Origin of the sequence: Streptomyces sp. NPDC059564 (assembly GCF_042735575.1) — a bacterium.
Classification (GTDB): domain Bacteria; phylum Actinomycetota; class Actinomycetes; order Streptomycetales; family Streptomycetaceae; genus Streptomyces.
This window is the reverse complement of record NZ_JBHWBP010000024.1, coordinates 1-44,016: the sequence shown is the minus strand read 5'-3', so window position 1 is coordinate 44,016 and position 44,016 is coordinate 1. Positions and strand designations below refer to the sequence as shown.

The 44,016-nt window shown below is 71.9% G+C and carries 47 protein-coding genes, 1 tRNA gene and 2 pseudogenes; 19 read left to right on the top strand and 31 right to left on the bottom strand.

Annotation, left to right across the window (positions count from 1 at the left end):
- Nucleotides 1-74 precede the first annotated feature (74 nt).
- The 3 genes from ACFV0Q_RS07735 to ACFV0Q_RS07725 form a co-directional block, all read right to left on the bottom strand.
- Complete coding sequence (locus ACFV0Q_RS07735) at nucleotides 75-272, bottom strand: hypothetical protein (protein WP_385002015.1); 198 nt, start codon at nucleotides 270-272, stop codon at nucleotides 75-77.
- Between the two features lie 58 nt (nucleotides 273-330).
- The gene (locus ACFV0Q_RS07730) at nucleotides 331-702 is read right to left on the bottom strand and encodes a hypothetical protein (RefSeq protein WP_385002013.1); all 372 of its coding nucleotides are present in this window, start codon (nucleotides 700-702) and stop codon (nucleotides 331-333) included.
- A 117-nt stretch (nucleotides 703-819) separates the two neighbouring features.
- On the bottom strand, nucleotides 820-1,467 hold the full coding sequence (locus tag ACFV0Q_RS07725; protein ID WP_385002010.1) for a hypothetical protein: 648 nt from the start codon (nucleotides 1,465-1,467) through the stop codon (nucleotides 820-822).
- A gap of 269 nt (nucleotides 1,468-1,736) precedes the next feature.
- Here ACFV0Q_RS07725 and ACFV0Q_RS07720 point away from each other — a divergent pair, with 269 nt between their 5' ends.
- Nucleotides 1,737-2,435: a helix-turn-helix transcriptional regulator gene (locus ACFV0Q_RS07720; RefSeq protein WP_385002007.1), complete on the top strand. Its 699-nt coding sequence runs from the start codon at nucleotides 1,737-1,739 to the stop codon at nucleotides 2,433-2,435.
- A gap of 50 nt (nucleotides 2,436-2,485) precedes the next feature.
- Complete coding sequence (locus tag ACFV0Q_RS07715; RefSeq protein WP_385002004.1) at nucleotides 2,486-3,235, top strand: nuclear transport factor 2 family protein; 750 nt, start codon at nucleotides 2,486-2,488, stop codon at nucleotides 3,233-3,235.
- A 58-nt stretch (nucleotides 3,236-3,293) separates the two neighbouring features.
- On the opposite strand, the gene ACFV0Q_RS07710 is transcribed toward ACFV0Q_RS07715, so the two are convergent.
- The 4 genes from ACFV0Q_RS07710 to ACFV0Q_RS07695 form a co-directional block, all read right to left on the bottom strand.
- Complete coding sequence (locus ACFV0Q_RS07710; RefSeq protein WP_385002001.1) at nucleotides 3,294-4,355, bottom strand: PucR family transcriptional regulator; 1,062 nt, start codon at nucleotides 4,353-4,355, stop codon at nucleotides 3,294-3,296.
- 80 nt (nucleotides 4,356-4,435) lie between these two features.
- Entirely contained in the window at nucleotides 4,436-4,681 is a 246-nt protein-coding gene (locus ACFV0Q_RS07705; RefSeq protein WP_385001998.1) for a hypothetical protein, read from the bottom strand.
- A 43-nt stretch (nucleotides 4,682-4,724) separates the two neighbouring features.
- The gene (locus tag ACFV0Q_RS07700; protein WP_385001995.1) at nucleotides 4,725-5,477 is read right to left on the bottom strand and encodes a CbtA family protein; all 753 of its coding nucleotides are present in this window, start codon (nucleotides 5,475-5,477) and stop codon (nucleotides 4,725-4,727) included.
- Between the two features lie 175 nt (nucleotides 5,478-5,652).
- On the bottom strand, nucleotides 5,653-5,868 hold the full coding sequence (locus tag ACFV0Q_RS07695) for a CbtB-domain containing protein (protein WP_266575869.1): 216 nt from the start codon (nucleotides 5,866-5,868) through the stop codon (nucleotides 5,653-5,655).
- Nucleotides 5,869-6,111: 243 nt separating this feature from the next.
- On the opposite strand from ACFV0Q_RS07695, the gene ACFV0Q_RS07690 reads away from it, so the two are divergent.
- Nucleotides 6,112-6,597 (top strand): histidine phosphatase family protein, encoded by a 486-nt coding sequence (locus ACFV0Q_RS07690; RefSeq protein WP_385001991.1) that lies wholly within the window; start codon nucleotides 6,112-6,114, stop codon nucleotides 6,595-6,597.
- A 10-nt stretch (nucleotides 6,598-6,607) separates the two neighbouring features.
- On the opposite strand, the gene pucL is transcribed toward ACFV0Q_RS07690, so the two are convergent.
- The gene (gene pucL / locus ACFV0Q_RS07685; RefSeq protein WP_385001988.1) at nucleotides 6,608-7,525 is read right to left on the bottom strand and encodes a factor-independent urate hydroxylase; all 918 of its coding nucleotides are present in this window, start codon (nucleotides 7,523-7,525) and stop codon (nucleotides 6,608-6,610) included.
- A 262-nt stretch (nucleotides 7,526-7,787) separates the two neighbouring features.
- Complete coding sequence (locus tag ACFV0Q_RS07680; RefSeq protein ID WP_385001985.1) at nucleotides 7,788-9,140, bottom strand: aspartate aminotransferase family protein; 1,353 nt, start codon at nucleotides 9,138-9,140, stop codon at nucleotides 7,788-7,790.
- A gap of 330 nt (nucleotides 9,141-9,470) precedes the next feature.
- On the opposite strand from ACFV0Q_RS07680, the gene ACFV0Q_RS07675 reads away from it, so the two are divergent.
- Nucleotides 9,471-9,872, top strand: a complete 402-nt coding sequence (locus ACFV0Q_RS07675; protein WP_385001982.1) for an ATP-binding protein — start codon at nucleotides 9,471-9,473, stop codon at nucleotides 9,870-9,872.
- Between the two features lie 115 nt (nucleotides 9,873-9,987).
- On the opposite strand, the gene ACFV0Q_RS07670 is transcribed toward ACFV0Q_RS07675, so the two are convergent.
- Nucleotides 9,988-10,836: a SigB/SigF/SigG family RNA polymerase sigma factor gene (locus ACFV0Q_RS07670; RefSeq protein ID WP_385001979.1), complete on the bottom strand. Its 849-nt coding sequence runs from the start codon at nucleotides 10,834-10,836 to the stop codon at nucleotides 9,988-9,990.
- 200 nt (nucleotides 10,837-11,036) lie between these two features.
- Here ACFV0Q_RS07670 and ACFV0Q_RS07665 point away from each other — a divergent pair, with 200 nt between their 5' ends.
- Nucleotides 11,037-11,429, top strand: a complete 393-nt coding sequence (locus ACFV0Q_RS07665; RefSeq protein WP_385001976.1) for a molybdopterin-binding protein — start codon at nucleotides 11,037-11,039, stop codon at nucleotides 11,427-11,429.
- Between the two features lie 46 nt (nucleotides 11,430-11,475).
- Here the strand turns inward: ACFV0Q_RS07665 and ACFV0Q_RS07660 are convergent, their stop codons facing one another.
- Nucleotides 11,476-12,150: a TetR/AcrR family transcriptional regulator gene (locus ACFV0Q_RS07660; RefSeq protein WP_385001973.1), complete on the bottom strand. Its 675-nt coding sequence runs from the start codon at nucleotides 12,148-12,150 to the stop codon at nucleotides 11,476-11,478.
- Between the two features lie 102 nt (nucleotides 12,151-12,252).
- On the opposite strand from ACFV0Q_RS07660, the gene ACFV0Q_RS07655 reads away from it, so the two are divergent.
- Entirely contained in the window at nucleotides 12,253-13,296 is a 1,044-nt protein-coding gene (locus ACFV0Q_RS07655) for an aldo/keto reductase (RefSeq protein WP_385001969.1), read from the top strand.
- Here ACFV0Q_RS07655 and ACFV0Q_RS07650 read toward each other — a convergent pair.
- A complete protein-coding gene (locus ACFV0Q_RS07650) occupies nucleotides 13,283-14,182 on the bottom strand; it encodes a sigma-70 family RNA polymerase sigma factor (protein ID WP_385001966.1) in 900 nt (299 codons plus the stop codon). The two genes, ACFV0Q_RS07655 and ACFV0Q_RS07650, sit on opposite strands and share 14 nt — an antisense overlap.
- 228 nt (nucleotides 14,183-14,410) lie before the next feature.
- On the opposite strand from ACFV0Q_RS07650, the gene ACFV0Q_RS07645 reads away from it, so the two are divergent.
- A complete protein-coding gene (locus ACFV0Q_RS07645; protein ID WP_385001963.1) occupies nucleotides 14,411-14,836 on the top strand; it encodes a hypothetical protein in 426 nt (141 codons plus the stop codon).
- Between the two features lie 54 nt (nucleotides 14,837-14,890).
- Here ACFV0Q_RS07645 and ACFV0Q_RS07640 read toward each other — a convergent pair whose 3' ends face one another.
- Together ACFV0Q_RS07640 and ACFV0Q_RS07635 are read right to left on the bottom strand one after the other, a co-directional pair.
- Entirely contained in the window at nucleotides 14,891-16,237 is a 1,347-nt protein-coding gene (locus ACFV0Q_RS07640) for a chloride channel protein (protein ID WP_385001960.1), read from the bottom strand.
- The gene (locus ACFV0Q_RS07635) at nucleotides 16,230-17,513 is read right to left on the bottom strand and encodes a DUF2254 family protein (protein ID WP_385001957.1); all 1,284 of its coding nucleotides are present in this window, start codon (nucleotides 17,511-17,513) and stop codon (nucleotides 16,230-16,232) included. Before ACFV0Q_RS07635 ends, ACFV0Q_RS07640 begins: the two co-directional genes overlap by 8 nt.
- Before the next feature lie 184 nt (nucleotides 17,514-17,697).
- Between ACFV0Q_RS07635 and ACFV0Q_RS07630 the strand changes: the two genes are divergently transcribed.
- Complete coding sequence (locus ACFV0Q_RS07630) at nucleotides 17,698-18,555, top strand: YhjD/YihY/BrkB family envelope integrity protein (RefSeq protein WP_385001954.1); 858 nt, start codon at nucleotides 17,698-17,700, stop codon at nucleotides 18,553-18,555.
- A gap of 7 nt (nucleotides 18,556-18,562) precedes the next feature.
- Here ACFV0Q_RS07630 and ACFV0Q_RS07625 read toward each other — a convergent pair whose 3' ends face one another.
- Nucleotides 18,563-19,825: a hypothetical protein gene (locus ACFV0Q_RS07625; protein WP_385001951.1), complete on the bottom strand. Its 1,263-nt coding sequence runs from the start codon at nucleotides 19,823-19,825 to the stop codon at nucleotides 18,563-18,565.
- A gap of 103 nt (nucleotides 19,826-19,928) precedes the next feature.
- Complete coding sequence (locus ACFV0Q_RS07620) at nucleotides 19,929-20,273, bottom strand: MerR family transcriptional regulator (protein ID WP_385001948.1); 345 nt, start codon at nucleotides 20,271-20,273, stop codon at nucleotides 19,929-19,931.
- A 112-nt stretch (nucleotides 20,274-20,385) separates the two neighbouring features.
- Between ACFV0Q_RS07620 and ACFV0Q_RS07615 the strand changes: the two genes are divergently transcribed.
- On the top strand, nucleotides 20,386-20,754 hold the full coding sequence (locus tag ACFV0Q_RS07615; RefSeq protein ID WP_385001945.1) for a hypothetical protein: 369 nt from the start codon (nucleotides 20,386-20,388) through the stop codon (nucleotides 20,752-20,754).
- 148 nt (nucleotides 20,755-20,902) lie between these two features.
- On the opposite strand, the gene ACFV0Q_RS07610 is transcribed toward ACFV0Q_RS07615, so the two are convergent.
- The 3 genes from ACFV0Q_RS07610 to ACFV0Q_RS07600 form a co-directional block, all read right to left on the bottom strand.
- Nucleotides 20,903-21,106 carry a cold-shock protein gene (locus ACFV0Q_RS07610; RefSeq protein ID WP_190093980.1) on the bottom strand — a complete coding sequence of 68 codons (204 nt, stop codon included), beginning with the start codon at nucleotides 21,104-21,106 and terminating at the stop codon, nucleotides 20,903-20,905.
- A 181-nt stretch (nucleotides 21,107-21,287) separates the two neighbouring features.
- Entirely contained in the window at nucleotides 21,288-22,595 is a 1,308-nt protein-coding gene (locus ACFV0Q_RS07605; RefSeq protein WP_385001941.1) for a serine hydrolase domain-containing protein, read from the bottom strand.
- Nucleotides 22,596-22,685: 90 nt separating this feature from the next.
- Nucleotides 22,686-23,642, bottom strand: a complete 957-nt coding sequence (locus ACFV0Q_RS07600) for an alpha/beta fold hydrolase (protein WP_385001938.1) — start codon at nucleotides 23,640-23,642, stop codon at nucleotides 22,686-22,688.
- Nucleotides 23,643-23,748: 106 nt separating this feature from the next.
- Here ACFV0Q_RS07600 and ACFV0Q_RS07595 point away from each other — a divergent pair, with 106 nt between their 5' ends.
- Nucleotides 23,749-24,384 carry a TetR/AcrR family transcriptional regulator gene (locus tag ACFV0Q_RS07595; RefSeq protein ID WP_385001935.1) on the top strand — a complete coding sequence of 212 codons (636 nt, stop codon included), beginning with the start codon at nucleotides 23,749-23,751 and terminating at the stop codon, nucleotides 24,382-24,384.
- 146 nt (nucleotides 24,385-24,530) lie between these two features.
- Here ACFV0Q_RS07595 and ACFV0Q_RS07590 read toward each other — a convergent pair whose 3' ends face one another.
- The 5 genes from ACFV0Q_RS07590 to sigJ form a co-directional block, all read right to left on the bottom strand.
- On the bottom strand, nucleotides 24,531-25,022 hold the full coding sequence (locus tag ACFV0Q_RS07590; protein ID WP_385001932.1) for a hypothetical protein: 492 nt from the start codon (nucleotides 25,020-25,022) through the stop codon (nucleotides 24,531-24,533).
- 4 nt (nucleotides 25,023-25,026) lie between these two features.
- Complete coding sequence (locus ACFV0Q_RS07585) at nucleotides 25,027-26,166, bottom strand: hypothetical protein (RefSeq protein WP_385001929.1); 1,140 nt, start codon at nucleotides 26,164-26,166, stop codon at nucleotides 25,027-25,029.
- Entirely contained in the window at nucleotides 26,163-26,711 is a 549-nt protein-coding gene (locus ACFV0Q_RS07580; RefSeq protein WP_385001926.1) for a hypothetical protein, read from the bottom strand. Before ACFV0Q_RS07580 ends, ACFV0Q_RS07585 begins: the two co-directional genes overlap by 4 nt.
- Before the next feature lie 278 nt (nucleotides 26,712-26,989).
- Nucleotides 26,990-28,192, bottom strand: coding sequence for an NAD(P)/FAD-dependent oxidoreductase (locus ACFV0Q_RS07575; RefSeq protein WP_385001923.1), 1,203 nt, complete (start codon nucleotides 28,190-28,192; stop codon nucleotides 26,990-26,992).
- A gap of 113 nt (nucleotides 28,193-28,305) precedes the next feature.
- Nucleotides 28,306-29,250 (bottom strand): RNA polymerase sigma factor SigJ, encoded by a 945-nt coding sequence (gene sigJ, locus ACFV0Q_RS07570; RefSeq protein ID WP_385001920.1) that lies wholly within the window; start codon nucleotides 29,248-29,250, stop codon nucleotides 28,306-28,308.
- Between the two features lie 133 nt (nucleotides 29,251-29,383).
- On the opposite strand from sigJ, the gene ACFV0Q_RS07565 reads away from it, so the two are divergent.
- Complete coding sequence (locus tag ACFV0Q_RS07565; RefSeq protein WP_385001918.1) at nucleotides 29,384-29,650, top strand: hypothetical protein; 267 nt, start codon at nucleotides 29,384-29,386, stop codon at nucleotides 29,648-29,650.
- 267 nt (nucleotides 29,651-29,917) lie between these two features.
- Here ACFV0Q_RS07565 and ACFV0Q_RS07560 read toward each other — a convergent pair whose 3' ends face one another.
- A complete protein-coding gene (locus tag ACFV0Q_RS07560) occupies nucleotides 29,918-30,751 on the bottom strand; it encodes a hypothetical protein (protein WP_385001915.1) in 834 nt (277 codons plus the stop codon).
- Nucleotides 30,752-31,096: 345 nt separating this feature from the next.
- Complete coding sequence (locus ACFV0Q_RS07555) at nucleotides 31,097-31,486, bottom strand: helix-turn-helix domain-containing protein (RefSeq protein ID WP_385001912.1); 390 nt, start codon at nucleotides 31,484-31,486, stop codon at nucleotides 31,097-31,099.
- A gap of 316 nt (nucleotides 31,487-31,802) precedes the next feature.
- Between ACFV0Q_RS07555 and ACFV0Q_RS07550 the strand changes: the two genes are divergently transcribed.
- Nucleotides 31,803-32,522, top strand: a complete 720-nt coding sequence (locus tag ACFV0Q_RS07550; RefSeq protein ID WP_385001909.1) for a DUF4232 domain-containing protein — start codon at nucleotides 31,803-31,805, stop codon at nucleotides 32,520-32,522.
- A 302-nt stretch (nucleotides 32,523-32,824) separates the two neighbouring features.
- Here ACFV0Q_RS07550 and ACFV0Q_RS07545 read toward each other — a convergent pair whose 3' ends face one another.
- Together ACFV0Q_RS07545 and ACFV0Q_RS07540 are read right to left on the bottom strand one after the other, a co-directional pair.
- The gene (locus ACFV0Q_RS07545; protein WP_385001906.1) at nucleotides 32,825-33,679 is read right to left on the bottom strand and encodes an ABC transporter permease subunit; all 855 of its coding nucleotides are present in this window, start codon (nucleotides 33,677-33,679) and stop codon (nucleotides 32,825-32,827) included.
- Nucleotides 33,676-34,593 (bottom strand): ABC transporter ATP-binding protein, encoded by a 918-nt coding sequence (locus ACFV0Q_RS07540; protein WP_385001903.1) that lies wholly within the window; start codon nucleotides 34,591-34,593, stop codon nucleotides 33,676-33,678. Before ACFV0Q_RS07540 ends, ACFV0Q_RS07545 begins: the two co-directional genes overlap by 4 nt.
- A gap of 131 nt (nucleotides 34,594-34,724) precedes the next feature.
- Between ACFV0Q_RS07540 and ACFV0Q_RS07535 the strand changes: the two genes are divergently transcribed.
- The 4 genes and pseudogenes from ACFV0Q_RS07535 to ACFV0Q_RS07520 form a co-directional block, all read left to right on the top strand.
- Nucleotides 34,725-35,969, top strand: a complete 1,245-nt coding sequence (locus tag ACFV0Q_RS07535; protein WP_385001900.1) for a sensor histidine kinase — start codon at nucleotides 34,725-34,727, stop codon at nucleotides 35,967-35,969.
- Nucleotides 35,966-36,625: a response regulator gene (locus ACFV0Q_RS07530; protein ID WP_385001897.1), complete on the top strand. Its 660-nt coding sequence runs from the start codon at nucleotides 35,966-35,968 to the stop codon at nucleotides 36,623-36,625. The genes ACFV0Q_RS07535 and ACFV0Q_RS07530 overlap by 4 nt, the downstream gene beginning before the upstream one ends.
- Before the next feature lie 521 nt (nucleotides 36,626-37,146).
- A complete protein-coding gene (locus tag ACFV0Q_RS07525) occupies nucleotides 37,147-37,428 on the top strand; it encodes a hypothetical protein (protein WP_385001894.1) in 282 nt (93 codons plus the stop codon).
- A 1,419-nt stretch (nucleotides 37,429-38,847) separates the two neighbouring features.
- A pseudogene (locus ACFV0Q_RS07520) lies at nucleotides 38,848-39,666 on the top strand (tyrosine-type recombinase/integrase); the annotation flags it as partial.
- Between the two features lie 51 nt (nucleotides 39,667-39,717).
- Here ACFV0Q_RS07520 and ACFV0Q_RS07515 read toward each other — a convergent pair.
- Nucleotides 39,718-39,791: transfer RNA gene (locus ACFV0Q_RS07515), tRNA-Gly, on the bottom strand.
- Between the two features lie 468 nt (nucleotides 39,792-40,259).
- Between ACFV0Q_RS07515 and dcd the strand changes: the two genes are divergently transcribed.
- On the top strand, nucleotides 40,260-40,847 hold the full coding sequence (gene dcd, locus ACFV0Q_RS07510; protein WP_190186080.1) for a dCTP deaminase: 588 nt from the start codon (nucleotides 40,260-40,262) through the stop codon (nucleotides 40,845-40,847).
- On the top strand, nucleotides 40,844-41,341 hold the full coding sequence (locus ACFV0Q_RS07505) for a phosphoribosyltransferase (RefSeq protein ID WP_266576532.1): 498 nt from the start codon (nucleotides 40,844-40,846) through the stop codon (nucleotides 41,339-41,341). The genes dcd and ACFV0Q_RS07505 overlap by 4 nt, the downstream gene beginning before the upstream one ends.
- An 86-nt stretch (nucleotides 41,342-41,427) precedes the next feature.
- Here the strand turns inward: ACFV0Q_RS07505 and ACFV0Q_RS07500 are convergent, their stop codons facing one another.
- Nucleotides 41,428-42,366 carry a Yip1 family protein gene (locus ACFV0Q_RS07500; protein WP_385001890.1) on the bottom strand — a complete coding sequence of 313 codons (939 nt, stop codon included), beginning with the start codon at nucleotides 42,364-42,366 and terminating at the stop codon, nucleotides 41,428-41,430.
- 235 nt (nucleotides 42,367-42,601) lie between these two features.
- On the opposite strand from ACFV0Q_RS07500, the gene ACFV0Q_RS07495 reads away from it, so the two are divergent.
- The gene (locus ACFV0Q_RS07495) at nucleotides 42,602-43,648 is read left to right on the top strand and encodes a hypothetical protein (RefSeq protein WP_385001887.1); all 1,047 of its coding nucleotides are present in this window, start codon (nucleotides 42,602-42,604) and stop codon (nucleotides 43,646-43,648) included.
- Nucleotides 43,649-43,729: 81 nt separating this feature from the next.
- On the opposite strand, the pseudogene ACFV0Q_RS07490 reads toward ACFV0Q_RS07495, so the two are convergent.
- Nucleotides 43,730-44,016: pseudogene (locus ACFV0Q_RS07490) on the bottom strand (hypothetical protein); the annotation flags it as partial.

The window sequence follows — 44,016 nt, the reverse complement described above, 5'->3', positions numbered from 1 at the left end:
GTTCCCGTGCCGTGACCGAGGCACGGGAACCGGCGCCGCTTCAGGCCGGTGGGCCGCTCGCGGACGGCCGGTGGCTACGCGGCCGGGCCGGCGGGCTCCTGCTGCGGTGCGCTGTCGGCCTCCCGCTCGGCGGTGGCGGTGGCGGTGGCCGTCGCGGCCGCGGTGGCCGACTGTGGCGCGGGCCGTTCCACGGCCTGCCGTACCGGCGGGGAGAAGCGGGCGGCCTCGGCGCGGAGCATGGCGTTCAGGGCGGCGTACGGGTCGATGGGCATGGCGGAACCTCACGGTGGTTCGAGGGGGGTGTGGGGGAGACGCTGCTGCTCGGCCCGCTCAGCAGCGCAGGACCACACTCCGTACCGACCGCGGGGACAGGACCGGTGCGGCCTCCCCGCCCGGAGCCGTGAGGGACGGCCGAGCCGGTTCGCACGCGTGTTTCACGTGAAACATGCCCGGAGGCAGCCGCCGTACGGCCGGTACTCCGCGCGAGTCCGTGCGTACGGCCGCCCGGGCATCGGAATCCCCGGCCCCGTCGGACTGCCCTTCGGTGGGCTCGGCCGGGGCGGACGAGGCGGGAGGGGACTCCGCGGCCAGTGCGCAGGCCGTCGTCGCCGCGGGACCGGCGCCGAACAGGCACAGCAGGGCGACGCAGGCCACCGTCAGGGCCCGGGCCAGCACCGTCCGTGCGTACCGCGCACCGCTCATGACGGCTTCCATGCCCCGACACGCCGGGCTGCTCCCCACCACGCGCCCAGAAGCCCCCGACCGGGGGACGAAGTCACCCCCTCGGATGAGCGTTGGCGGGCCGTCACGGCTGCCCGGTCAGCCGGTGTGGGCCGGGCCGGTGAGCCGGGCCAGGACCACCGTCTCGCCGCTGACCAGCCGGAGCCGGGCCCGCCCGGGCCGGTCGGCCGGGGCGCCGACCCCGCCGGGCGAAACCCGCTCGACGGTGAACACGGCCGTACGGTGGTCCGCGCGCGGGATCTCGATGGTCCGGCCCCGCCGCAGCCCGGCGAGCGGGAGCCCGTCACCGGTGAGCACGGCGGTACCGGCGGAGCCGGGGGCCGGGCTGTCGGTGTCCCAGCGGACCACGCCCTCGCCGCTCCGCCCCTCGCCGCCCTGCGGCCCCCGCGCCAGCGGGAGGTTCACCCCCACGCTGGGGATGCGCAGCCGCAGCGGCCGCGAGGCCCGCAGGGGAGCGGCGGACGCCTTCCGGCTGCCGTGCCCCGAGCCGTGCCCCGAGCCGTGCCCGGCGTCGTGGCCCGTGCCGTCACCCGGGCCGTGCGCCCCGGAGTGCTCCAGCCCGCGCACCAGCCGGCGGTGCCCGGACAGCCCCAGCGCCCGGGAGGGCAGCGCGTCGGCGACCCCGGGGGCCGGGGGTTCCGCGCCCTCACTGCCGTGCAAGAGGCCCACTCCGGTGCCGATCAGAGCGACCGTCAGCACGGCGGCGATCCACTGGGCGCGGGCCATGGCGTTCCTCCCGGTCCGGCGCGGGCGGCCGGTTCCTGTGAGAAGTGCACCCTCCCAGGGTCGCCCGCACCTCATCGGCGCGGCGGGAGGTGACGGCGCGTCACCGGTGTGTCGCGGCCCGGCGCGGGAGTCTTCGCAGCTGGAGGGGGTGCGCCGGGCGCGCTCCGGGCGGCGCACCGCCGTGCCGCCGAACGGGTGAGAGGACCGGTCGGCCGCCCGCACCGACTCGGGGATCGGCCCGACTCGGCGGCGGCGGTTAGGCTGGGGCGGTGAACCGCACCGATCGCCTGTATGCGCTGGTCGAGGAGCTTCGAGCGGTAGCGCCCCGGCCGCGCAGCGCTCCGTGGCTGGCCCGGCGGTTCGAGGTCAGCGTGCGCACCGTGGAGCGGGATCTCGAAGCGTTGAGGCAGTCGGGCCTGCCGATCCGCAGTGACTCCGGTCGGGCCGGTGGATACAGCCTGGACCGGGACCGTACGCTGCCGCCCGTGACACTCAGCGCCACCGAGGCCCTCGCCGTCAGCGTCGCGCTTCGCACGGCGGCGTCCACGCCGTTCGCGGCAGCCGCACACCGCGCCGGTCAGAAGGTGCTGGCCGTGCTGCCCGCCGAGGTGCGACAGCGGGAGGAAGCGCTCGCGCGGCTGGTGTACCGGGTCGGGGACCACGCGCCCGGCCAGAGCGGCAAGTTGAGCGAGATGATCGTCGAGGCAGTGGTCTCCGGGCATGTCCTGCACCTCACCTATACCGACCGGGCCGGCGCGGCGACGACGCGCGACGTCGAGCCGTTGGGCCTTCTGTGGGGACCCAGCGGCTGGTATCTGGCGGCGTGGTGCCGGCTGCGGTCAGCGGTCCGAGGCTTCCAGCTCGACCGGATCACCTCGTTGGAACGGTCGGACGAACGAGTGGCGTCCCGGGAACCGCAGTGGAGGACCGAGTTGAAGCGCTTGGACGCCGAACCTTTCGCTCTGTGATCTGAAACACCGACAGGACGGTGTCGCGAGGGGCCGCGATGCTGGTCGCCATGGACAACGAGAAGCGCATGATCACGTGGTGCCGCATGTGGAACGAGGACCCCTCCCTGGCGCACGGGCTGATGTCCGACGATTGCGTGCAGTGGTCGGATCACGGAGCCGGCCTGGACACGGTGGTCGGCCCGCACGAGCAGGAACGGTTCGTTACCGGGTACCGCGCGCGCCACGTGAACGTCTTCAGCCCGCGCGTACTCGTCGACGCCGGTGACCGGTTCGCCTACCTGTGGGATGTGAGGAAGGCCGACGGTCAGGTACTGACCGGCATCGACGTCAACGTTCTCGCGGACGACCGCGTACGGGAGAACTGGACGTTCGTGGCGGAGCGGCGTTGCGAGCGATCCGATCCAGAGCCCGATGCGGCCCCTCGGACCGACCCTGCCACGATCGAGGACCTGTGCCACCGCTGGGTTCAGCTCCGCAACGGCCGGGCCGAGCTGGCCACGGACGTGGTGACGGACGACTTCGACCTGTTCTCGGGCGCCGGACCGGGTGGCGATGCGCACGGCCCCGCCGAGTTGGCCGACCTGATCGAGCGACAGGCCAAGACCGACGACCCGCCCGCCATCACGATCCACCGGCAGCCCGTCGTCGACCCCGCGCGAAGGTACGTGGCGTTCCTCTGGACGGCCGAAACCAGGGCTGCCGGCACCTCTGTCGGCGGCGTCGACCTCCTGACGGTGCGCGCCGGCCGGTTCGCACGCGCGTGGTCGCTGACGGGGACTCGTCCATTCCGGTACTGAGGCCCCCGGTCAGCCCGGCGTTCGCCCGCCACACCATGGGTGCGGAGAGGGGCGCTGCCTACAGCGGCCGCGCCGGCCAGTCCAGCAGCCGGGCCCCGATCACCGCCGTCTGCAGGGTGTAGCGCTGGGCCGGGTCCCCGGGGTCGGTCCCCGTCAGCCGGTGGATCCGCTCCAGCCGGTAGGTCAGCGCCCGCACGCTCAGGCGCAGCCGCCGGGCGGCCTCCGCGGCCACGCACCCCGAGTCGAAGTAGGCCGTCAGGGTGTCCAACAGCGGCACGGCCCCGCCCCGCCCGGCCCGCAGCGGCCCGAGCACGCTCAGGACCAGGTCGGCCATCGCCGCCCGGTCCCGGGTCAGCACCGGGAAGACCAGCAGGTCGGCGGCGCGCAGCACCGGGCCTTCGAAGCCGAGCCGGTCCGCGAGGTCGAGGGCGCCGAGGGCCTCCTCGTACGAGGTCACGATCCCGCCCGCGCCCGGATGCGGGCGCCCCACCGCGACGAGCCCCCGGCCGGAGAACGCCGCGTGGGCCTGCTGCGCGAAGTGGGACAGCACCTCGTCCTGGTCGCCCGGCGCCACGCAGACCAGCCGGCCGTCCTTGGTGGCGAGGAGGACGGTGCGGTCCCCGAACCGCGCGGTGAGGGCCAGTTCCACCTGCCGGATGGCCGCGCCGGTGTCCTCACAGGACTCGGGGCCGCGGGCGACGGCCACGGCGTGCGCGTGGGCCAGGTGCAGTCCGAAGCGGGCCGCGCGCTCGCTGAGGCGGCCCAGGTCGCTGCGCCCGAGCAGCAGGTCGTCGATGAACTCGCGGCGGGCGGCCTCTTCCTGGCGCACCGCCATGCGCTGGGCCCGCTCGTACCCCTCGGCGAAGGCGTCCACGGCCTGTTCCACCGCGGCCATCACGTGGTCGGGGACGGTGTGGCCGCGCAGTGCGGCCCGGGTGGCGGCCAAGTGGGCGCCGACCAGGGCGCGCAGTCCGTACCCGGCTTCGGCGGCCTTCTCGCCGAGCGCCCGCCGGGCGTCGAGCGCGTCGCGCCCGGGCCGGCGCCCGGTGCCGCGGACGTCCGCGAGGATCCCCGCATACCCGGCCAGATATTCCTCGGGTATGTCCCGCCCTGACGTCACACCAGCTCCCCGGCTCGTTTTCGAGCCCCCATTGTCTCCGCAGGGGCGGCGCCGGGACGGGGCCGGGCCCGGACGGGGGGTCAGATCACCACGAACGCGACCGCCGCCGCCCCCATGAGGGCGGCGGCGAGGTGGATCGCGGGGTGGCCGTAGTCGCCGAACCAGAGTTGGCGGGCGAGTCCGCCCAGGGCGGCCAGGGCGGTGATGACGCCGATCTGCGCGACCAGGGTGGCGGCGGTGAAGGGGGCCACGACCAGGAGTAACGAGTTCAGCCAGAACGGTGCGGCGCCGGTCCAGCCCCGCCATTCCCAGATCGCGGTCGGCATGTCCCGGCTCCCACCTTTCACACCCGCAACAGGTGTGTCGTGCTCAACTTGTCGGCTGTACAGCCTCCTTGGGCGCGACGGCCGGGGCAATAGCGCGTTCGGCTAGAAAACCGAAGGCCAGGCCGAAAGTCGTCCACAGGGCGGCCTGGATGGCCAGCGACGCGAGCCGGAACTGCCAGATCAGCGCGGCCGGGAAGTCGGCCGGGACCTCGTTGATGCCGGGGAGGAGGGCGTAGGCCAGGCCGACCGCCACGACGAACGCGAGCGAGGCGACGACCGAGGCGTTCCAGTTGCCCAGGGCGGGCGCGAGGCGGCGGCCCAGGATCAGGGCGCCCGCCGCGAGCAGCAGGCTCAGGGCGATCATCAGGATGAACAGCGTGGTCCGCCGGACCACGGTGTCGGGGTCGCCCACGGCGGGCGGGTTGGCCGGGTACTTGAGGAACGGCACCAGGTTCAGGGTGAGGAACAGGCCGCCGGAGACCAGCGCCGCGGTGGCCCGCGGGCCGAACCGGCCGAGCCGGCCCAGGGCGTAGCAGAAGACGAGCGCGGCGATGCCGCCGATCGCGACGCCGTAGAGCAGCGTGCCGGTGCCGAGGCCGGCCGTGGCCTGGAGAGCCCGGCTGACGGGCGCCTCCTCGGCGTGCTCGTGCACGGCGGCGCCGGCTTCCTCGATGGCGATGGCCGCGTCCACCTTGGACTCGCCGAGTACGTACGCGACGAGGAAGGCGGCGACGCCGGCCAGCAGACCGGCGAGCATGCCCCGGATCAGCAGGACACGGGGGGAGATGGGGTTCATGCTTCGGTTTCCCTTGCTGGGTGGAGACGAGGAGCGGGATCTCGGGGGTCCACACGGGCGCGCGGAAGCCGCGCGCGACCCAACGGCGGGCCGTCGTACGGGCGGGCCGTACGAAAGCAGTGCCGGTGTCGCGCGCGGGGGAGTTCCGGGCGGGTGTGGACCGGGGATCAGCCGGTCAGTGGCAGGGGAAACCGAGCAGGTGGCGGCCGTCATGCATCCACTCGTGGATGTTCTCGCCCTGGAAGACCGCGGTGGCGCCCTGCTCGGCGCCGACGAGGTAGAGCAGGACGAGCATGAGGACGCCCACGAACAGTGCCCAGGGGGCCAGTTCCTTCAGGGACAGCGGGGCGACGGCGACGGGCGCCGACGTGGGCACGGCGGAGTGGGCCATGGCAGAACCTCCAGGGGGAACACGCGTCCCGGTCAGTGGTGCTCTCGAAGAAGGTGGCGGGTCTGACTTACCTGCCCACACGGGTGCGGGAGGATTCACAGTGGCGCGACCGTGCCGGATTCTCACCGGTACTTCCGTCATACCTTCGACATGTCGTCCGAGACCGTACCGCGCGCGTGGCCTGAACACCACGGCGTGTGTCCGCCGTCTCACGCCGTGGGCGTGCGCTCTACGCTCCCTGCCATGGCCCACACGACCCCGCCCGCGACACGCCAGGCGCCCCCCGTACGGGTGCACCTGACCACGCCCCCGCTCGACTCCGCCGCCCGCCAGGCCCGTTTCGGGTACGGGGACCCGTGCCCGGGCCACGAGGGCCTGGCCGGGCCGGGCACCGGGGAATGGGCGGGCCGGACCCTGGAAGAAGTCGCCGCCGAGGACCCTCGGGGGGTCCGGAGCTGGCTGACGGACCCGGAGTACGCGCCGCCGGGCGGCGGGGAGTCGGTGGCCGCGCTGATCGCCCGTACGGGGGCGCACCTGGCCGCCCTGCCGCCCGGCCCGCACCACGCGGTGGTCGCGCAGGCCGTCGTACGGGCGGCCGTGGTGTGGGCCCTGGAGCTGCCCGCCGCGGCCTTCTGGCGGCTCGACGTGCGCCCGGAGACCGAGACCGTCCTCAGCGGCCGCGCGGGTCGCTGGAACCTCCTCGTGGGACAGCCCGTACGCGGGGACTGAAGGGCCGGCGCTACGCCACGATCCAGTCGGAGGTGGCGATCACCGGCTGCACGCCGTCACGGTGGACGGTGCCCTCGATCAGGCCGTACATCCGGTCCGCCGCGAAGTACACCTCGTTGTCGTTCTTCAGCCCGAAGGGCTCCAGGTCGACGAGGAAGTGGTGCTTGTTGGGCAGGTTGAGGCGCACCTCGTTGACCCTGGGGCAGTTGTCGAGGACCCGCTCCGCCATCTGGTTCAGGGTCTGCTGGAGCGAGTACGAGTACGTCTCCGCGAAGGCCTCCAGCATGTGCTTGCGGACCTTCTTGTACGACCGGTCCCAGTCGTGCTCCGGGTCGTCGGCGGCCAGCGCCGAGTGCGCCCAGCGGGAGGTGACCTTCGTCGCCAGGATGCGGTCGTACGCCTCCTGGAGGGTCGTGTACTCGTCCTTGATGTAGCCGTGGAACTCGGAGTTGGTCGAGTTCATCACCGTCAGCTCCTTCAGGCCCGAGATGACCTGGAGCCCGGTGGTCTCGCTGTAGGTGACCTGCGCGGTGCGCACTTCCTGGCCCTTGCGGACGAAGGAGTGCTGCTCCTTGCGCGTCGGGACCGGGATCCGGTCCCAGACGTACTCCTCGATGCGGATCTGCGCCTCGCGGATCGGCGCCTGGGAGGACACGAAGTGCTTGGCGAGCAGGATGCCGAAGGCCTCCGGGGAGGCGATGCCGTGCTCCTTGCCGAAGGCGTACACCGTGTTCTTCGTGGTGTCGGTCGGCAGGCAGTTGGCGTTGTCGCCGGTCAGGTGGACGTCGCGGAACTCGCCGCGGAGCGCGACCGAGACGTTGAGGTCGCGGATCTCGTGCCAAGAGCTGTCGCTGCCCTTGCGGGTCACCTTCACGATGCGGTTCTCGGCCTTGCCGTACTGGTTCTGGGCCAGGACGTGCTTGCTCATGCTGTCTTCCTTCGGGTACTCGGGAACACGGAGTCCGGTCGTCTGGATCCCGTACGCCCGGCGTCCAGCGCCCGCCCCGAAACGAAGACGTGCCGCTCCCCGCCGTTCGGCCCGTCGGGCCGCCCCGGGACTGACGTGCATCCCGGTCCGTAGGTGCTGAGTCGTGCTGACTGGATTGCAGCATGTGGACGGTGTGCTGACCACCGCACGAATCCTCCGAACACCAGCACCCGCGGATTGGGCGACCCCACAACCGTGCAGGTCAGGCCATGTGCGCGTCCGCCACCGACAGGGCCTCGTCGATGATCGCCAGCCCCTTGGCCACGTCCTCGGCCGCGATGTTGCAGGGCGGGGCGACGTGCATCCGGTTCCCGGCGAGGAGCGGCCACAGACCGCCCTTCTTCAGGGCCGCGCCGAAGGCCGCCATCGGCGCGTTGTCGGCGCCGGACGCGTTGTACGGGACGAGCGGCTCGCGCGTGTCCGCGTCCCGTACGAGTTCCAGGGCCCAGAAGGTGCCCAGCCCGCGCACCTCGCCGACCGAGGGGTGGCGGGCGGCGATCTCGCGCAGGCCCGGGCCGAGCAGTTCGGCGCCGGTGCGGGCGGACTGCCCGACGACGTCCTCCTCCTCCATCGTGTGGATCGTCGCGACGGCGGCGGCGCAGGCCAGCACGTGCCCGGAGTACGTCAGCCCGCCCGGGTAGGGCCGGCGGGCGAAGGTCTCCGCGATGGCGGCGGAGATGGCGACACCGCCGAGCGGCACGTAACCGCTGGTGATGCCCTTCGCGAAGCAGATGAGGTCGGGCGTGACGTCCCAGTGGTCGGCGGCGAACCAGGTGCCGGTGCGGCCGAAGCCCACCATGATCTCGTCCAGGATGAAGACGATGCCGTAGCGGTCGCAGAGCGCGCGGACGCCCGCCAGGTAGCCGGCCGGGGGCACGAGCACGCCCGGGGCGCCGCCGACGGTCTCCAGGATGATCGCGGCGATGGACTGCGGCCCCTCGAAGACGATCGTGTCCTCCAGGTGGCGCAGGGCCCGCTCGGACTCCTCGGCCTCCGTGGTGGCGTGGAAGGGCGAGCGGTAGAGGAACGGCCCCCAGAAGTGCACGACCCCGGCGGTCGCGCTGTCGTTGCCGAAGCGGCGGGCGTCCCCGGTGAGGTTGATCGCGGTGGACGTCGCCCCGTGGTACGAGCGGTACGCGGACAGCACCTTGGGCCGGCCGGTGTGCAGCCGCGCCATCCGCACGGCGTTCTCGACGGCCTCGGCGCCCGCGTTGGTGAAGAAGATCTTGTCCAGGTCCCCGGGGGTGCGCTCGGCGATCAGCCGGGCGGCCTCGGAGCGCACGTCCACGGCGAAACCGGGCGCGACGGTGCAGAGCTTGGCCGACTGCTCGGCGATGGCGGCCGCGACCTTGGGGTGCTGGTAGCCGATGTTCGTGTAGACGAGCGCGCTGGAGAAGTCGAGGTAGCGGTTGCCCTCGTAGTCCCAGAAGTACGAGCCCTCGGCGCCGGCCACGGCCAGCGGGTCGATGAGCTCCTGCGCCGACCAGGAATGGAAAACGTGCTTCCGGTCGGCGTCTTTCACGGCGGCGAGGGCGTCGGCGGCTTCTGCGTTCATGTTCCGAGCGTAGTTGTCCAGGATGTGGACCCCGGAGTGCCCGGGCCCCGGCGTGGCCGGGGAACGACTTGACGCACCGGACGGTCCCGGTTCGACGGAGGCGGACCGGCCGGTCTAGCCTCGTCCGGACCGGCCGCTCCACGGGGGAGAACGGCGGGAAACCCATGGTGGGGCCCCCTTCACCGCTCTCCGTATCCGCGGAGGGTGGTGAAGGGGGCCTTGTCGTGCTCTGCGGATCCGGCCGGAGGGCGGTGGGATTTGTCCTTCCCGGTCGGGGGTAGGTGCGGCGCCGGGGGATGGGCGGCGGAGACGGGAGAGCCTGTGGAGCCGGTGGCCGAGCAGACGCGGAGACTGGTCCTGGGCGGTGGCACGACGGGCGTCGTGACCCGGTGCCGGGACTTCACCCGGCATGCCCTCGCCGACTGGCGGTGGCCCGCCGGCGACGAGGCCGAGGAGGACGTGCTCCTGCTGGTCTCCGAGGTGGTCACCAACGCCTGCCTGCACGCGGGCGGCCCGCGCGAGCTGGTCCTGCGGCACGGCCCCGGACGACTGCGCGTGGAGGTCACCGACGACAGCCCGGACCCGCCCAGCCCCCGGCCGCCGGACCGGGGCCGGCCGGGCGGGCACGGACTCATCCTGCTGCAGCGCCTCGCGCGGGCCTGGGGCTGCGCCCCGACGCCGCCGGGCAAGACGGTCTGGCTGGAGGTCCCGGCACCCCTGCGGGACGCCTGAGCGCCTGTGGGAGGCCCGGGTGGCGCCGCCGGGCGGGGGCCGGATGGGCGCGGGGCCTTGAGGGGGCGCGGGCCCCGTCCCGGGCGTCGCCCCCGTCCCGGAGGTCGGCCCCGTCTCAGGCCTCGGATTCGGCGTCGGCCTCGGTGAGCAGGCCGCCGCGCAGGCGGGTCAGCGTGCGGTTCAGCAGCCGCGACACGTGCATCTGGGACAGCCCCATCCGCTCGCCGATCTCGGACTGCGTCAGCTCCTGCCCGAACCGCAACGACAGCAGCATCCGCTCCCGCGCCGGCAGCCCGGCCAGCATCGGCTTCAGCGACTCCAGGCACTCGATCAGGTCGTACGCGGGTTCCTCCTCGCCCAGCGAGGCCCGCTCGGCCTGCGGATCGCGCTCCGTGTCCTCCTGGGCCGGGGCGTCCAGGGAGCGCGCGGAGTAGGCGCACGCGGCCTTCCGGCCCTCGATGAACTCCTCCTCGGTGACGTGCAGCTCCCGCGCCACCTCGCTGTCGGTCGGCTCGCGCCCCAGGTCCTGTTCGAGGGCGTCGTGCGCCTTGGCGGTGTCGATCCGCAGCTCCTGGAGGCGTCGGGGAACCTTCACCGCCCAGCTGGTGTCCCGGAAGAACCGCTTGATCTCGCCACTGATCGTCGGCATCGCGAAGGTCGTGAATTCCACCCCGCGCTCCGGGTCGAACCGGTTGATGGCCTTGATCAGCCCGATCGTGCCGACCTGGACGATGTCCTCCATCGGCTCGCTGCGCCCGCGGAACCGCCGGGCGGCGAACTTCACCAGGCTCAGGTTCAGCTCGACCAGGGTGTTGCGGACGTAGGAGTACTCCGCTGTTCCCTCACCGAGCTCCGCCAGCCTCCGGAACAGGGCCACGGACAGCGCCCTGGCCTCGCTGGTCGCGACGCCTGTGTGATCGGTGTGGTCGGTGAGGGTGAGGTCGGTGAGGTCGCTACGGTTCATCGTTCTGCGCTCCTCCGACGGGGTTCCCGGGGTACGGGGTCGTCGTCCTGCGCGGTCGCCATCACTGTCCTGGGAGATATACCCGATCTAAACGGGTGATACCCGCCCAAATGCCTCAGCGATGTTTCACGTGAAACCGCGCCCCGAGCTCACGGCCGAGCTGTGAACGGTCCGCGCGGGGAGGACTTAGGCTGCGCCGCATGGAGTCGTACACGATCGGCCAGGCAGCGCGGCTGCTCGGCGTCAGCAGTGACACCGCCCGCCGCTGGGCGGACGCGAACCGCTTCCCGACCCGGCGCGAGGGGAACCGCAGGATCGTCGACGGCCCGGACCTGGCGGCGTTCTGCGTGGAGGTGGCCCAGGAGACCGGGGAGGACGAGGAGGCCCCGTACACCTCGGCCCGCAACGCCTTCCCCGGCATCGTGACCGGCATCAAGCTGGGCTCGGTCGGCGCCCAGGTGGAGATCCAGGCGGGCCCGCACCGGGTGGTGTCGCTGCTGACCCGGGAAGCGGTGGAGGAGCTGGGCCTGGAGGTCGGCATGCGCGCCACCGCCCGCGTGAAGTCCACCAGCGTCTTCATCGACCGCACCTGAGCCCCCGGGCTCACCCCCCGCACCCGAGCCCCCGGGGCCCCCGGGCTCACCCCCGTACGTAGGCCCCCGCGCGGGCCGCCGCGACCGCCGCCCGCGCCGCGCGCTCGGCCGCGGCCTCGTCCAGCGGCTCCCCGGTGGTCAGGAACCGGTAGTACAGCGGGGCGGACACGGCGCGGATCACCTCGGCGGCGTCGGTCCCCTCCGGCAGCTCCCCCCGCTCGACGGCCTGCCGCACGCAGGGCGCCCATTCCGCGACCCGGACCTCGTAGAAGCGGTGCAGGGCCTCGGCCGTGCGCGCGTCGCCCGTGGCGGCCGCGATCACGGCCTTGAACAGGGCCCCCTGGCGCGGGTCGGCCAAGGTGCGGCGGACGAGCGCCGCGTTGGCGAGGAGGTCCTCCAGCAGCGAGCCCGTCTCCGTCCGGGGCAGCGACTGCTCGGCCATGTCCGTCAGCAGGTCGGCGACCAGTCCGGCCACCGTGCCCCAGCGCCGGTAGACGGTGGTCTTCCCCACGTCCGCGCGCCGGGCGATCTCCGCCAGGTCCAGCCCGTGGAAACCCTGTTCGGCGAGCGTGTCCCCGGCCGCCTCCAGCACCGCCGCGCGCACCCGTGCCGTACGCCCGCCGGGCCGCACGGTCCCCGGTTCCCCCGCGTCCCCGGCGTCCCCGGCCGCGTCCCGGACCTCACCCCTGGTCTCACCCCTGGCTTCATCCGGCGACTTCATAACGGGTCTCCCGTTCCATTAGTGACGATCTCCTGTTAGCTTGGGATCACCTTAAAGGGTCTGCGGTGCCATTACCGCAACCACTCGCTGGAGGGACGCGTCATGGAACACAGGCAGCTCGGTACGTCCGGTCTCAAGGTCCCCGCCCTGAGCTTCGGAGCCGGAACGTTCGGCGGCCAGGGGCCGCTGTTCGGCGCGTGGGGCACCACGGACGCGCAGGAGGCGCGCCGCCTCGTGGACATCTGCCTCGACGCGGGCATCACCATGTTCGACACCGCCGACGTCTACTCCGCCGGGGCCTCGGAGGAGGTGCTGGGGCAGGCCGTCAAGGGCCGCCGGGACCGGGTGCTGCTGTCCACCAAGGCCGGGCTCCCGATGGGCGACGGCCCCGGCGACGCCGGCACCTCCCGCTCCCGCCTGATCCGGGCGACCGAGGACGCCCTGCGCCGCCTCGGCACCGACCACCTCGACCTCTTCCAGCTGCACGCCTTCGACGCGGCCACCCCCGTCGAGGAGGTGCTGTCCACCCTCGACCAGCTCGTGCGGTCCGGGAAGATCCGCTACGTCGGGGTCTCCAACTTCGCGGGCTGGCAGCTGATGAAGTCCCTGTCCGCCTCCGAGCGGCACGGATTCCCGCGCTACGTCGCCCACCAGGTCTACTACTCCCTCGTCGGCCGCGACTACGAGTGGGAGCTGATGCCCCTCGGCCACGACCAGGGGGTCGGCGCGATGGTCTGGAGCCCCCTCGGCTGGGGCCGCCTCACCGGCAAGGTGCGCCGCGGCCGCCCGCTGCCGGCCGGCAGCCGCCTGCACCAGACCGCCGACTACGGCCCGCCGGTGGAGGACGAGCGGCTCTACGACGTGGTCGACGCCCTCGACGAGGTGGCGAAGGAGACCGGCCGGACGATCCCGCAGGTGGCCATCAACTGGCTGCTGCGCCGTCCCACCGTCTCCTCCGTCATCATCGGCGCCCGCAACGAGGAGCAGCTCCGCCAGAACATCGGCGCCGTCGGCTGGGAACTGATGCCGGACCAGGTGGCCCGGCTCGACGCCGCGAGCCACCGCCCGGCGCCGTACCCGTACTACCCGTACGAGCGCCAGGAGGGCTTCGCCCGCCTCAACCCCTCGCTCCTCAAGGGGAAGTGACGGGCCCCAGGTCGATCCGGGCGAGGCGCTCCGGGTCGGTGAGGATGTCGAGCCCGGTGATCACGCCGCGCCGGATCGTGAACGACATCACCGACAGCGGGGTGCCGTCCTGCGCCAGCGAGACCACGCCCGGCGTCCCGTTGACCAGCGCCGGGTAGGCGGCTTCGGCGAACCGGGCGAACACGATCGCCTGCGAGGCCACGTCGGACGCGCCCCGGCGCAGCAGGCCGGGCCGCAGCGTGCCGCCGTCGGACCGGGCCACGACCTCCGGGTCGAGGAGGGCCACGAGGGCGTCGAGGTCCCCGCCGCGCGAGGCGGCGAGGAAGGCGTCGACGATCTCGCGGCACCGCGCGATGCCGGTGTCGGGGGCCGGGGCCGCGCCCTGGACGCGGCGCCGGGCACGGCTGGCGAGCTGGCGGGTGCTCGCCGCCGTCCGGCCGAGTACGGGCGCGATCTCCTCGAACGGCACCGCGAACAGGTCGTGCAGGACGAACGCCAGCCGTTCGGCGGGCGCGAGGGTCTCCAGTACGACCATCAGCGCGATGCCGACCGAGTCCGCGAGGAGCACCTCCTGCTCGGGGTCGAGCCGGTCGGGGCCGCTGACGACCGGATCGGGCAGCCGGACCGGCCCGTCCCCGGCCTCCAGCGGCTCCTCGCGCCGGGTCGTGCGCGAACGCAGCATGTCCAGGCAGACCCGCCCGACCACCGTGGTGAGCCAGCCGCCCAGGTTCGCGACGCCGCCGACGTCGGAGCGGTTCAGCTTGAACCAGGTCTCCTGCACGGCGTCTTCGGCGTCGCTGAGCGAGCCCAGCATGCGGTACGCGACCGCCCGCAGGTGCGGGCGGTGCTCGTCGAACCGCTCGGCCAGCCGGTCGTTCCCGTTCATCCGCCCCGTCCCCGTCCCCGTACCCGTCCGCGTGCCCGCGCGGTGCTGCGCCCCTGCCGTGATGGACGGTAACGGGTGCGGTCGGCGGAAGGGGGTCGTCCGCGGCGGGGGCCGTGACTCCGAACGGTGAGGGTGCGGATGCAGAAGGTGGATCGTATGCATATTTTGGCAACTGTGGTCATAGATCTGGATCGCACCGTTCTGCCCCCTTTGAGGAAGGCCTCACCCATGAAGCGTTTCCCCGTGATCGGCGTGCTCTGCGTCAGTGCGGCGTTCGGTCTCGCGGCCTGTTCCGACGACAGCTCGCCCTCCGAGGAGGCCACGCAGGCCGCCGCCGACCTCTGCACCGACCTGAACGCCCTCAAGGCCGACACCGCCAAGCTGAAGGCCCTCAACCCCGCCGTGGCGACGAAGGACCAGGTCCAGCAGGCACGCGACGCGGTCAAGAAGGACTGGGAGAACGTCAAGGGCAACCTCACCAAGCTGAAGGAGAGCGAGCGCAACGCGGTCACCTCGGCCGCCGAGAACCTCAACAAGGCGTACGACGACCTGCCCGGCGACACCACCGGCAAGGACGCGCTCACCAAGCTCCAGCCGCAGATCCAGTCCCTCGACGAAGCGACGACGGCCGCCACGACCGGTCTCAAGTGCTGACCTGGTGACCCGCGCCCGCCCGGGAGGACGCCCCCCTGCCCCCGGGCGGTGTCCTCACCGGGCCGGGGCCGTCGCCGGGGCCGCGCTCCCCCGGGGCAGCAGCTCGGTGACGGCGAACGCCACCACGGCCGCCAGGATCACCACCGGCATCATCGCGGCGCTGCCCAGCAGCAGGACCACGAGCACCACGCTGCTCACCGGCAGCCGCAGGGTGGCCGCCGTCGCGGCCGCCATCCCCGCCGCCATCCCGGGTACGACGCCCAGGCCGGGCAGCGGCGCCAGCAGCACGCCCGCCGCGGCACCGAGGAAGAGCGCCGGGAACACGGGTCCGCCGCGCAGGGAACCCAGGCAGAGGGTGTAGGCGGCGCCCTTGAACAGCAGGACGGCGATCAGGGCGCCGACGCCCCAGGCGTGCGGGTCGACGGCCAGCCCGGCGAGGGTCGCCTGCCCGGAGGACGCCACGTCCACGGGGGAGCGGCCGGTGGCCAGCGCGTACAGCGCGGCGCAGACGGCCGCGCCCAGCGCGCACAGCACCGTCCGGGCGAGGATCCGCCCCGAGACGTACGAGGCCACCCGCTGGGCCCCGGCCAGCACCGGGTACAGGACGGCGGCCAGGGCCGCGCCGATGAGCAGGGCCCAGAGCACGTCGGGCACGTCCAGCGGGGGGAACGGGGCGTACAGCTCCAGGGACAGGTCGCTCGTCGCCAGCCCCGTCCAGCGCCCGAGCCCGGTGAACACCACGGCCCCGACCCCGCTGGACAGCAGCGCGGGCAGCATCACCGCGAACAGCTGCGGCCCGCCCACGCCCGCCACCTCGATCAGCAGCACCGCCGCCGCCAGCGGGTTCCCGAAGATCGCGGAGATGGCCGCGGCCGCTCCGGCCGCGCCCAGCAGCAGGGTGCCCTGCGGGGTGGCGTCCGCCCGGGCGAGGTTCCGGAAGGCCAGCGCCAGACCGCCGCCCAGGGCGATCAGCGGGGCCTCGGGTCCGAGCACGGCGCCGAGCGGCAGGCACATCGCCGCCAGCAGCACCCCGGGCAGTGCGGCCGACGAGGCCCCGCCCGTGTGCAGCCCGGACGCCGGTACGTGCCCGCCCCCGCCGGGCAGCCGGGACGCGACCAGGCCGACGGTCACACCGGCGGCCGCCAGCAGCGGGAACGGCCACCACCAGGGCGGGGCGTTGAGGCCCAGCGCGTCCGGGACGTCGGCCCACAGGACGTGCTCCAGCTCGTGCAGCACGACGAGGAACCAGAACGCGGCGAGAGAGACCGGAATGCCGATCAGCGCGGAGGCGACGAGCGCCTTCAGGTACCCGGGGCTGCGGAGCAGGTCCCGCAGGACGACCGCTTCCTCCGGCTCGGTCCCGCTGACGGGCGGTCCGGGCCGGGGGTGCGACTCAGTCATGGGGTGCTTCCCTTCCGCTTCCTCTTCCTCGATGGCCCGCCGGCGTCCAGACCAGCGGGTACGCCTCGCTCCCGGCCCCCTCCACCCACCGCAGGCGCTCCCGCACGATCTCCCGCCGGGCCTCGGGGCACCGCTCCAGCAGCCCGCCGAGCAGGGCGCGCAACCGGTGCAGCGCCATGGGCGAGCCGGCGGCGGCGAAGACGAGCTCGTCGAGGGCCGTCCGGACGTACTGCTCCCAGTCGGGCACCGGGACCGTCACCCGCAGCCGGCCCGACCCGTCGTGGAACCGGCCGATGGCGAGCTCCCGGTCGGCGAGGCGGGCCAGCAGGTCCTCCATGCGGTCCATGCTCTCCACCGCCGTGCCGGGATCGTTGACGGCCGGGGACAGGGCCCGCAGCGCGATGTCGGCGAGCAGCCGGAGGGGCAGTTCGGGGTCCTGGTCGAAGGTCCGCTCGACGCCGGTCACCAGGGCGGCGCGCAGGGCCCCCTCGGCCGGCCCGGCGCCCGTCACCTCGGCCAGGACGGTGCCCCGCGCCAGGGGCCGGCCGGGGGCGGTGCGCAGCAGGATCGCGCCGTCGTGCCGCCGGGCCAGGCCGACCAGCGTGGACACGTCGACCTGCTGGAGCACGACCGCGGGCCCGGACCAGCGGACGGTGGTGGTCGTCGGGGTCGTCGTGGGCGTCGTCGTGGTCGTCGGCGGGGGCGGCTCCACCGGGCGGTCCGGCGCGTACGGGTCGACGTACAGGGCGTCCAGCAGCCGGTGCGCGCGGCTCGTGATGGCGGTGAGCGCCCGGCCGAGCTGGATCGACTCGAAGGCCCTCATCTGGAGCGTCCTCATCAGCGCGAGCGCGATGAGCGTCACCACCATCGCGGCGCACGGCAGCACGACCGAGACGCTCGCGCGGGCACCGATGGACAGCCCCGCGGTGATGCTGAAGACGAACACGCCGATGGCGAAGGCGAAGGCCCGCCACACGATCGGTTCCTCCCGGAAGAGGCCGAGCCGCGGGGAGAAGGCGCTCGCGGAGAACTGCACGACCAGGAACAGCATCGAATAGATGATGCTGACCAGGCTGATGACGCCGAACCCGAGGGTGAACAGGAGCGTCGACACCCGCCCGGCGTCCACCTGCGGTCCCGCCCGGAGCATCGGGACCAGCAGCCCCAGCACCAGCCCGAGGACCGCGCAGACGAGTTGGGAGAGGTCCCGGCGCATCGCGCGCGCCGGACGGTGGAACACCGTGCCCGGGCGGCGCCGTTCGGTCGAGCCGGTCATCCAGCCTCCTCCACGTCGCGTCGGCGGGCGCGGGTCCGGTTCGGATGCAATCACGGGAATGCCGGGACTCTGCGGTGAAATGCCGGATATGAGCTATTTCTCCGCCTTTCTCGTGCAAGGTGGTCGCACCGGGCGGGACCCGCGACCCGGACGCCATGCCCCGTGCTTCGTGAGGAGCTCCGCCGTGCCTGAACCGGAAGCCGGGCCCGGGCGCCGGCTGTTCGCCGTCCCCGGCTGGATGCGCAGGCACACCCCGCTGCTGAGCCGGGTGATCGAGCAGCTCGCGGCCGTCAGGGTGCTGGACTGCGCGACCCGGCTGGCCGCCCAGGCCTTCCTCGGTGCGGTGCCCGCCCTGTTCCTCATCGGCGCCCTCGCCCCCGACTGGCTCCAGGACCAGATGATCGCGTCCCTGAGTACGACCCTCGGGCTCCAGGACGCCGCGCTGGACCAGGTGCGGTCGGTGTACTCCGCCAAGGACCCCGCGGCCCTCGCCGGCACCAGCGGGGTGGGGATCGTGGTGACGCTGCTGTCGGCGACGGCGTGCAGCCGGGCCCTGCAGCGGACCTGCGAGCGTGCCTGGCACCTGCCCAAGGCCAAGGCGCGGATCGCCGCCTGGCGGTGGCTGGTCTGGCTGCTCACCATCCTGATCGTCCTGCTGTTCCAGGGGCCGGTGCAGACCGCCTTCGGCGCCGGCCGGGTCCTCGGCTTCGTCCTCGCGCTGGTCAGCGGAACGCTGCTGTGGTGGTGGACCCAGCACCTGCTGCTGGCCGGCCGGATCCCGTGGCTGCCGCTGCTGCCGGGCGCGGTGCTGGCGGGGATGGGGGAGCAGCTGCTGTCCGTGTGGTCGAGGATCTACATGCCGATCGCCCTGCAGCGCAGCATGCGGGAGTTCGGCAGCCTCGGGTCGGTCTTCGTGCTGCTGTCCTGGCTGATCACCTTCTTCGTGGTCATCACGCTCTCCATCGCCGTGGGGTACGTGGTGGCGCGCGAGCCGCTGCCCGCGCGCCGGCTCCGTACCCCGGGGACGGCCCCGGCGCCGTGACGGAGTCCTACGGCCGCCGCCCCTCCGGCCCCTGCGGCCTCTCCGGTCCCTCCCCGGCACGGCCTCCGGCCGCCAGCAGCGCGAGGACGGCGAGCACGGCCAGCAGGATCAGGACCAGCAGCAGGACCGTGAGCACCGTCGGGTGGTTCCACAGTGCGAAGACCAGGGCGAGCACGAGCAGGACGCCCACGGTCAGGGGCTTGCGCCGGGCCTGAACCCAGCTCCCGACGCTCCCGGTCCGCACCCCGTGCGTGGCACCCCAGCGCATGGTGGAGTCGGCCGCGTAGTCGGCCTTGCCGCGCAGGGCGCGCGGCATCCGGCCGGCCCCGGAGAGGTAGGCGCCGAGCGCGATGACGATTCCGAGGACCATCGCGGTCCGCAGGCTGACCCGCAGGAACCGCACCAGCGTGTCGAAGATCGAGGCGGCGGCCGCCGGTGACTGGACCTCTTCCGGGAGGTGGTCGAGGTAGTAGCGGCGGGCGATGACCAGCCCGATGGCGACGAGCAGGCTGGCGGCGGCCGCGCACAGGGCGGTGACCACGAGCGCCCGGCGGCGGCGCCGGGCGAGCAGCACGCCGGCCGCCGCGAGCACCACCGTGAGGACGGGCAGCCAGTTGCCGAGGACGTCGAGGAGGCGTACCGCGCCCCTGATCTTCTCCAGCTTGTCCGACTGGAAGAGCACCATCTGCTTGTTGACGTCGGGGATCTTCGAGGCCGGGGAGAGCCCGGCCTTCACGAGGTCCTCCTTGACCGTCTCCACGGCGGCGCCGACGTCCAGGGTGACGGTGCCGCCGTCGACGCCGACCGCGCCGCGGCCCTTGCCGGTGAGCGCCCGCACCACGGACTGGTGGGCGACGCGGTTGGCCTCCGTCCAGACCCGCTCGAAGGCGTCGCTGGACACGAAACGGGTCGCCACCTTGGTGACGGCCTGGTCGGCGGCCGAGTCCAGCTGGGGGCCGAGCGACTTGATCGCCGTACCGACGCGCGGCGGCAGGCCCTGCGACTCCAGCCACTTCGCGACGTCCGCGGCGACCGCCGCGCCGTCGACCCGTACGTCGGCCGCCTCGCTGATGCGGTGCACGGCGGCCGCCTCGACCGCCGGGTCCGAGGCCAGCGGGGCGACCGTGGCCACGTAGCGGTCGTTGTCGAGCACGATGTCGTGCACCCAGACGGTGAGCAGGGAGACCGGTACGAAGAGGCAGGCGAGCACGATCAGGATGGCGGACGCGGTGCTGGCGGCGATGCGCCGCGCGCGTGCTGGCTGACTCATGGCCCTCCCGGAGACGGGGGAGGCGAAGACGCCTCACGCGTCCATTGGACGGCCCCCGGGGCGGGAGCGCCCCCCGGGTTGCGCCCATCGGGTGGCGCTCGGCTCAGCCGGAGCCCTCGCCGCCCTCTCCGCCCCCGGCAGCGCGCCGGAACTCGGCGTTGATGCGCTGGGCCTCTTCCAGCTGGTCCTCGAGGATGACGATGCGGCAGGCGGCCTCGACGGGCGTGCCCTGGTCGACGAGCTCCCGGGCGCGGGCCGCGATGCGCAGCTGGTAGCGGGAGTACCGGCGGTGTCCGCCCTCGGAGCGGAGCGGAGTGATCAGGCGCGCCTCTCCGATGGCCCGGAGGAAGCCGGGGGTGGTGCCGAGCAGTTCTGCGGCCCGGCCCATCGTGTAGGCCGGGTAGTCGTCGTCGTCGAGCCGGCCGCCGAGCGAGTCGTCAGCTGTCATCTGCACCTCTTCGTGGGAACGCGTCGCGGGGCCGCGGCGCGTTACGGCACCCGGCCCCGGAGGAAATACAACACCATCCGCTCGGACGGTGCGGTGCATAGAATCCGCTTCCATGTCGAAGCCTGACGAGCTGCTCGTGGACATCGCCACCCTGGTGGAGTCCGCGCAGAGCAATCAGATGTCCCTGACCGTCGTCACCGGAGGTGCCGTCATCACCGGGCGGCTGGCTCCCGAAGCCGTCTGGAGGCAGCGGGTGGCGGAGGTCCTGAACGACTCGGCCCGCCTGGCCGGGTTCTCCGCGGCCTTCACCGGTTCCCCCGGCTCCGCGGGCGAGAACAACCCACCCACACACCTGCACTTCCACGTCGCCCGCATCCTCCAGGGCACGGTGGGCATCCCCGAGACCGGCGGCATGTACCGCGTCTCGATCGAGGACGTCAGCGCCTGGACCGTGGGCGACTTCAGCTACTCCGACCACTGACCGCGAAACACGGAAAGGGCCCCGCCGGTACAGGCCGGCGGGGCCCTCGGCACTCCGCGGAACGAAATGCGCGAGAAGAATGCGGGAATAAACACGGCCGGGGCCCGCATCCCGAAGGATGTGGGCCCCGGCCGGGGTGCGCGCTGACTTAGGCGGGAACGATGTTCTCGGCCGTCGGGCCCTTCTGGCCCTGCGCGATGTCGAAGGTCACCTTCTGGCCTTCCTGAAGCTCACGGAAGCCCTGGGCGGCGATGTTCGAGTAGTGGGCGAACACGTCCGGGCCGCCACCCTCCTGCTCGATGAAGCCGAAACCCTTTTCGGCGTTGAACCACTTCACGGTACCTGCGGCCATGTCTTTTCTCCTTCGGGGTGTGTGCGGACCCCGTCCCGGAAAAGACCGGAAATGCGTGAAGACTTCGGGAACCACAACTGCAACTAAAAGCGACAGTAGCACGCGCCAAGATGCCCCGCCCGTAAAAATGGCGAACCACTTCAACGCGCCAAAAACCCTCACCCGCCAATCCGTCAAATTCTCATTCGGCGGCCACAGATATGGACGTGTAGACCTGTTTGAGGATGGCGGGCAGCAGGGCGTTGGCCGTGGTCCGGCCGTCGGGAGACAGGGTCAGGTTCGCCCAGACCACGAGCGTGACGTCGTTGTCCGGGTCGTGGCCGATGAAGGAGTTGAAGCCCGGGAGCTCACCGCCGTGGTAGTACATCGCCGCGTTCGGACCGAAGCGCTGGTAGGCGATGCCGTACCCGTACTTCTGCCCGTCGGGCCGGGCCGGGTCCTCGGCCTTCGGGCTGTGGATCCACTGCCGCTGGGAGGCGGGGTCCAGGACCTTGCCCGTCACCAGGGCGCGGATCCAGGTGGCCAGGTCGTCGGCGGTGGAGACGGCGCCTCCGGCGGCGGTGGCGTACGAGGGGTTCTGGCGGGTGTAGTCCACGGGCCGCAGCCTTCCCGACCGGGCCGCCGCCTGGACGTCGGCGGGGTAGGGCAGATCGGTCAGTGCGTGGGCCGTTCCGCCGTACATGTATCCGTGCGCGTAGGGGCGGGGCAGGGACGTGTCGTCGGCGGCGGGCAGCGCCGTGCCCTTGAGCCCGAGCGGCGCGAACAGCCGGTCCCGCAGCTGCTGGGCCAGCGGCCGGCCGCCCGCCTTCTCGGCGACCAGGCCCAGCAGCGTGTAATTGGTGTTGCTGTACTCGTAGGACGCGCCGGGGGCGAACCCCGGCGGCCGCCGGAAGGCCAGGTCCAGCATGGCCTGCGGCGTCACGGCCTTCCCCGGGTCGGCGTCCATCATCGTCGCGAGCTCGGGCGCGTTGGTGTAGTTGTAGAGCCCGCTGCGCATCTCCAGCAGCTCGGCGATGGTGATGTGCTCCCCGTTCGGCACCCCGGCGACGTACGAGGACACCGGGTCGCCCAGCCGGAGCCGGCCGTCCTGGGCGAGCAGCATGATCAGGGCCGCGGTCATGGTCTTGGTGTTGGAGGCGATCCGGAAGTGATCGCCACTGGCGGGCGCCCGGTCCGCGCCCAGCTCGGCCGTACCGACCCCCACCCGGAAGGTTCCCTGCGGGGTCCGCAGCAGCACCAGCGCCCCGGGCACCAGCAGCTCCTTGGCCGCCCGCTCCACGGCCACCCGCAAGGCCTCCGCGTCGATGGGCTTCAACGCCCCCGGGACGGAAACGCCCACCGCCCCCGGGACGGAAACGCCCACCGCCACCGGCCGGGTCACCGCCACCGGCCCGCCCACCGCCGCCGCGGGCCCGGCGGGCACCGCGCACCCGAGCGCGACCAGCGCCGCACACGGCACCACCACCCCCGTACGGCGCGCCTTCCTCATCCGAACCACAGCTCTCACACGCGGGGCAAAACCAGTGATAACCCACCAATCTACGCCGCCCCTGGGATCAGGGTCCCGCCCGCGGAGGTCCTACGCGTCGACCGCCGCCGCCGGGTCGAGGGAGTCGATGTCCTCCATGAAGCTCAGCACGCGGGCGTTGACCACGTCGGGGTGGTCGATCTGCGGGCCGTGGCCCGTCGCGGCGATGATCTCGGCGCGGGCTCCGGGAACAAGGCGCGGAACGCGTTCCAGCTGCCGCTTGGGGTGTACGAGCAGGCTGTGCTTGCCCATGATGACGTAGAGCGGGGTCCGGATGGACCGCAGCGCGTCCTCGGCCAGCGGCAGCGGTGCGGGGCGGCGGATCCGGTACGCGCGGGCGCCGAGCTGGATCCACTTGCGCATCTCGGGGACGGCTATGACCGGCTGGTCCAGCCACTTGGCGAGCCGGGGGCGCAGCGCCTTGGGGGCGAAGGTGGCGAACAGGCTCACGAAGACCCAGGCGAAGAAGCGCGGGCCGACCTTCTCCAGCCCGCCGGGGTCGAGGGCGGTGACCGAGGCCAGTCGCCCGGGCCGGCGGTGCGCCTGGTTGAGCACCAGCCAGCCGCCGTAGGAGGAGCCGACGAGGTGGACCCGGTCGAGGCCGAGGGCGTCGAGGGCCTCGTCCATCCACTGCGCGGCGCGCTCGGGCTGCCACATGGGCTCGCGGTGGACGCTGCGGTTGGCGTCGCCGGGGGTGTCGAGGGCGTAGACGGGGCGGTCGAGGCTGAGCCCGGGGGTGTTGGGGTACCACATCGCCGAGCTGTAGCCGGCGCCGTGGATCAGGACGATCGGCGTCCGGGAGCCGGCGGCGGGGTCCGAGGGCCCGTACCGGTAGACGTGCGTGGTGCCGAAGCTCGTCTCGACGTCCGTCTCGGAGCGGACGGGCGCCCCCATCGCGTAGAGCGTCTCGCCCGCGGCGAAGTAGCGGTCGCGCAGCTCGTCGTTCACGTAGCGGCCGACGTCGCGGCGCACACGGGTCACGCTCTCGGGTGCGGGGGTCTCGGGCACGGGGCACCTCCGGGAAGATCCGTTCTTCGTGATACGACCGTACCATAGTGGTGGTACGGCGGTACCATAAAGAGGACCCACCACCGACGGGCGGAGACACCTGCACATGCCGAAGCGCGTGGACCACGAGGAACGGCGGGCCCAGATCGCCGAGGCACTGATCCAGGTCGCGGGGCGGCGGGGGCTGCACGCCGTCGGCATGCGCGACGTGGCCGCGGAGGCCGGGGTGTCCCTACGGCTCGTGCAGTACTACTTCGAGACCAAGGAGAAACTGCTCTTCTACGGTCTCCAGCACCTGACCGACCGCTTCACCGCACGGGTGGGCGCCCGCCTCGCCGCCGCCGGGCCGGACCCGGGCCCGCGCGCGACCATCGAGGCGCTGCTGCTGGCCTCCCTCCCGACCGATGAGGAGAGCCGCACCTTCCACCTCCTCTACAGCTCCTACTCGATCCTGTCCGTGACCGACGAGGCGCTGGCCGCCCAGCCCTTCATCGACAACCCCGACGCCGCGGAGAACGCCCTGACCGGCCTGATCGAAGCGGCACAGGCGGCAGGCCTGGCCGACCCCGGCGCCGACGCGCGCACGGAGGCGATCAGCCTGCTCGCCATGGCGGCGACCATGGGCACCAGCATCCTCGTGGGCCAGCGGAGCCCGGAGTCGGCCGTCGCGGTACTCCGTCACCACCTGGACCGGATCTTCACGACCACCGGGACCCGGGCGAAGGGGGCCGGCCCGGCCTGACGCGTCCGGAAAGAGCGGCGGGGGCCGGCCGCCGGCGACGGCGGCGTCGTGACCGGGGAACTCGTCGGCGATGCCTCATGGTCAACTACCGGCCAGCCGGAGCCGGGAGCCGCCCGCCCCCGGCCCCCTCGCTCCGTCGTCCCGGCTCAGTTCTTGTGGAGGCGCAGGCGGAAGTCCGGGCAGACGTCGGGGTCGCGGTCGTCGTAGACGAAGGTCCGTTCGGCGTCGATGCCGATCGAGAGCTTGTCGAGGGTGTCGCCCGGCAGGAGCAGTTCCGGCGCGTCGAAGTGCAGGCGCAGCAGGGAGCGGCCGTCGGGGGAGCGGGCGGGCTCGACTTCCCAGGTGCCGGAGCCGTTGAAGGTCTCGCCGAGCTTCGAGCGGTAGAAGGAGCCGGTGGGCCAGTTCTCCGCCGTGAGGGCGCCGCCCTGGTTGGCCCCGGGGGTGGCGGTGAGGGTGAGGCGGGTGCCCTCGGCCTTGAGGGATCCCGCGTAGCTGCCGACGAGCTGAGCGGCGCTCGCCGTCGTCGACGCCTCGGGTACGCAGCGCTCGGAGGAGTCCGAGCCGCAGGCGGTGAGCGAGCCGATGAGGACGGCCAGGGCCGCCGTGGCGCGGCGGATGCGGTGGGGGCGATGGTGCACGGGGTTACTTTCCGTCGGCCGGAAGGCGCTCGGTCCAGGTGATCGTCTGATCGATGGTGGAGAGCAGGCCTTCCTCGCGGTTCGTCTTCTTCAGCCAGTCGTAGTAGCCGACGTAGTGGAGCAGGGACTCGTTGCTGGTGGAGTTCTCCAGGGTGTACTCGACGACGAGGGAGCCGTCGGGGTCCTGGCCCTTCACGTTGTACCCGAGCGAGTACGAGCCCACGAAGGCCTCGCCGAGGTGTTCCTCGTCATCGGTCAGGATCGCGGGGAGGTCGGTGGTGATGAGCTTCTTGAGCGCGCCGATCTTCCCGTCCTTGGAGATCGAATAGCTGACGGTGCCTTCCTGGGTCCCCTTGTCCCGCCACTCGGCGAGGGTGTCGGCGCGCAGCTGCTCCATGCTCACGCTCGCCTTGATGAGCTCGGTCATCTTGTCGCCGTCGTGGTACTCACGCGACCGCGGGCCGCTTCCGGTGCCGTAGTCCCAGCCCAGCGCGTACGCGCCTTCCCGCTGTTCGGCGGGGTACGGGTCTTTGCCCTGCATGGCGAGGTTGAAGGCGTTGTAGTCCGCCTGGGAGATCGTGTTGGTCGTGTCGATGCTGCTGTGCCCGGGGCTGGTGTTGAACCACTGGCCGAGCCCGACGTCCGACATGAGCGCGAACGCCAGGTTCCGGTCCGCGGCGATGCCCCGCCTCACGATGCCGTTGATCTCCTTCTGGGCCCCTTCGATCGCCTTCGCCTCGGCGGAGTCCTTTTCGATCACCTTGCACTGGCCGTTGAAGACGGTGGTCGCCGCGACGCCGCTCGCCTCCACGAGGACGCCGCTCTCCCGCGCGCGCCGGACAGCGTCCTCCAGGTCCTTCTTCACCGCCTTGAACTCGCCGAGAGCGTCGTCCAGGACGCCGATCGCCGCCTTGGTGACCTTGGCGGCCGCCTCGAGCTGGCGCTCGATGTCGTCGATCATCCGCCAGGCGTACGGGGCCGCCGCCCCCTCCCAATAGCCCTTGTCCCGCAGCGGCGTGAGCATTTCGTCGTGGACGCGCTTCGGGAGCTTGGTGAGGGCGTCGTGCGTCGTCCGCCACTGGGTCGCGAGCTTCTCCAGTGGCCCGAGATCGGTCTCCAGGATCTCCTGGTAGAAGGTGGTCATCGCAGTCCGTCCAGCTTCGAGCGGCGGGTCAGGTCCGCGAACGAGTCATGGACCGCCACGTTGGTCTTGCCGTAGTCCCGGGCTCCGGCGCGCAGGCTCTCGGCGATGTGCGCCAGCCAGCCCGCGACCGTCCCCGCCTGCTTCTCCCAGTTCAGCTGCGCGGTACGGATGCTCTTCGCGGACTCCCAGCCCACCATGGCCGCGACGGCCGCCTGTGCCGGCTCCTCCAGCGCGGCCGCCGGCCGGGTGAAGGCGGTGTGGATCTCGTCCGCACTGCCCGCCGCCTTGTTGAGGACGGTGGGCTCGATCTTGAGCTGGTCCTGGGGCGGACCGCCAGGTGTGGGTGCGAAGGGCTGGAAGCCCGGCGAAGGCGGCTTCTGCAGGAGGGGGGAGGCGGGACGCAGCGGGAGCGGAGTCAGCGGGTCCGCGTAGCTGTCGGCGGGCGGCGCTTTGAAGAGGGAGCCGCCCCACTCGGAGTTGTGCCGCTTGAGCTCGTCCGGGGTCAGCGGGAGCTGGGCCGGTTCGGGCAGTTTGTCGTCGGCCATGTGTGGATTCCCCCTCGTGCGCGAATGTGAATGCGAACACATTTGCGTAGACACCTTAGTTGAGCCGGCCGGGGGGCTTCGGCTGGGGTGGGATGTCGAGTGGTACGCGGAGAAAGGCCCGGAGAGGGCTCCGCTTTGCGGGGGAGAAGGCGGCACTGTTGTGGCGTACGGCGCCCTGGGCGGCCGTCCCCGGGGCGGCAACGACGCAGCCCCAGGCCGCTGACCCGGGGCTGCGTTCAACCACGTCTGCCGGTGGCCGCGGTCCGGCCGCCGCGAGGTCAGGCCGCTGCCTGCGTCCGCGCGGTGCTGCGGGTCTCCTGCCGTACGACGCGCCGGCGCCGGGACGGCATGCCCACCGTCGGGTTGGCGACGCTCCAGGCCGCGCCCTTGCAGATCAGTTCCTTGAAGAAGGCACCCGCGCGGCCCGTCAGGGCGCTCTCGACCGCTCGGTCGTCGGCGGTGACGGACTGGATCAGGCCCTCCTTGCGGCCGAGGGAGATGCACTGCTTGGAGTAGTGGATCGAGACGTGGGGGACCTTGGTGTCCGTGAGGCGGGCGGCGATGGCGTCGGCGGCCTGCCAGGCCATGGGGATGCCCGAGGCGCAGGACATGCGCAGCGGCTTGTCGCCCGGGCCCATCGCCATCGCCGCGTCGCCCACGGCGTACACGTCCGGGTGGGAGACCGAGCGCATCGTGCTGTCGACCACGATCTGGCCGCGGTCGGTGACCTCCAGGGTGGTGGCCCGGGCGATCGGGTGCACGGCGAAGCCCGTGGTCCAGACCGTGACCTCGGCGGGGACGGCCCGTCCGTCGGCGGTCGTCACGCGGTCGGCCTCCACGGCGTCGACCGAGGTGTGTTCGTGGACGGTGATGCCGAGCTGGTCCACCACCTTGCGCAGGTGGGCGCGGCCCTTCTCCGAGAGCCAGTCGCCGAGGGCGCCGTGGGCGGCCAGGGCGACGTCGAGGTCCGGGCGGGCCTCGGCGATCTCGGTCGCGGCCTCCAGGCCGGTCAGGCCGCCGCCGACCACGACCACCGGCCGGCCCGCGTCCAGGGTGGCCAGGCGCTCGCGCAGGCGGAGGGCGCCGGGGCGGCTGGAGATCTCGTGGGCGTGTGCGGCGGTGCCGGGGACGCCCCCGTCGTTCCAGCCGCTGCCGAGGGCGTAGACCAGGGTGTCGTACGCCAGTTGCTCCCGCTCGGTGCCGTTCGCGGCGGCGACCGTCACCGTCTTGCGGTCGACGTCCACGGAGGTGACCTTCGCCAGCTTCAGTTCCACGCCGGTGCCCGCGAACATCTCGCCGAACGGCCGGGGCCTGAGGTCCTGGCCGACCGCGAGCTGGTGCAGCCGGACGCGCTCGACGAAGTCGGGCTCGGGGTTGACGAGGGTGATGGCGACGTCCTCGCGGTGCAGCCGCTTGGCGAGGCGGCCGGCGGCGACGGCACCGGTGTAGCCGGCTCCGAGGATGACGATGCGGTGCTGCATGTCCGTGCTCCTGTCTGGGCGGGGGCCGCCGTTGTCCGGCGTGGTTTCGCCTCTTGAACCGGACGGCCCCCCGTTCCCTGACAGGATCCGGACGTGACCCGCGTCACACCCCCTCAGAGGCTGAGGAGCGGGCCCTCCCCGTGGTCCGCGGCGGCCCACAGCTCGGTCGCGCGCACGAGCTTGTCGGGGTTGGCCTGGGTGCGGATCGCGACGATGCCCTCCGCGGTGGCCTCCAGGCAGATGATCCCGACGACCCGGCCGTCCACGACCGCCACGATGGCGGGCTCGCCGTTCGCGGTGGTGGCGTAGATGTCGGGCGCGCCGCCGACATGGGCCCGCTTGGCCTCGCCGGGCTTGAACAGGCCGCGCATGAAGGTGGCGACCGCGAGCGCGCCCTCGAACGCCTTCGTGCGCGCCGGCACCTTCCCGCCGCCGTCGCCGACCGCGACGGCGTCCTGGGTGAGCAGGCGTACGAGGGGTTCGGTACGGCCGGTGGTCGCCGCCGCCAGGAACTCCTCGACGATCCTGCGGGCGGCGGCCGCGTCGATCTCGGTGCGCGCCTTGCCGTCCGCGATGTGCTTCTTGGCCCGGTGGTAGATCTGCTGGCTGGCGGCCTCGGTGATGTCCAGGATCTCGGCGATCTCCCGGTGTGCGTGCTCGAAGGCCTCGCGCAGCACGTACACCGCCCGCTCGCCCGGCGACAGGCGCTCCAGCAGGACGAGGACGGCGTACGACACGGACTCGCGCTGCTCGGCGGTATCGGCCGGGCCGAGCATCGGGTCCCCGGCGAGCAGCGGCTCGGGGAGCCACCTGCCCACGTACGTCTCGCGCCGGGCCCGTGCCGAAGTGAGCATGTTGAGGCACCAGTTGGTGAGGACCTTCGTCAACCAGGCCTCGGGCACCTCGATCCGCCCGACGTCGGCGGCCTGCCAGCGCAGGAACGTTTCCTGCACGGCGTCCTCCGCCTCACTCGCCGAGCCGAGCAGCCGGTAGGCGATGGCCTCCAGCCGAGGCCTGGCGCTCTGGAACCGGTCCACGTCACTCATGATCAGGGCCATACCCGCGATCCTAGGCGCCCCCTGAAGGGTCCGGGCACGGACGGGGCACGCGCTCGGCAGCGGGTGAGGGGGGAGGAGGAGGGGTGGGTCCGGGCGGTGCGCGGCCGGATGGCGATCACGCGCTCTCCGGCGGATGGCACTCCTGGAGAGTGCCGGCCTGTGCGGCGGCCGGGCGGGACGGCGCGAGGCACTGGCTGGAAACGACGGCCGTCAGCCAGGCGATCCGGTGAAGGCGGCGAAAGCCATCGTCGACATCACGGAGGCGGCCGATCCGCCACTGCGCCTACAGCTGGGTGCGGACGCGATCGAGCGCGTCGAGGCGAAGCTGGATCTGGTGCGACGTGAACTCGGCCAATGGCGCCACATGGCACTCTCCACCGGTACCGGAGAAGCCGTCTGATCACGAGATGCCGTCCGCCCCGCACGAGGCCATGCGGCGACCTGACGCCGCATGAGGGTGGTTATGGCACGCGAAGGGCACGCGGGGCCCGACCGGTCGAGACTGCCCGGCCAGAGCCGGTCGTGACCGCTGTTGACCGCCCTTGAGGGCACGGTTGGGGCATGGCCCGTCGCAGGGCTCGTGGATGGCCTCCCCGGCGAGACCCAGGGCGCAGTCCGCTTCTCGGGAGCTCCCCGAGGTGGCGTGCTGCCGGGCGAGCCGGTCCTTTCATCCCGCGTCCGGCAGCCAGGCGTTGTTGTTCGCGTTGTACCAGTAGGTGTGGCCGGCGTTCAGGGCGACCGTGCGGAACGGGCGGCCGTGGTCGTCGATGCGGGTGGTGCCCTGGCGGTCGCCACTGCTCCAGGCCAGCTCCAGGTACCAGCTGACGTCCTGACCGAGTGTGGCGGCGTCGATGTTCAGCACCTGGGGGTCGGTGGCGGAGACCTTGTACGGGAAATCGGTCGAGGCCGTCGGCCGCTCGCCCTCCTTGCCAGGTACGGGCCTGGCCCTCGGGGAGGCGTCGTCCAGGTCCACGGCGAAGGACGCCGGCACCAGCGCGCCGCCGCAACCGGCGCCCATGGTGTACGCGTTCCAGCCGGGTGCCTTGCGGCCGCTCACGACATGGACGTACAGGGCGTGCAGGACCGCGGGCTTGCCCTCGGTGCCCTGGACGGTCAGCTGCATCCGCAGGTGCCCCGCCGGGACGGCGTGCAGGGCCCGGGCCCACCCTTCGGTCGCCTGCCCGGCGGGGGGCGGGGGGACCGTGCCGGGTTCCTTGTCCAGGGCGAACCACTGGTCGCAGGGGCTGTCCCAGTTGTCGGGCAGGACGTTGACCGTGAACGGGGCGGTGGCGGAGGCCCCCTCCTTGGCGGTGGCCGGCGAGGAGGACGCGGACGTTGCCGAGGGGGACGACGGTCCGGGGCTGGACGGGGGTGCGGAATCGGCTGTGGGCGTGGGTGACGACGACCCGCCGGACGGCAAGGCCGGGCCCGCCGCCGCCCGCTCGCGCGAGGACGGCTGGACGGCGCCGTGGCGCGTGTCCCCGTGACCCGTATCTCCCATGGCGGAGACGGCGGCGGCGGTCCCCGCCACCGCGGCGGTGGCCACGGCGGCCGCAACGGCGAGCAGCAGCCGAGGACGCCGGGCCCCCGGTACGGAGGCCCGGGCGGGGCCCGGCTGGACAAGGGCGGCGGGGGCGTGTGCGGGTGCCTCCGGTGCCGGTGCCGGTGCAGGGGCGGGGGCCTCCGCCGGTGCCGGCGCGGGAGCGGGGGTAGGCGCCGGGGCGGGTGGCTCCGCCGGTTCGGGTGCGTCCGTCGCCGCGGCGGGGGCGGGTGCCTCCGCAGCGGCGGGTCCGGGCGACGGGGCGGAACCGGCCGCGGACGCCGGGGCCGGAGCGGGGTCGTCCGTCTACGCCATCCGCCGGACCTCCGCAGACAACCCAGCCACCACCACCGCCGATGCAGGCGGCGCCTCCGGCGCGGCGTCACCGCCCCGCGGCGCCGCGGAGTTGGCCGCCCCCGACGCCGAGGCCTGCCCCTCCGCCGCCCCCCGCCGCCGCTCCACCAGCGCCAGCAGCCACTGCCGGTGCAGCGCGAGCAGTTCGTCGGCCGAGGCACCGCAGACTCGCGCGAACCGCTCCACGGGGGCGTAGTCCGTGGGCACCGCCGCGCCGCTGCAATAGCGGTGCAGCGTCGAGTTGCTGGAGTGCAGACGCTTCGCGAGCGTGCCGTAGCTGCGCCCCGAGCGCTCTTTGAATCCGCGCATCAGCTTCGCGAACCGCTCCGTCTCCGTGGCCATTCCACCCTCCCCCTCATCCCGGAAGCACGTTCCAGGGTCGCCCGATCGCCCAGGTGAGAGGGGTCGGGAGCGTTCCAGGGTTCCAACTATCGCGGTCCAGACGCCACTGGGACGAAACCGGCCCCACAGTTGCGTCATCAGCCGGTCGGTCCGCCATCGGATTCGGCGGTCGCGACGGGAGGGCCCCCACCCGCCCCACCGACCGCCCTGGCCGCCTGCGGCAGCAGCCGACCGGAACAGCAGCCCCACCCAACGTCTCGTCAGCCGGGAAGCGGAAGCCCCCGTCTGACGACCGCACCAACACGGAGAGTTCCCCATGCGCACCTACCGACTCCGCACCACCGCCCTGGCCGCCGCCACCGCCGGCCTCGCTCTGGCCCTGACCGCCTGCGGCGGCTCGGACAGCGCCGCCGGACCGGCCGCGAACCCCGCCGCGACCAAGAACGCGGACAAGCCGGTCTCGACCGGGACCGTGACGCCGTCCGGGGAGGGCGCCTCCGCCGCCCCGTCCGCCGGCAAGGCCACCGGAACCGGCACGGTCACCGCCACCCCGGCGAAGGCCGGTTCGAGCGGCAAGAACACGGGGGACACCACCGGTGACTCCTACGCCTACACCCACCCCTGCTCGGCGCGGAACCTGACCGTCAAGGTCACTTCCCCGACGGGCACTCCGGCCACCGTCCGCGTCATCACCGTGACCAACAACGGTTCCACCTCCTGCGGTCTGGACTACTTCCCCACCGTCGGCTTCAGCGCCAAGGGCGGCGCGCTCGGTCTCCAGGCCACTGCCCCCGGTGGTCTGGGCGGCGCCCCGGCGTACCCGGTGCACCCCGGCGCCACCGCGTACGCGGCCGTGGACCTCAACCCGTCGGGTGGCAACGGCCCCGTGGCCGACGAGGTCAATGTCCTGGCCGACAAGGAGCACATGCCGAACGCGGACGGCGTCAGCCTCCAGCTGGCCAAGCCGGGCAGCGTCGCCGACCCGAAGGTCGGCCTGTACCGCACCAACACCCGCGACGCGCTGAGCGCCTTCTGAACGGAGTTCCGGGGCCGCGGCCCCGGCCGTCCGAGGGCCAAGGCGTCTGGCACGGATCTGGCACGGGACCTTTGAAAAGGTCTGGGCAACGCGAAAGCCCCAGGTCTCTGACCTGGGGCTTTGCTAGGGAGCCGATGACGGGAATCGAACCCGCGCTATAAGCTTGGGAATCTATGGCGCCCGTGGCAGTGGTTTAGCGCCTGACCTGCAGAGATAGGCCGCCAAGGGCCCGCCAGGAGGCGTCCCCCGCATCCGTGTTGCCCGCTGTTCACCGCCTTGAAGGGCACGGTAGGGGCACGGGGTCACACATCGCGCCGCCGCACGACGACCACGGTGAGTGCCACCGCGAGCAGGGGCCACAGCGCGAAGCCCGTCCACGCCTCGGCCGCCGAGGGCAGGGCGGCAACCTCCTGGGGGTGCAGTTGGGACAGGCAGCTGCGCCAGCTGTAGTAGGGGAAGTAGCCGAACAGCTCGTTCGCCCATTGATGGACGGTCGGTTTGAAGAAGCCCGGCAGTACGACGAGCACCCCGCAGGCCGAGACGACGGACATGGCGGTATGCCGCAGGAGCGCGCCGACGCCCATGCCCACCAGGGCCGAAACGGGCGCGAGTGCCGCGTTCGCGGCGAGGACGCCCGGGACGCCGGGCTCACCCAGCGAGATGCCGATGTCGCGGCCCGACAGGATGGCCTGGCTCACGAAGAACGTGCTGAACGAGACGGTCGTGCCGACGGCCAGCATGACGGCCGCGACGACGGCCGCCTTTGCCAGCACCGTCTGGTGCCGGGCCGGTACCGCGGTGAAGGTGGTGCGGATGAGACCGGAGGCGTACTCTCCGACGATCGTCAGGGCCCCGACCGTGCCCGCGCCGATCATGAGGAGGGCGACACCGGCTCCGCTGAGCGCCTCGCTCATCGGGTCGTAGTGGGATCTCTCCTGGGGTCCGAAGTCCGGCCAGTTGTCGTACGTGTCGAGGCTGCTCTGCACGGCGAGCGCGATCAGGATCAGGACGCCGAGCCCGAGTACCCAACGGGTGGAGCGCAGGGACCAGAGTTTGATCCACTCGGCGGCGAGGAGGTCGCGCCGGCGGACGCGCGGCTCGGCCGGCGCCCGGGTGCGGGCGGTCGCGGCCGGCCGGGGTGTCATGAGCGAGGTCATCGGTGGTCACCAGCGAGGTACTCGGCGCGGCCAGTGGTGAGTTCCATGAACGCTTCCTCCAACGATGGGCTGTGCGGGGCGAGTTCACGCAGCCCGATCCGGTGCTCGAAGGCGAGTTCGCCGATGCGGTCCGAGGTCAGCCCGGTGACCGTGAGCGTCTCCGGTCCGTCGGGCTGTACGCCGGCGCCTTCAGGAGCCAGTACGGCCGAGAGCCGGGCGGGGTCCGGGGTGCGCACGGTGACATGGGTGCGGCTGCGGGTACCGCGCGCGGCGAAATCGTCGACGCTCTCCTCCGCGATCAGTTCGCCCCGGCCGATGACGACGAGACGGTCGGCGGTGTTCTCCATCTCGCTCATCAGATGACTGGAGACGAGTACCGTGCGCCCCTCGGCGGCCAGCCCTTTGAAGAGGCCGCGCACCCATCGCACGCCCTCCGGATCCAGGCCGTTGACCGGCTCGTCGAACAGCAGCACGGGTGGGTCGCCGAGGAGGGCTGTCGCGATGCCGAGCCGCTGCCGCATCCCCAGGGAGAACCCCCCGACATGGCGGCGTGCCGCGCCCGCCAGACCCACCTCCTCCAGGACCTCCCGCACCCGGCGGCGGGGCAGCCCGTTGCTGCGGGCCAGCGCCGACAGATGGGCGGCGGCGCTGCGGCCCGGGTGGACGTCCCCCGCGTCGAGCAGCGCACCGACGTGGTGCAGGCCGGCCTGCCGCCGGAGGAACGGGCGGCCGTCGATGGTCGCGGTACCGGCGGTGGGGCGGTTCAGGCCCAGGATCATCCGCAGGGTGGTGCTCTTCCCGGCGCCGTTCGGGCCGAGGAACCCGGTCACGGTTCCGGGCCGCACCGTGAAGCTGAGGTCGTTGACGGCGAGGACGTCGCCGTAGCGCTTGGTCAGTCCGTTGACTTCGATCACGTGACTCACGGTGCCGCGCGCCGGGGGCGGGTCGCATCGCCCCAGCGACAGGGATCGGCGCCGCGCCTCGGCCCGGAGGCATACGCCTGTGGTCTGATGCCCGTCGGGTGGATGCCGCCTACGCTCGGCCCGTGTCCGAGACCACGCCGTACGCACCCCCAGCGCCCCTGATGCACCGCTTTCCGCGCGGTGCGCGGGCAGCGGTGACGAGCTGCGCGATGGCCCTGCTGGGGCTGGTGCTGTACGTGGCGATCACGGGCGGTGCGGAACCGGGCGGCGGGCCGGACCGCGAGGGCGTGAGCCTCGCGGCGGCATCGGTCGTGATGGCCGCACCGCTCGCAGCGGCGCGGCGCCGGCCCTCCGCGGCCCTCGCGCTCCTGCTGGCCGAGGCCGCCGCCGCGGCGGCCCTGGGCCTTCGGGCCGAGCAGGTCTGGCCCCTCTTCCCGGTCACCGGCCTGCTGGTCGCCGCCGTCGCCGCCACACGACACCCCCGCGCCGGTCTCGCCGCCGCCTTCGCCACGGTCGCGGTCCAGGAGACGGTCCTCCAGGTGGACCTCCTCCGGGACGGCGGCTGGGGTCGCGTACTGGCCCCCGGCTTCCTCGGCCTGACGGCATGCCTGGCCCTGCTCGTCCTACTGGCCTGGCTGACCGGCACGTACGTACGCCAGCGGCGCGCGTACGGCGAGGCGCTGCGCGCCCACGTGGCCGCCCAGGCGGTCACGGCCGAACGGCTGCGCATAGCCCGCGAACTCCACGACATGGTCGCGCACAGCATCGGGGTGATCGCCATCCAGGCCGGCGCCGGAAGCCGGGTGATCGACAGCGAACCGGAGCGGGCGCGCGGCGCGCTCACCGCCATCGAGACCACCAGCCGCGAGACGCTGCGCGGACTACGGACCATGCTCGACGTCCTGCGGACCGCGGAGCCGGGACCGGCGTCGGCCGCCGAGGCCGAGCCGTCCTCCGGACTCGCCGACCTCGACCGGCTGGTCGCGACGACGGCGAATGCAGGAGTGCAGGTCGAGGTACGGCACGGCGGGGAACGACGTGGACTGGCCGAAGCCGTCGACCGGTCCGCGTTCCGCATCATCCAGGAGTCCGTGACCAACGTGGTGCGTCACGCGGACGCTCGGCACTGCCGGGTGACGGTCGACTGGCGCCCCCACGACCTGTCCGTCGAGATCGTCGACGACGGACCGGGCCACCCGGACTCCGGCAGCCCCCGGGATGCCGCCGGAACCGGGACCGGCTACGGGATCCGCGGCATGCGGGAGCGGGTCGCCCTCCTCGACGGCGACTTCGCCGCAGGCCCACGGCCGGAGGGCGGTTACCGGGTCGCTGCCCGCTTCCCCCTACCCCTCACCGAGGCGCCATGACGACGATCCGTCTCCTCCTCGCCGACGACCAGCCGCTGGTCCGCACCGGCCTGCGCATGGTCATCGACGGCACACCCGACATCGACGTCGTCGGAGAGGCCGCGACCGGCGCCCAGGCCGTCGCCCTGGCCAGGGAACTCGCCCCCGACATCGTCGTCATGGACATCCGCATGCCCGGCATGGACGGCATCGAGGCCACGCAGATGATCACCACCGAGTCCCCGGAGGCCCGGGTCGTCGTGCTCACCACCTTCGACAGCGACACCCATGTCCACGCCTCCCTGCGGGCCGGAGCGAGCGGCTTTCTCGTCAAGGACATGGATCTCGACGGGTTCCTCAACGCCATCCGGGTCGTGGCCGCCGGCGACGCCTTGATCGCGCCTGGCGTCACCCGCCGCCTCATCGCGGAGTTCGCCGGCCGCCCCGTACCCTCCCCGCCCGCGCCGGAACTCGCCGCGGTCACCGCGCGTGAACGAGAAGTGCTCACTCTCGTGGGCCGTGGCCTGTCCAACGCCGAACTCGCGACCCGCCTCCACATCAGCCCCGGCACCGCCAAGGCCCACGTCGCGAGTCTGCTGTCCAAGCTGGGCGCCCGAGACCGGGTCCACCTCGTCATCGCCGCCTACGAGGCAGGACTGGTGTCGCCGTCCCGCTGAGGGACGAACAATCCTCCGCGCGGGCACCGACTCCCATGGGGTTCCGTCGAGTTGGGGCACGGCGAGACCAGAGAGGTCTGGACAACGAAGAAGGCCCAGGTCGCTGACCTGGGCCTTCTTGCAAGAGCGGATGACGGGAATCGAACCCGCGCGATAAGCTTGGGAATCACCGATCTTGTCGGCTCTATCTGGCCTCTGACCAGCGAAACCAGTCTTCATGGAGAACCTTGGGGCCCACGCTGGCGCCCGCCGTTGACCCCTGTTCCCCGTTCCTACCTGGCACGCGTCTGGCACGTACACGGTGGGTGGCCACCGGCCGTTGTCAGTGGCCGGCGTTAGCCTCCGCCTACGTGATGAGCCGGTTCGATGTTCCCACTGAGGAACACGGCGGCCAAGGGGGGTGGCCGGACAGGCGTCCCCGAGCCTCGGCTTCGGGATCCCGATGGGGCTCCGACCCCGCCCCCCTCTCACGAAGCTCAGCCGTTCGTTTCAGCGCTTCTGCTCATGGCATGTTGTGCGGCATGAACGACGCGATAGACCCACGCAACCCGGCGGGCATCCGGGTAGGGGACATCTATGAGGACTGCTTCTTCCACCCGGTTCTCTGCACGGAGATCGACGATGACGGCTGGGTAGTACTCAGCGGCATCTCGCTCATCGACGGCAGCTTCCCGCGCTCCTGCGATGGCCAGCACTGCTGGCCAATCCGCATCCAGGTCGAAGAGGTCATGACCATCAAGCGGGACCTGGAGGGCTACGCCCGTCGGCGGAAAGCCGAACTGGACGCGGTCGACAGTACCTGATCCGTAGCTCTAGCCGCATCGGTCAACAACGGTCATATCGGCTGCTTAGAGGTCCGGGATAGGCGGTAGCGGACTGAGCTGGCCGCTGGAGTTGCGGTACTTCGCTGCTGTACCACTGCGCCGACAGAAACCCATGGCCCCCGCCTGCCCTAGATCTTAAGATGCTTGGGACACAGCTATTCCTGCGGACTTCACACACTCGGGGAATCATGAGCGAAGAGAACTTCCTTCAGGGAGATGATCTGGATGCTTACAGGGTCTCTCCAAGCGGGCTTTGCTGGTGGTGTGGATCCACTGCCGATTCCCAGGAGCACAAGTTCAAGCGGAGGAATCTAGCCCGACTCTCCTGTGGGTCAAAGGAGAATCTAATCTGGGTCAGCGGCGCGACCCAGCACCCGATTCGCTCAATTAGGAATTCGCACCGAGTGCGGTTTCGCGCAAACCTCTGCGCCGCATGCAATAACGCCCGAAGCCAGCCATTCGATCGCGCCTACGATCGTTTCGTTGACTACCTGTGGAGTGATGGCCGCCGCCTCCGTCGCTCCCGGTACATCGACATGAAGCGGGTGTACGGCGACAGCTGGGCCGTCGACACCGTCAACCTTGCCCGGTACTTCGTAAAACAGATCGGTTGCCGAGTTGAAGATGACGGCTTCCCAGTCCCCCGGAGTTCATAAGCTTCCTCGACGGGGGAAATTTCCTGCCAAGTCTCCACATAGTCACATGCAAGGACCTAAATCTCTGGAAGCTCCACAGATCAGGAAAGAAAGATGACTGGATAATCGGAGAGGGTTTCGGGGAAACGGTAGGCGCGGTCAGCCCTTCCCGAGGTCAATTGATCATGTTTTCCAGTTCTATGGTGGTGGGATATATCGGCGTTGCATACCGCTGGGAATTGGGAGAAATGGACGCAGATCCATTTTACAAATATCGCCGAGCTAGGCTCCATCGGCGAGACCAACTCCCCGATATCTAAGCATCAGAGCACTGCGGGCACCCGATCACGCCCGCCTCTACGGCAGTTGAGACGGAAAACTACCTGTACCCACGACCGCCCCAACTCCCATCCCGTCCGCCGTCGACCCACACGTATGTGGAGCGGGCGCGGTGCGCCCGGTGCCGTGTCTGCTCGGCTTGTCCTGGGTCGACGGTGGACGGGATGGGAGTTCCCCACCTCAACCCACCACGGCCGGCACCCGCGAACGGCGCCCCGTCCATCCCGGAGTCGGAGCGCCCCCGCCGGAGGCATGTCGGTGAGGGAGGGAACCCGCGGCCCCGGGGTTCAGCTCATGCCCTTTGGCCTATCCCGACTTGCAGGGGCGGGCGTCGGTGGAGCGCGCGCGGAGCGGGCCGGAGGCAGGAGCGTCGCGCGGAGCGGCGCCGGGAAGCCCGCCTGGCGGAGCGGAGCGCAGCCGGGTGCTTGACGAGATCACCCCGCCCCGCGTCCGAACCTGGCGGTCCGAGCGGCTCAAGGTCACCGGAGCCACGACCGTGGCGAAGACCTACCGACTGCTGAAAGCGATCATGGGGACGGCTGCCGATGACGAGTTGATCCGCCGAAACCCGTGCCGGATCAAGGGCGCCGGGAAGGAATCTCCGGCCGAGCGGCCCACCGCCACCGTCGAGCAGGTCGACGCGCTCGCCCGGGAACTGGGGGCACGCTGGAAGCTACTGGTCTACATCGCGGCCTACGGTCCCGCCCGACCTGAGGAACAGGCGGCCCTGCGGCGCCATGACGTCGACCTGGTCAACAACGGCGTATGGGTGCGGTCCGCTGAGCCTGAGCTGAACACGGGCAAGCGGGCCCCCGGCGACACCAAGTCCGAGGCGGGCAAGCGGTTCATCGTCCTGCCGGAATTCATGGGGGCTGACCTCAAGCTCCACATGGCCCTCTATGCGGAGCAAAAGCCGGACGGTCTGCTCTTCGTGGGGGAGAGGGGCGCCCCCTTTCGGCGGACGACCTTCGGACGGAAGTGGAAGAAGGCCCGTAAGAACGTCGGACTGCCGGACGGCTTCACGCTCTACGACCTTCGTCACACCGGCCACACCCTGTCGACCCAGTCGGGCGCCACCCTCAGGGACACGATGGTCCGAGCCGGCCAGTCCTCGGAGAAGGCGGCCATGATCTACCAGCACTCGAACCCGGCCCGGCAGAAGGAAGTGGCCGCGGGGATCGATGCCCGGGTGCAGGCGCTGCGTGCCGAGGCTTCTGGCACGGAACTGGCACGCGACCAATAGCGAGGTCTAGGCAACACAAAAGCCCCAGGTCGTTGACCTGGGGCTTCGTTATGGAGCGGATGACGGGAATCGAACCCGCGCTATAAGCTTGGGAAGCTCATGTTCTACCATTAAACTACATCCGCACGGCGGTCCAGTTTCCTGGAGTCTTACCGTTGCACACTGTACCCCATGATCCACCCCCGGTGAATTCCCCCGGGAGGCGTAGCCCGCGGAAGTCGGGCAGCAGGGTTCGTGGGGGCGGGAGTTGGGGCGTAGCGTGGGGGGTCGGAGCGGCGGCTGGAGTGGGTCCCGATCATCCCCTAATGTGGCGATTCATCGCAGTACGGCTCGTTGGGGAAAGGGACTCGATGGAGCACACAGTCGTCCGTTGTGCCGAAGGGCATGTTTTCAGCACCGCCTCGTTTCCGTTGCAGCACCTCGGTGCCGGCCGGATCGGTCCCGGGCGGTTGCTGCGGTGTCCGCGGTGCGCGCGGCTGAGGCACGCGGTGCCCGTGGGCGGCGTCAAGCGCTAGGCGGGCAGGCCGGTGGGCCGGGCGCGCGGGCGTCGCTCCGATTGGGGGTGGCCCGCGCGCTCTGCGTATCCTCGGGACGTGCTTCTCTCCGACAAAGACATCCGGGCCGAGATCGACAGCGGACGGGTTCGCATTGACCCCTTCGACGAGTCGATGGTGCAGCCCTCCAGCATCGACGTGCGCCTCGACCGGTTCTTCCGGGTGTTCGAGAATCACCGCTACGCGCACATCGACCCCGCCACCGAGCAGCCCGACCTGACCCGCATGGTCGAGCCCGACGGGGACGAGGCCTTCATCCTGCATCCGGGCGAGTTCGTGCTCGCCTCGACGTACGAGGTCATCTCGCTGCCCGAGGACATCGCCTCCAGACTGGAGGGGAAGTCCAGCCTGGGCCGTCTGGGTCTGGTGACGCATTCGACCGCCGGGTTCATCGACCCCGGGTTCTCGGGGCACGTGACCCTGGAGCTGTCGAACCTCGCCACCCTGCCGATCAAGCTGTGGCCCGGGATGAAGATCGGGCAGCTGTGCCTCTTCCGGCTCAGTTCGCCCGCGGAGTTCCCGTACGGCAGCGAGCGGTACGGCTCCAGGTACCAGGGGCAGCGCGGGCCGACCGCCTCGCGCTCCTTCCAGAACTTCCACCGCACCCAGGTGAGGCACGAGGCATGAGCGAAGTACGGGAGAACCTCGACTACGAGGGGTTCGGACGCGCCGTCCGCGAGCTGGCGCAGACCATCGCCGACGACGGCTACGAGCCGGACATCATCCTGAGCATCGCGCGCGGCGGGGTGTTCGTGGCGGGCGGTCTGGCGTACGCGCTCGACTGCAAGAACATCCACCTCGTGAACGTCGAGTTCTACACGGGCGTCGGGACCACGCTGGAGATGCCGGTCATGCTGGCGCCCGTGCCCGAGGCGATCGACTTCACCAACAAGAAGGTGCTGATCGCCGACGACGTCGCCGACACCGGCAAGACGCTCAAGCTGGTCCACGACTTCTGCCTCGGCCACGTCGCCGAGGTGCGGTCGGCCGTGATCTACGAGAAGTCGCACAGCCTCGTGAAGTGCGAGTACGTGTGGAAGAAGACCGACGAGTGGATCAACTTCCCGTGGTCGGTCGAGCCGCCCGTGGTCAAGCGCGAGGGACAGGTCCTCGACGCCTGAGGTGACGTACCGAGCTGACGTACCGAGCTATGTACGAAGGGCCCGCCGCGCTGCTGCGCGGCGGGCCCTTCGCGTGTCGGCCGTTGTCAGAGCGTGCCCAGTTTGATGATCGACAGCAGGGCGATCAGCTGGATCGCGGAGGCGCCGAGCGCCTTCTGCCACGGCAGGTCGTGCGACTTGCTGACCATCGACGTGAACAGGGCGCCGGCCGCCAGCCAGGTGGCCCAGCCCAGGATCTGGACGAGCATGTTGTCGCCGCCCAGGAAGATCGCGAAGAGCAGGCGCGGCGCGTCCGTGAGGGACATGACCAGCATCGAGAGCCCGACCGTCGGCTGCCACGCGCCGTCGCCGCCCAGCTGGCGGGCCAGGGTGTGCGTGACCGCGCCCAGCAGCAGCCCGCAGATGACGAAGGCCACGCCGGTGCTGAGGACGATCGGGATCGCCTGGGTGAGGGTCGCCTTGATCGCGTCCTCGCGGGCCTTGTCGAAGCCGAAGACCGCGAACATCCCGTAGAGGAAGGTCACGATCAGCGCCGGACCCCAGACGGCGTAGTCGCGCATCTGCAGGAACGTCGGCCCCGGCCGCATGACGATGCCGCGCAGCAGCTCCTTCCAGGGCAGCCGCGGCCCGACGGGGGCGGCGGCCGCCGCGCCCGCCTGGTAGGTCCCGCCCTGGCTGTACGGGTCCTCGTTGAAGTTGAAGGCCTGGGTGTGACCCGGGTTGTTCGCGTACGAGGCCTCGTGCGGCGGCGCGTACCCGCTCTGCGGCGGCTGCGCGTGCGGCTGGCCGTGGGGCTGGCCGTACGGGTCGAAGTACTCGGGCTCGCCCTGGTCCGCGGCGCCGCCCTGCTGCGGCCAGTGCTGCTGCGGGGGCGCCCCGGCGGGCGGGTACTGCTGACGGCCGTACGGGGCCTGCGGCGCTTGTGGCGCCTGCTGCTGACCGTACGGCTGCTGCCGCGGGGCTTGCGGGGGTTGTTGCGGGGGGCGGTTGTTGTCCCGGCCGCGTCCGATCCTGAATCCAGCCACGTGATCGAAAGTACCTGCTCCGGAGGGCATCGGTGGCCCGGCCGCCGGAACACGTGGCCTTTGCGGCTGACCTGTGACATCCCCTAGGGGATGGTGGGGGCGGTGGGTTTACGTGGCTGCGCGGAGGTCTGCGGGGGTTCGTTACGTTGCCGACGGAATGCGTAGATGTTCGGTCCGTAGCTTCGGGAGTGTCGCCGCCACGGAGTCACGAACGAGCACGGAAAGAGCCCCCGCCATGCGCAGCACTCGCCGCACCACCCTTCGTACCGCCGCCGTCCTCACCGGAGCGGCCGCCGTCCTGGCCCTGCCCGTGGGGGCCGCCTTCGCGGATTCGCCGACGGCGCCGGAGCCGGAGGTGCTGCCGGGCGTCGAGCAGCCGGCGGTGGATCCGTCGGAGCCGCCGGTGACGCCGCCGGTGACGCCTCCCGTGACCCCGCCGGTCACGCCGCCCACGACCCCGCCGGTCACGCCGACGACCCCGCCGGAGAAGGTGCGGGCCTTCCTCACCACCGTGAAGCTGGCCGACGGTTCGGTCGCCAAGGTCTACAAGATCGGCGACAGCCACTTCGAGGCCGACGTCTTCGCGGGCGGCACGAAGCTGGACACCCTGGTCAGCAAGGGCGGCAAGCCGGCGTACGGGCAGAACAACGGCCTGCACGTGGTGCTCCAGCCGAACGGCACCGTGACCTCGTGGATCGAGGGCGGGCAGAAGCCGGTCGAGAAGCCCGTCGAGAAGCCCGTCGAGAAGCCGAAGCCCAAGCCGGAGCCGGAGGCCAAGAAGGAGACCTCGGTCCGGATCACCATGCCGGACGGGCGGATCGCGAAGCTCGTCGACGGGCCCAAGGGCAAGCGCGTCGAGATCTCCCTGCCGAACGGGAACCTGCTCGGCACGATCGACCTGAAGAACCCGAGCGCGCTGAACGACGGGTGGACGTACAAGCTCGTCCAGGACGGGAAGCGCGTGAAGTTCGTCGTCATCGACGGCAAGAGCGGCGGGAACAGCTGGGTCTACGACTTCGCCACCGGCAACCTGATCGAGAAGTACACGGTGGAGAAGGACAAGGAGACGGCGAAGCCCGTCGCCCCGAAGCCGGCGGTCACGGCGACGCAGACGCCGCAGCCCGAGCGGGTGGTGCCGAAGGGCGGCGTGAAGGCCGGTGCGGAGGGCGTCGCCGAGGGGCCGCGGGCCGACACCCCGGTGCTGCTCGCCGCGGGCGGCGGCATGGCCGCGGTGGGTGCGGCGGGGCTGGGCTTCGCGCTGCTGCGGCGCGGGCGCGGCTGACGCAGGGTCCGGTGAACGGGAACGGCCGGTCCCCCCTGGTGGGGGGACCGGCCGTTCCGTTTCGCCGCGTGCTGCCCGCGCCTACTTGGCGGACGGCTCCGCCGCGGTGTCGCCCTTGGCCTCGGCCTCCGGCTCCGCCGGGGTCTCGGCCTCGGCCGGAGCCTCCGCCTTCGACTCGGCCTCCGCTGCGGCCTCCGCTGCGGGCTTCGCCTCGGCCGGAGCCTCGGCGGCGGTGTCCGCCCGAGCCTCCGGCTCGGCCTCCGCGGCGGCTTCCGCGGCCTTGGCTTCCGGCTCGGCCTTCGCCTCCGCCGGGGTCTCGGTAACCGAGTCCGCCGGAGCCTCCGGCTCGGTGTCCGACTCCGTGGCGG

Excerpts from the sequence above, each read along its gene's own strand:
- sigJ (WP_385001920.1), bottom strand. The coding sequence starts at position 29,250 with ATGGCCCTGATCATGAGTGACGTGGACCGGTTCCAGAGCGCCAGGCCT.
- ACFV0Q_RS07635 (WP_385001957.1), bottom strand. The coding sequence starts at position 17,513 with ATGACCGGCTCGACCGAACGGCGCCGCCCGGGCACGGTGTTCCACCGT.
- ACFV0Q_RS07550 (WP_385001909.1), top strand. The coding sequence starts at position 31,803 with ATGCGCACCTACCGACTCCGCACCACCGCCCTGGCCGCCGCCACCGCC.
- ACFV0Q_RS07670 (WP_385001979.1), bottom strand. The coding sequence starts at position 10,836 with ATGAACCGTAGCGACCTCACCGACCTCACCCTCACCGACCACACCGAT.
- ACFV0Q_RS07705 (WP_385001998.1), bottom strand. The coding sequence starts at position 4,681 with ATGCCGACCGCGATCTGGGAATGGCGGGGCTGGACCGGCGCCGCACCG.
- ACFV0Q_RS07725 (WP_385002010.1), bottom strand. The coding sequence starts at position 1,467 with ATGGCCCGCGCCCAGTGGATCGCCGCCGTGCTGACGGTCGCTCTGATC.
- ACFV0Q_RS07610 (WP_190093980.1), bottom strand. The coding sequence starts at position 21,106 with ATGGCCGCAGGTACCGTGAAGTGGTTCAACGCCGAAAAGGGTTTCGGC.
- ACFV0Q_RS07580 (WP_385001926.1), bottom strand. The coding sequence starts at position 26,711 with ATGGCCGACGACAAACTGCCCGAACCGGCCCAGCTCCCGCTGACCCCG.
- ACFV0Q_RS07505 (WP_266576532.1), top strand. The coding sequence starts at position 40,844 with ATGAGCGAAGTACGGGAGAACCTCGACTACGAGGGGTTCGGACGCGCC.
- ACFV0Q_RS07645 (WP_385001963.1), top strand. The coding sequence starts at position 14,411 with ATGAAGCGTTTCCCCGTGATCGGCGTGCTCTGCGTCAGTGCGGCGTTC.
- ACFV0Q_RS07715 (WP_385002004.1), top strand. The coding sequence starts at position 2,486 with ATGGACAACGAGAAGCGCATGATCACGTGGTGCCGCATGTGGAACGAG.
- ACFV0Q_RS07525 (WP_385001894.1), top strand. The coding sequence starts at position 37,147 with ATGAACGACGCGATAGACCCACGCAACCCGGCGGGCATCCGGGTAGGG.
- ACFV0Q_RS07615 (WP_385001945.1), top strand. The coding sequence starts at position 20,386 with ATGTCGAAGCCTGACGAGCTGCTCGTGGACATCGCCACCCTGGTGGAG.
- ACFV0Q_RS07575 (WP_385001923.1), bottom strand. The coding sequence starts at position 28,192 with ATGCAGCACCGCATCGTCATCCTCGGAGCCGGCTACACCGGTGCCGTC.
- ACFV0Q_RS07680 (WP_385001985.1), bottom strand. The coding sequence starts at position 9,140 with ATGAACGCAGAAGCCGCCGACGCCCTCGCCGCCGTGAAAGACGCCGAC.
- ACFV0Q_RS07690 (WP_385001991.1), top strand. The coding sequence starts at position 6,112 with ATGGCCCACACGACCCCGCCCGCGACACGCCAGGCGCCCCCCGTACGG.
- ACFV0Q_RS07565 (WP_385001918.1), top strand. The coding sequence starts at position 29,384 with ATGGCACTCCTGGAGAGTGCCGGCCTGTGCGGCGGCCGGGCGGGACGG.
- ACFV0Q_RS07735 (WP_385002015.1), bottom strand. The coding sequence starts at position 272 with ATGCCCATCGACCCGTACGCCGCCCTGAACGCCATGCTCCGCGCCGAG.
- ACFV0Q_RS07530 (WP_385001897.1), top strand. The coding sequence starts at position 35,966 with ATGACGACGATCCGTCTCCTCCTCGCCGACGACCAGCCGCTGGTCCGC.
- ACFV0Q_RS07620 (WP_385001948.1), bottom strand. The coding sequence starts at position 20,273 with ATGACAGCTGACGACTCGCTCGGCGGCCGGCTCGACGACGACGACTAC.
- pucL (WP_385001988.1), bottom strand. The coding sequence starts at position 7,525 with ATGAGCAAGCACGTCCTGGCCCAGAACCAGTACGGCAAGGCCGAGAAC.
- ACFV0Q_RS07585 (WP_385001929.1), bottom strand. The coding sequence starts at position 26,166 with ATGACCACCTTCTACCAGGAGATCCTGGAGACCGATCTCGGGCCACTG.
- ACFV0Q_RS07730 (WP_385002013.1), bottom strand. The coding sequence starts at position 702 with ATGAGCGGTGCGCGGTACGCACGGACGGTGCTGGCCCGGGCCCTGACG.
- ACFV0Q_RS07640 (WP_385001960.1), bottom strand. The coding sequence starts at position 16,237 with ATGACTGAGTCGCACCCCCGGCCCGGACCGCCCGTCAGCGGGACCGAG.
- ACFV0Q_RS07545 (WP_385001906.1), bottom strand. The coding sequence starts at position 33,679 with ATGACCTCGCTCATGACACCCCGGCCGGCCGCGACCGCCCGCACCCGG.
- ACFV0Q_RS07660 (WP_385001973.1), bottom strand. The coding sequence starts at position 12,150 with ATGAAGTCGCCGGATGAAGCCAGGGGTGAGACCAGGGGTGAGGTCCGG.
- ACFV0Q_RS07665 (WP_385001976.1), top strand. The coding sequence starts at position 11,037 with ATGGAGTCGTACACGATCGGCCAGGCAGCGCGGCTGCTCGGCGTCAGC.
- ACFV0Q_RS07560 (WP_385001915.1), bottom strand. The coding sequence starts at position 30,751 with ATGGGAGATACGGGTCACGGGGACACGCGCCACGGCGCCGTCCAGCCG.
- ACFV0Q_RS07605 (WP_385001941.1), bottom strand. The coding sequence starts at position 22,595 with ATGAGGAAGGCGCGCCGTACGGGGGTGGTGGTGCCGTGTGCGGCGCTG.
- ACFV0Q_RS07625 (WP_385001951.1), bottom strand. The coding sequence starts at position 19,825 with ATGAGTCAGCCAGCACGCGCGCGGCGCATCGCCGCCAGCACCGCGTCC.
- ACFV0Q_RS07700 (WP_385001995.1), bottom strand. The coding sequence starts at position 5,477 with ATGAACCCCATCTCCCCCCGTGTCCTGCTGATCCGGGGCATGCTCGCC.
- ACFV0Q_RS07695 (WP_266575869.1), bottom strand. The coding sequence starts at position 5,868 with ATGGCCCACTCCGCCGTGCCCACGTCGGCGCCCGTCGCCGTCGCCCCG.
- ACFV0Q_RS07595 (WP_385001935.1), top strand. The coding sequence starts at position 23,749 with ATGCCGAAGCGCGTGGACCACGAGGAACGGCGGGCCCAGATCGCCGAG.
- ACFV0Q_RS07650 (WP_385001966.1), bottom strand. The coding sequence starts at position 14,182 with ATGAACGGGAACGACCGGCTGGCCGAGCGGTTCGACGAGCACCGCCCG.
- ACFV0Q_RS07555 (WP_385001912.1), bottom strand. The coding sequence starts at position 31,486 with ATGGCCACGGAGACGGAGCGGTTCGCGAAGCTGATGCGCGGATTCAAA.
- ACFV0Q_RS07655 (WP_385001969.1), top strand. The coding sequence starts at position 12,253 with ATGGAACACAGGCAGCTCGGTACGTCCGGTCTCAAGGTCCCCGCCCTG.
- ACFV0Q_RS07495 (WP_385001887.1), top strand. The coding sequence starts at position 42,602 with ATGCGCAGCACTCGCCGCACCACCCTTCGTACCGCCGCCGTCCTCACC.